47 protein-coding genes, 1 pseudogene and 1 riboswitch (2 of these 49 only partly in view) are annotated in these 57188 nt (G+C 72.0%); of the genes and pseudogenes, 26 read left to right on the plus strand and 22 right to left on the minus strand.

What is annotated here, in order from left to right:
• The 3 genes in view from ACGFU6_RS03825 to ACGFU6_RS03835 are tightly spaced (each overlapping or abutting the next) and all read right to left on the minus strand, a layout consistent with a single transcriptional unit that may run on beyond the window.
• Nucleotides 1–235: the 5' portion of a DUF742 domain-containing protein gene (locus tag ACGFU6_RS03825; protein ID WP_123530758.1), read on the minus strand. It extends 137 nt beyond the left edge of the window; the window shows 235 of its 372 coding nt (coding positions 1–235); its start codon is at nucleotides 233–235; its stop codon lies beyond the left edge, outside the window.
• A complete protein-coding gene (locus tag ACGFU6_RS03830) occupies nucleotides 232–639 on the minus strand; it encodes a roadblock/LC7 domain-containing protein (RefSeq protein WP_024494673.1) in 408 nt (135 codons plus the stop codon). Before ACGFU6_RS03830 ends, ACGFU6_RS03825 begins: the two co-directional genes overlap by 4 nt.
• A complete protein-coding gene (locus tag ACGFU6_RS03835) occupies nucleotides 636–2270 on the minus strand; it encodes an ATP-binding protein (protein WP_393607904.1) in 1635 nt (544 codons plus the stop codon). Before ACGFU6_RS03835 ends, ACGFU6_RS03830 begins: the two co-directional genes overlap by 4 nt.
• Nucleotides 2271–2772: 502 nt before the next feature.
• Here ACGFU6_RS03835 and ACGFU6_RS03840 point away from each other — a divergent pair.
• A complete protein-coding gene (locus ACGFU6_RS03840) occupies nucleotides 2773–3570 on the plus strand; it encodes an IclR family transcriptional regulator (protein WP_393607905.1) in 798 nt (265 codons plus the stop codon).
• On the opposite strand, the gene ACGFU6_RS03845 is transcribed toward ACGFU6_RS03840, so the two are convergent.
• Nucleotides 3518–4024, minus strand: coding sequence for a MarR family winged helix-turn-helix transcriptional regulator (locus ACGFU6_RS03845; RefSeq protein ID WP_123530764.1), 507 nt, complete (start codon nucleotides 4022–4024; stop codon nucleotides 3518–3520). The genes ACGFU6_RS03840 and ACGFU6_RS03845 overlap by 53 nt on opposite strands.
• The gene (locus ACGFU6_RS03850; RefSeq protein ID WP_393607906.1) at nucleotides 4021–5721 is read right to left on the minus strand and encodes an FUSC family protein; all 1701 of its coding nucleotides are present in this window, start codon (nucleotides 5719–5721) and stop codon (nucleotides 4021–4023) included. Before ACGFU6_RS03850 ends, ACGFU6_RS03845 begins: the two co-directional genes overlap by 4 nt.
• A 138-nt stretch (nucleotides 5722–5859) precedes the next feature.
• Here ACGFU6_RS03850 and ACGFU6_RS03855 point away from each other — a divergent pair, with 138 nt between their 5' ends.
• Nucleotides 5860–6618 (plus strand): VOC family protein, encoded by a 759-nt coding sequence (locus ACGFU6_RS03855; RefSeq protein ID WP_393607907.1) that lies wholly within the window; start codon nucleotides 5860–5862, stop codon nucleotides 6616–6618.
• A 32-nt stretch (nucleotides 6619–6650) separates the two neighbouring features.
• On the opposite strand, the gene ACGFU6_RS03860 is transcribed toward ACGFU6_RS03855, so the two are convergent.
• Nucleotides 6651–7229 (minus strand): helix-turn-helix domain-containing protein, encoded by a 579-nt coding sequence (locus ACGFU6_RS03860; RefSeq protein ID WP_393607908.1) that lies wholly within the window; start codon nucleotides 7227–7229, stop codon nucleotides 6651–6653.
• Nucleotides 7230–7346: 117 nt separating this feature from the next.
• On the opposite strand from ACGFU6_RS03860, the gene ACGFU6_RS03865 reads away from it, so the two are divergent.
• Both ACGFU6_RS03865 and ACGFU6_RS03870 read left to right on the plus strand, forming a co-directional pair.
• Entirely contained in the window at nucleotides 7347–8471 is a 1125-nt protein-coding gene (locus ACGFU6_RS03865; RefSeq protein WP_393607909.1) for an aryl-sulfate sulfotransferase, read from the plus strand.
• An 8-nt stretch (nucleotides 8472–8479) separates the two neighbouring features.
• Complete coding sequence (locus ACGFU6_RS03870) at nucleotides 8480–9826, plus strand: uracil-xanthine permease family protein (protein WP_393607910.1); 1347 nt, start codon at nucleotides 8480–8482, stop codon at nucleotides 9824–9826.
• 75 nt (nucleotides 9827–9901) lie between these two features.
• Here the strand turns inward: ACGFU6_RS03870 and ACGFU6_RS03875 are convergent, their stop codons facing one another.
• Nucleotides 9902–10849 (minus strand): phospholipid scramblase-related protein, encoded by a 948-nt coding sequence (locus ACGFU6_RS03875; RefSeq protein ID WP_393607911.1) that lies wholly within the window; start codon nucleotides 10847–10849, stop codon nucleotides 9902–9904.
• A 112-nt stretch (nucleotides 10850–10961) separates the two neighbouring features.
• Here ACGFU6_RS03875 and ACGFU6_RS03880 point away from each other — a divergent pair, with 112 nt between their 5' ends.
• The 4 genes from ACGFU6_RS03880 (at nucleotide 10962) to ACGFU6_RS03895 (ending at nucleotide 14304) form a co-directional block, all read left to right on the plus strand.
• Nucleotides 10962–11387: a hypothetical protein gene (locus ACGFU6_RS03880; RefSeq protein ID WP_393607912.1), complete on the plus strand. Its 426-nt coding sequence runs from the start codon at nucleotides 10962–10964 to the stop codon at nucleotides 11385–11387.
• 258 nt (nucleotides 11388–11645) lie between these two features.
• Nucleotides 11646–12293, plus strand: a complete 648-nt coding sequence (locus ACGFU6_RS03885; protein ID WP_393607913.1) for a DUF3105 domain-containing protein — start codon at nucleotides 11646–11648, stop codon at nucleotides 12291–12293.
• A 92-nt stretch (nucleotides 12294–12385) separates the two neighbouring features.
• Nucleotides 12386–12955: a DUF305 domain-containing protein gene (locus ACGFU6_RS03890; RefSeq protein WP_393608356.1), complete on the plus strand. Its 570-nt coding sequence runs from the start codon at nucleotides 12386–12388 to the stop codon at nucleotides 12953–12955.
• Between the two features lie 104 nt (nucleotides 12956–13059).
• Complete coding sequence (locus tag ACGFU6_RS03895; RefSeq protein WP_393607914.1) at nucleotides 13060–14304, plus strand: ROK family protein; 1245 nt, start codon at nucleotides 13060–13062, stop codon at nucleotides 14302–14304.
• Between the two features lie 58 nt (nucleotides 14305–14362).
• On the opposite strand, the gene xylA is transcribed toward ACGFU6_RS03895, so the two are convergent.
• Nucleotides 14363–15532, minus strand: coding sequence for a xylose isomerase (gene xylA / locus ACGFU6_RS03900; RefSeq protein ID WP_393607915.1), 1170 nt, complete (start codon nucleotides 15530–15532; stop codon nucleotides 14363–14365).
• A 312-nt stretch (nucleotides 15533–15844) separates the two neighbouring features.
• On the opposite strand from xylA, the gene xylB reads away from it, so the two are divergent.
• The 3 genes from xylB to ACGFU6_RS03915 all read left to right on the plus strand — a co-directional run bounded on the left by xylB (nucleotide 15845) and on the right by ACGFU6_RS03915 (nucleotide 19520).
• Nucleotides 15845–17338 (plus strand): xylulokinase, encoded by a 1494-nt coding sequence (gene xylB, locus ACGFU6_RS03905; protein ID WP_393607916.1) that lies wholly within the window; start codon nucleotides 15845–15847, stop codon nucleotides 17336–17338.
• Nucleotides 17339–17406: 68 nt separating this feature from the next.
• Nucleotides 17407–18681, plus strand: coding sequence for a VWA domain-containing protein (locus ACGFU6_RS03910; protein ID WP_393607917.1), 1275 nt, complete (start codon nucleotides 17407–17409; stop codon nucleotides 18679–18681).
• Nucleotides 18678–19520, plus strand: a complete 843-nt coding sequence (locus tag ACGFU6_RS03915; protein WP_393607918.1) for a hypothetical protein — start codon at nucleotides 18678–18680, stop codon at nucleotides 19518–19520. Before ACGFU6_RS03910 ends, ACGFU6_RS03915 begins: the two co-directional genes overlap by 4 nt.
• 53 nt (nucleotides 19521–19573) lie before the next feature.
• Here the strand turns inward: ACGFU6_RS03915 and ACGFU6_RS03920 are convergent, their stop codons facing one another.
• From ACGFU6_RS03920 to ACGFU6_RS03930, 3 genes are all read right to left on the minus strand, one after another.
• Nucleotides 19574–20260: a ThuA domain-containing protein gene (locus ACGFU6_RS03920; protein ID WP_393607919.1), complete on the minus strand. Its 687-nt coding sequence runs from the start codon at nucleotides 20258–20260 to the stop codon at nucleotides 19574–19576.
• Nucleotides 20261–20291: 31 nt separating this feature from the next.
• The gene (locus ACGFU6_RS03925; protein ID WP_393607920.1) at nucleotides 20292–21479 is read right to left on the minus strand and encodes a GDSL-type esterase/lipase family protein; all 1188 of its coding nucleotides are present in this window, start codon (nucleotides 21477–21479) and stop codon (nucleotides 20292–20294) included.
• Nucleotides 21480–21561: 82 nt separating this feature from the next.
• Nucleotides 21562–22131: a TetR/AcrR family transcriptional regulator gene (locus ACGFU6_RS03930; protein WP_393607921.1), complete on the minus strand. Its 570-nt coding sequence runs from the start codon at nucleotides 22129–22131 to the stop codon at nucleotides 21562–21564.
• Between the two features lie 256 nt (nucleotides 22132–22387).
• On the opposite strand from ACGFU6_RS03930, the gene ACGFU6_RS03935 reads away from it, so the two are divergent.
• Nucleotides 22388–22927: a DUF4232 domain-containing protein gene (locus tag ACGFU6_RS03935; RefSeq protein WP_393607922.1), complete on the plus strand. Its 540-nt coding sequence runs from the start codon at nucleotides 22388–22390 to the stop codon at nucleotides 22925–22927.
• Nucleotides 22928–22991: 64 nt separating this feature from the next.
• On the opposite strand, the gene yicI is transcribed toward ACGFU6_RS03935, so the two are convergent.
• Both yicI and ACGFU6_RS03945 read right to left on the minus strand, forming a co-directional pair.
• The gene (gene yicI, locus ACGFU6_RS03940; protein ID WP_393607923.1) at nucleotides 22992–25268 is read right to left on the minus strand and encodes an alpha-xylosidase; all 2277 of its coding nucleotides are present in this window, start codon (nucleotides 25266–25268) and stop codon (nucleotides 22992–22994) included.
• An 85-nt stretch (nucleotides 25269–25353) separates the two neighbouring features.
• Complete coding sequence (locus ACGFU6_RS03945) at nucleotides 25354–28227, minus strand: glycoside hydrolase family 3 C-terminal domain-containing protein (RefSeq protein WP_393607924.1); 2874 nt, start codon at nucleotides 28225–28227, stop codon at nucleotides 25354–25356.
• Nucleotides 28228–28756: 529 nt separating this feature from the next.
• On the opposite strand from ACGFU6_RS03945, the gene ACGFU6_RS03950 reads away from it, so the two are divergent.
• From ACGFU6_RS03950 to ACGFU6_RS03975, 6 genes are all read left to right on the plus strand, one after another.
• Entirely contained in the window at nucleotides 28757–30364 is a 1608-nt protein-coding gene (locus ACGFU6_RS03950) for an extracellular solute-binding protein (protein ID WP_393608358.1), read from the plus strand.
• A gap of 92 nt (nucleotides 30365–30456) precedes the next feature.
• A complete protein-coding gene (locus ACGFU6_RS03955) occupies nucleotides 30457–31593 on the plus strand; it encodes an ABC transporter permease subunit (RefSeq protein WP_393607925.1) in 1137 nt (378 codons plus the stop codon).
• Nucleotides 31590–32561: a carbohydrate ABC transporter permease gene (locus ACGFU6_RS03960; protein ID WP_393607926.1), complete on the plus strand. Its 972-nt coding sequence runs from the start codon at nucleotides 31590–31592 to the stop codon at nucleotides 32559–32561. Before ACGFU6_RS03955 ends, ACGFU6_RS03960 begins: the two co-directional genes overlap by 4 nt.
• Nucleotides 32562–32637: 76 nt before the next feature.
• The gene (locus tag ACGFU6_RS03965; protein WP_393607927.1) at nucleotides 32638–34614 is read left to right on the plus strand and encodes a beta-galactosidase; all 1977 of its coding nucleotides are present in this window, start codon (nucleotides 32638–32640) and stop codon (nucleotides 34612–34614) included.
• Nucleotides 34611–36875 (plus strand): glycoside hydrolase N-terminal domain-containing protein, encoded by a 2265-nt coding sequence (locus tag ACGFU6_RS03970; RefSeq protein ID WP_393607928.1) that lies wholly within the window; start codon nucleotides 34611–34613, stop codon nucleotides 36873–36875. Before ACGFU6_RS03965 ends, ACGFU6_RS03970 begins: the two co-directional genes overlap by 4 nt.
• A 39-nt stretch (nucleotides 36876–36914) precedes the next feature.
• Nucleotides 36915–37628 (plus strand): hypothetical protein, encoded by a 714-nt coding sequence (locus tag ACGFU6_RS03975; protein WP_393607929.1) that lies wholly within the window; start codon nucleotides 36915–36917, stop codon nucleotides 37626–37628.
• A 64-nt stretch (nucleotides 37629–37692) separates the two neighbouring features.
• On the opposite strand, the gene ACGFU6_RS03980 is transcribed toward ACGFU6_RS03975, so the two are convergent.
• The 6 genes from ACGFU6_RS03980 to ACGFU6_RS04005 all read right to left on the minus strand — a co-directional run bounded on the left by ACGFU6_RS03980 (nucleotide 37693) and on the right by ACGFU6_RS04005 (nucleotide 44679).
• Nucleotides 37693–38700, minus strand: a complete 1008-nt coding sequence (locus ACGFU6_RS03980; protein ID WP_393607930.1) for a LacI family DNA-binding transcriptional regulator — start codon at nucleotides 38698–38700, stop codon at nucleotides 37693–37695.
• Nucleotides 38701–38874: 174 nt separating this feature from the next.
• Entirely contained in the window at nucleotides 38875–39087 is a 213-nt protein-coding gene (locus tag ACGFU6_RS03985) for a hypothetical protein (protein WP_393607931.1), read from the minus strand.
• A gap of 65 nt (nucleotides 39088–39152) precedes the next feature.
• Nucleotides 39153–40412, minus strand: coding sequence for a cytochrome P450 (locus ACGFU6_RS03990; RefSeq protein WP_393607932.1), 1260 nt, complete (start codon nucleotides 40410–40412; stop codon nucleotides 39153–39155).
• Nucleotides 40409–41704, minus strand: coding sequence for a cytochrome P450 (locus ACGFU6_RS03995; protein WP_393607933.1), 1296 nt, complete (start codon nucleotides 41702–41704; stop codon nucleotides 40409–40411). The genes ACGFU6_RS03990 and ACGFU6_RS03995 overlap by 4 nt, the downstream gene beginning before the upstream one ends.
• Before the next feature lie 195 nt (nucleotides 41705–41899).
• Complete coding sequence (locus ACGFU6_RS04000; protein ID WP_393607934.1) at nucleotides 41900–42292, minus strand: hypothetical protein; 393 nt, start codon at nucleotides 42290–42292, stop codon at nucleotides 41900–41902.
• Nucleotides 42293–42341: 49 nt separating this feature from the next.
• Nucleotides 42342–42451, minus strand: a riboswitch (SAM riboswitch).
• A gap of 161 nt (nucleotides 42452–42612) precedes the next feature.
• Nucleotides 42613–44679, minus strand: coding sequence for a phosphocholine-specific phospholipase C (locus ACGFU6_RS04005; RefSeq protein WP_393607935.1), 2067 nt, complete (start codon nucleotides 44677–44679; stop codon nucleotides 42613–42615).
• Nucleotides 44680–44833: 154 nt separating this feature from the next.
• On the opposite strand from ACGFU6_RS04005, the pseudogene ACGFU6_RS04010 reads away from it, so the two are divergent.
• The 3 genes and pseudogenes from ACGFU6_RS04010 to ACGFU6_RS04020 form a co-directional block, all read left to right on the plus strand.
• Nucleotides 44834–45112, plus strand: a pseudogene (locus ACGFU6_RS04010) (SAM-dependent methyltransferase); the annotation flags it as partial.
• 217 nt (nucleotides 45113–45329) lie between these two features.
• Entirely contained in the window at nucleotides 45330–45809 is a 480-nt protein-coding gene (locus ACGFU6_RS04015) for a hypothetical protein (protein WP_393607936.1), read from the plus strand.
• 66 nt (nucleotides 45810–45875) lie between these two features.
• Nucleotides 45876–47702, plus strand: a complete 1827-nt coding sequence (locus tag ACGFU6_RS04020) for a hypothetical protein (protein ID WP_393607937.1) — start codon at nucleotides 45876–45878, stop codon at nucleotides 47700–47702.
• 6 nt (nucleotides 47703–47708) lie between these two features.
• On the opposite strand, the gene ACGFU6_RS04025 is transcribed toward ACGFU6_RS04020, so the two are convergent.
• The 3 genes from ACGFU6_RS04025 to ACGFU6_RS04035 form a co-directional block, all read right to left on the minus strand.
• Nucleotides 47709–49877 (minus strand): tetratricopeptide repeat protein, encoded by a 2169-nt coding sequence (locus ACGFU6_RS04025; protein WP_393607938.1) that lies wholly within the window; start codon nucleotides 49875–49877, stop codon nucleotides 47709–47711.
• A 208-nt stretch (nucleotides 49878–50085) separates the two neighbouring features.
• The gene (locus ACGFU6_RS04030) at nucleotides 50086–50781 is read right to left on the minus strand and encodes a flavin reductase family protein (RefSeq protein WP_393607939.1); all 696 of its coding nucleotides are present in this window, start codon (nucleotides 50779–50781) and stop codon (nucleotides 50086–50088) included.
• A gap of 149 nt (nucleotides 50782–50930) precedes the next feature.
• Nucleotides 50931–51743: a maleylpyruvate isomerase family mycothiol-dependent enzyme gene (locus tag ACGFU6_RS04035; protein ID WP_393607940.1), complete on the minus strand. Its 813-nt coding sequence runs from the start codon at nucleotides 51741–51743 to the stop codon at nucleotides 50931–50933.
• Nucleotides 51744–51921: 178 nt separating this feature from the next.
• Between ACGFU6_RS04035 and ACGFU6_RS04040 the strand changes: the two genes are divergently transcribed.
• The 5 genes from ACGFU6_RS04040 to sph form a co-directional block, all read left to right on the plus strand.
• Entirely contained in the window at nucleotides 51922–52647 is a 726-nt protein-coding gene (locus ACGFU6_RS04040; RefSeq protein WP_393607941.1) for a response regulator transcription factor, read from the plus strand.
• A gap of 88 nt (nucleotides 52648–52735) precedes the next feature.
• Nucleotides 52736–54811 (plus strand): sensor histidine kinase, encoded by a 2076-nt coding sequence (locus ACGFU6_RS04045; protein WP_393608360.1) that lies wholly within the window; start codon nucleotides 52736–52738, stop codon nucleotides 54809–54811.
• Between the two features lie 125 nt (nucleotides 54812–54936).
• Complete coding sequence (locus ACGFU6_RS04050) at nucleotides 54937–55356, plus strand: sortase-dependent protein (RefSeq protein WP_393607942.1); 420 nt, start codon at nucleotides 54937–54939, stop codon at nucleotides 55354–55356.
• Between the two features lie 91 nt (nucleotides 55357–55447).
• Nucleotides 55448–56122: a class F sortase gene (locus ACGFU6_RS04055; RefSeq protein ID WP_393607943.1), complete on the plus strand. Its 675-nt coding sequence runs from the start codon at nucleotides 55448–55450 to the stop codon at nucleotides 56120–56122.
• A 168-nt stretch (nucleotides 56123–56290) separates the two neighbouring features.
• A protein-coding gene (sph, locus tag ACGFU6_RS04060; RefSeq protein WP_393608361.1) for a sphingomyelin phosphodiesterase crosses the window boundary here: on the plus strand, nucleotides 56291–57188 show its 5' portion. 83 nt of this gene lie beyond the right edge of the window; 898 of the gene's 981 nt are visible here — the first part of the coding sequence; its start codon is at nucleotides 56291–56293; the stop codon falls past the right edge of the window.

Genomic DNA, 57188 nt, shown 5'->3' on the forward strand with positions numbered 1-57188 from the left:
GCAGGCTGAGGTAGGCGGAGATCTCCGCGACGGATAAGGGGGCCTGGCAGAGCCGCAGGATCACGGCCTGCTCGGGCTGGACCGTTGGTGTCGGCTGTGACTTCGAGACCACCATCGTGACCAGGTCGAGTGCGGCCCGCTCGCTGCCGTCGGGATCGCCGGTGATCACGTAGAGCCGTTCCGGATCGCTCAGCGCCGGATCGACCGTGCGGCGTTCTCGTCGGATAGAACTCATCCGGCCTGCCCGTCGTGCCGGGGCGGGCTCGTCAGATGGGCGCCGATCCGTACGACCATGTCGCGCATCCGCGATCCGACGAGCCCCGCGTCCACCGTCTCACCGGCGAGCACGGCGAGATACGCGCCGGCCCCCGCGGCCATCAGGTAGAAGAAGCCGCCGGTGACCTCGATGACGACGAGCCGCATCCGGCCGTCGCTGTACGGGATCTCCGAGGCGACGGCGGCGGCCAGGCTCTGCAGTCCGGCACAGGCCGCCGCGAGGCGGTCGGCGACATCGGGGTCGCCGCCGTGCCGGGCGATGCGCAGTCCGTCCGCGGAGAGCACCACGATCTGGTGGATGTCCGGAACGTCGTCGGCCAGCTCTTTGAGCATCCAGTCCATGTTGCCCCGTTGCTGGATCACTTCAGGTCTCCCTTGTCCCACGCGTCATCGGAGTCTTCGTCGGGCCCGGGGTCCCGGGGAACGCCGTTGGCGCCCTTGGTGAACGCCTCCAGCCAGATCCCGGGAGGCGGTTCCTTGCCGTTCTCGTGACCGTTTCCGTAGCCGTTGGTCCGGCCCGCGGTGGGGGCTGCGGGCTGCGCGGGGAGGTTGTGGGACCCGAGCGGCGCACGGCCGCGGCTGCGGCGCTGCGGGAGTCCGCCGGCGGTCCACTCCGTCACCACGGGGAGCTCGTCCTCCATGGCGATGGCCGGGCTGGCGGGGGCCGAGGGGCGGGTGGCCGGTGCCGAGGGGCGGGTGGCGGGTGCCACCGGACCGGTGACCGGGCGGGCGCCCAGCGGGCTGGGCTTGCGGTGGGTGCTGCGGGCCGGAACGACGTGCTTCATGTCCGCGAGGTCGATGTCGCTGGTCGGCCGCGACGTGGCGCCGATGCCGTGCGCGATACCGGGCGCGGGGCCGGTGGTGATCATCGAGCGGGGCACGATGAGCACCGCGCGGACACCGCCGTACGCGGACTGCCGCAGCGAGACCTGGAGGTCGTACATCCGCGACAGCCGGCCGACGACCGCCATGCCGAGCCGCGGGGACTCGCCGAGGTCGTTCATGCTGGAGCCGGCCTGGGCCCTGGCGAGCATGTTCTCGGCCCGTGCGCGGGCCTCCTCGCTGAGGCTGACGCCGCCGTCCTCGATCTCGATGGCGATGCCGGTCTGCACCTCGACCGCGGTGACGTGCACGCGCGTCTGCGGCGGCGAGTACCGGGTCGCGTTGTCGAGGAGTTCGGCGCAGGCGTGGATGAGCGGTTCGACCGCGGTGCCGATGATGGCGACCTTGGCGATCGAGTGCAGATCGACGCGCGGGTACTCCAGGATGCGCGACATGGCGCCGCGCAGCACGCTGAACAGCGGTACGGGCTTGGGCCACTGGCGGCTGGGACGGGCACCGCCGAGGACGGCGATGGAGTCCGCGAGCCGGCCGATCAGCGCGGTGCCGTGGTCGATGCGGAGCAGGTCGTCGAAGACGTCGGGGTTGCGCCCGTGGTGCTCCTCCATCTCCCGCAGCTCACTGGCCTGCCGGTGGACGATCGCCTGGACCCGGCGGGCGACGTTGACGAAGGCGCGCTGCGCGGAGTCACGCGTCGCCTCCTCGTTGTCGATGATGTCCAGCACCGTGTAGACGAGGGAGCGCTGGGCATCGGGCAGATGCCGGTAGACCGGGTCGGCGTCCACGACGTCGCGCAGCACCTCGTCCGGGGAGTTGCCCACCCGGAGCCGGTGGATCGCGGCGGGCAGCAGCTCCTTGCTGATCCGTACGGTCTCTTCGTCGTGGTTGGCCAGGCGGCGTTCCAGGCCCGCGCAGCGGTGCTCGAACTCGGCACGCTGCCGGCGGATCGTCCGGGCGCGGCGGGCCAGTTCGGCGGTGAGCACGGCGACCACGACGGTGGCGAGAGCGCCGCACGCGACGACTGGTATCCGCGCGGCCTCGGAAACCAGCGCGACGGCTGCGGCGGTCGCGCCCGCCATCGCGACAACGGACAGCAACACGGCGCGGACGACGGGTGTTTCTCGGTCGATCGGCGGTGATTCAACACGAACCATCTAAAACCTCTGGCGGTTGACTCGGGGGGAGTATTCAGGAAGTACAGCGCTTACAGGGCAGTTGGGAACAAGCGCTCGAATTCGCATCAACTCGACTTCACTGCGCGTGAGCTTAGTCAGATCGAAACAGTGCTTCGGCACATTCACCCAACCCCCTGCGCGAGCGCTCCAGCGGTAATACACTCGCGGGTTTTGCACGCACCGCCTCCGAGCGTGCGCGGGGAGTGACGGGGTGGCGGATTCCGGAGGAATCACCCCTCGACGTCCCGTAGTGAAGGACGGACATCTCCGCGCCGCAGCGCGGCCCGTACTCAACTTCCGTGTTGGATAAGGTGATCTGAGGAGGATGGCGGCCAGGCCGACTCCGCCGGCGATCCACTGTGTACCGGAGAGCGGTACAGGCGCACATGCGATCGAAGCGGATCGAAAGGAACAGATTTCTGACCGACACGCGAGTGAAGCGCGTGGTCGCCGCCCGAACGAACAGGGGAACGGACATCTCATGGGGCCGACGCGGGACTACACCATCGAGTCACTCGACACCGGGCTGCGGCTGCTGCGGCTGTTCCTCACGGATGACTCGCTCACCGTCTCCGGCGCGGCCGCCCGGCTCTCCGTCGGGCGCTCCACCGCACACCGGGTGCTCAGCACCCTGGAGGGACGCGGCTTCGTGATCCGGGACGCCTCGGGCCGCGGCTACTCGCCCGGCCCCGAACTCATGGCGCTGGGCCGGCCCGCCGGGTTCGGCGCCGAGGACCGGGCACAGGTCGGTGCGGTACTGGACGACGCGGTGCGGCGCACCGGCGAGACCGTGCAGAGCGTCACGCTCATCGGGGACCGGATCCTCGTCACCGACGGCCGCGAGTCCCGGCAGCCGGTGCGGGTCGTGCCGGAGACGGGCCGCACCTACCCCGCGTACGCCACCTCGGGCGGCAGGCTGCTGCTCTCCCGGATGACCCCGGAACAGGTCTGCGCCCTCTACCCGCTGGAGCGGCTGGACGGGGACGGCCGACCGGACGGCTCACGGTCGGCGCTGCTCGACGAGCTGGCGGAGATCCGCGCGAGCGGATACGCGGTCGGCCGGGGCCGGCCGGTGCCGGGCATGCACACGGTCGCCGTCCCGCTGGCCGGCGCCGGCCGGCGGGACCTGCTCGCGCTGACGGCCTGCGCACCCGCCGACCGGGGCGACGACGCCGCACTGGTGCGCCACGCCGGGGAGCTGCGGCGGTCCGCCGTGCTCCGGCAGGTCAGCGGCGGGCCCCGCCGATGCGCCCCTCCAGCTGTACCAGGAGCTCGCTGAGCTGCGCGCTGAGCCGGTCCCTGGACTCCGCGTCGAGTCCGGAGAGCACCGCGCGTTCGTAGGCCAGCTGCTGCGGCAGCAGTCCGTCGACGAGGGCGCGGCCCTCGTCGGTGAGCCGCACGTGTGCGACCCGGCGGTCGCGGGCGTCGCTGCGGCGGTCGATGAGGCCGCGCTCCTGGAGGACCCGGAGGCGTTTGGTCACGGCCGCGCCGGAGGAGAACGTCTCCCTGGCGAGTTCGCCGGGGGTGAGTTCGCGGTCGGTGCGGCGCACCGCGCCGAGCAGGTCGAACTCGGCGCGGCTCAGCCCCGCCGCCCGCAGCGGGGCGTCCTCGGCCTGCTGGAGCAGGGCGGCGCAGCGGTTGATCCGGCCGATGAGCTCCATGGGCCCGGTGTCGAGCTCCGGGTTGACTGCCCGCCACTGCCGTACCACCGAGGCGACGATGTCGTCGGTCACACCGCTCCGTTCTCCGGGGCCGGGGCGATCAGCCCCTGCCGCATTGCTGTCGCCGCGAGCGTACGGTGTCCGGCCTGCTCGGCGGCGAGTACCTCCTCCTGGGGCAGGTCGCGCTGCCACCATTCGCCGGCCGCCGTGTCGTCCGCGTCGCGCAGCTCGACCAGGGATCCGGTGAGCCTGCGGCGGGCGGCATCGAGCGCGGCGGGGCCCCGGCCGGGGGCGGCGAGGGTCTGTACGGCGTGGGCGCGGGCCAGTTCGGCGGCGGCGAGCGCCGCTTCGACCCGGCCCGCGGCGCGCCGGTTGGTGACGAGCATCGCGGCGAGGAATCCGGCCGAGGCGCCGATGACGGTGTCCAGGACCCGGTCACCGATGAGCTGACCGGCCGGGTGGCTTCCGGCGTACTCCAGGACCAGCAGGGCCATCGGGGTCACGGCGACGGAGCCGAGCCAGTAGTTACGCGTGATCAGTGCCTCGGCGGCGAAGCTGAAGAAGAGGCAGAAGCCGATCAGGGCCAGCGGGCCGGTCCGGGCGACCGGGAGCACCGCCGCGAAGACCAGGACGCCGATGAGGTTGCCGACGGTGCGCTGGAGGGTCCGGTTCCAGGAGAGCGTGACGTTGGCCTGGTAGAGGGAGGCGGCGGTGACGATCGCCCAGTAGGGGCGGCCGACGCCGACGGCCGACGAGACGTAGCCGGCCAGGGCGCAGCCGATGAGGGCACGGGCCGCGATGGGCAGCAGCGGAGATCCGGGGCCGAGACGGCGGAGCAGCGCGCGGCGCGCCTCGCCGGGGCCGGTGGGTCGCAGTACCGCGCGTTCGGCTTCGATGCCGAAGAGTTCGGCGGCTGTTCCGGGGGCGGCCGGCGGGGTGGGCAAAGGTCCGCGGGCCCGGGTCCGGGCGGCCCAGTCACGCAGCACGGCGGGGTCGGTAGTGGCGGGGGCTCCCCCGTCGGCGGCGAGCGCGGCCTCCGCGTGCACCACGAGGCGTTCCAGCGCACGGCGTACGGGGGTGGGGCGTCCGGCGGCGAGGAGGGTCTGCCAGGCCGCGTGCACCGAGGCGACCGCGGCGCGCCGGGTGCCGTGGCCGGGGTCGGCGGCGTGGGCCGCGGCCGCGTTCAGGGCGCGGGCGGTCGCGTGGCGCTCGGGCCCTTCGCGGCGCACGAGCGCGGGAGCGGCGACGGTGACCAGCCAGGAGACCGCGCCCGCGCCGAGGGTCAGGGCGAGGTGGCCGGGCACCTGTCCCAGGTGCTGCGGGGCGAACAGGGCGGCGGAGCTGACGAAGGTGAAGATCAGCGGTCCGGGGGGCCCGATCCGGGTCGCGTCGCAGAACAGCTTCTGCCCGGCCGCCAGGAGCGCGCCGACGGCGATCAGGACGGCGGTCGAACCGGTCAGGGACGCGGTGATCAGGGACACCGCCAGTCCGGCGAGCATCCCGAGGACGACCCCGGCGACGGACCTGGCGCGCCGCGCGTACGGCAGGCTGTGGCCGTACAGCGCGCAGAGCGAGCCGGCCATCGTGTACATCACCAGGTCGAGGCGGTCGACGGAGAACAGCACCAGGTTGGGTATCGCGGTCGCCACGACCACGCTGGACGCCGGTTTGAGCCACATGTCCGAGGGCCGGGCCAGCCGCAGGGGTGCCGCCAGCGGGAGCCGGTGGACGGAGGGCTGCCTGCGCGGTCGTGCAGTTGTATCGCTCACTCAAATACGTTAGCAGGTATTACACCTATAAAACACTTGGATCGGGATCTCGCCCCGATGGCCCGCCGCCGTGCACGGCCATAGCGTTCACACCGGCAGTGCAATCGCACGGAACGAGACAGGCGCGGAGGAATCCGAATGAAACTCACGGCACCGGTGCCCGGTGGTCCCTGCTGGATCGAACTGAGCACCTCGGACGTCCCGGCGGCCAAGTCGTTCTACGAGAGGCTCTTCGGCTGGCGGTGCGAGACCGATCCGCGCGAGGAGGCGGGCGGCTACACGATGGCTCACCTCGGGGAGTCCCGCGTCGCCGCGCTCAGCCCCGTCTACCAGCCGGGGCAGCCCCCGGCCTGGACGGTCTCCTTCGCCACCGGGGACGTGGACTCCTCGGCCGGGAAGGTGACAGCGGCGGGCGGTTCACTGCTGGTCGGCCCGATGGACATCTTCGACCAGGGCAGGTTCGCGGTGGCCGCGGACCCCTCGGGCGCGGTGTTCTCGCTGTGGCAGGGGCGCGCGTTCGCGGGCTCCGACCTGTTCAACGACCCGGGCGCGCTGGGCTGGGCCGAGCTCGTCACCCGCGATGCCGGACCGGCGCTCACCTTCTATCCGGCCGTGTTCGGCTGGACGGTCAGCGCCTCGGAGTCGTACCCGCAGTGGGGCGTCGACGGGGCGGACTTCGGCGGTGTGCTGACGATGGACGAGAAGTTCCCGCCCGAGGTGCCGCCGCACTGGCTGCCGTACTTCGTCGTGGCGGACGTGGACGCGAGCGCCGAAGCGGCGAAGGGGGCCGGCGGCGAACTGCTGATGCCGCCCACGACCATTCCGCAGGGCCCGCGGATCGCCGTGGTCAGGGACCCCCAGGGCGCCGTGTTCGGCGTGCACTGCCTGGAAGGGTAGCCCCGACAGGCAGACCGGCCGGCGCGGCCTCGTCAGCCGGTCTGCTCGTCCGTCGCCTGTACGTGGTCCGCGATGCCGACGACCAGGACCCGGGTGCCGGGTTCGATCGGGCGCCAGCGGTGGACGAGGCCGCCCGCACAGTAGAGCGTGTCACCCCGCTCCAGGCGGTAGAAGTTGCCGTCCGCCTCGACCTCGGCCCCGCCGTCCGCGACGTACAGGATCTCGTCGTTGCGGTGCCTGAACTCGCGGCCCCAGTCGTGGTCCCCGGTGAACTCCAGGGCGTGCAGGCGCTGGTGGCCGCGGACCAGTGGGCGCATCAGGCCGTCGCCACCCTCCGCACCGGTCTCCCGCACGGACGCGGAGGCGCCGCGCACCACATCGACGGGCCGGGGCGCCTCCGCCGTGGCCAGCAGCTGGACCGCGGTCGTGTCGAGCGCGTCCGCGATGCGCTGGAGCGAACCCATGCTCGGCCGGGAGCGGCCGTTCTCGATCTGGCTGAGGAAGGGCGTGGAGAGCCCGGCCCGCCGCGCGACCTCCGCGAGGGTCAGCTCAAGGGCGCGGCGCCGTCGGCGAATTCCCGGGCCGACCAGGGGCGTGTCCGCCTCGCTCATCTCACTCACTCCGTGTCCCGCGTGCCGCACACCACAGCCGGCGGGGCAGTCAGCAGCCTACCGGGCCGGTTAATCTTTTAAGTCCCACCTAATAAAGTTAACCGGGAGGACCGATCCATGCCCCTCGTGGACCAGAACCAGCGACGGCGCCGCGGCACCGGGCTCATAGCCCTGGACGAGGAGGCCTCCTACGGCGGATACACCCTCTTCGCCCCGCTGACCGGCAGCGGCGAGGTGTATCTCGTCGACATGCGCGGCGAGGTCGTCCACCGGTGGAACCTCCCGCACCGGCCGGGACGGCACGCCAGGATCCTGCCCAACGGCAACCTCGCGTACAGCGGCGTCCTCCCGGACGAGCCGGCGCTCTTCCCGATGTGGCACAAGTACCGCGGCGGGATCATGCAGGAGATCACCCCGGACGGCACCGTCGTGCGCGAGCACCGCGACCGCTACCAGCACCACGACGCGTACCACTACGGCGACGGCCGGCTGCTGTACGCGGCGCTGGAGCCGCTGACCGGCGAGGCCGCCGCCTCGGTCCGGGGCGGGGTCCCCGGCTCGGAGCCGGACGGCACGGTCTGGGCGGACACCATCGTCGAGGTGGACGCCGAGGGCCGCACGGTCTGGGAGTGGAAGGTCTCCGAGCACCTCGACCGCGAGGCGTTCCCCCTGCACCCCGACTACTCGCGCGAGCACTACCCGCTGATCAACAGCGTGCTGCCGACGAGCGACGGCAACATCCTGGCGAGCCTGCGCTCGGCCTCAGCCGTGATCGTCATCAGCCGGGAGACCGGCGAGATCATCTGGCGCAGCGAGCCCGGGGTCGTATCGCAGCAGCACTGCCCGACCGAGCTGGAGAACGGCAACTTCCTGGTCTTCGACAACGGCGTCTTCCGCCCGCGCTGGGACGTGCCGTTCAGCCGGGTCATCGAGATCGAGCGGTCGAGTGGCACCATTGTCTGGGAGTACCACGACCCGGCACGCGAGTCGTTCTTCGCCCCGTTCATGGGCAGCGCCCAGCGGCTGCCGAACGGGAACACGCTCGTGACGGACTCCCCGGCCGGACGGCTCTTCGAGGTGACCCAGGACGGCTATCTGTGCTGGGAGTACATCGTGCCGTTCTTCGGCGGCTACAGGGAAGAAGAAGTGCGCAAGCTGTTCCCGTCCGAGCCCAACGCCGTGTTCCGCTCCTACCGCTACTCGGCCGGGGAACTCCCCTGGCTCGACGGCCCGAAGGGCTGAGCCGGACCATGGCCTCCCCCGTCCCCGAAACGGCCGCCCCCGACACGACCGCCGCCGCCGCACCGGCCCCCTCCGTCGCGCCCGTCGACGAGCGGCTCCCGCTCCCCCGGCTGGTTCCGCTCGCGTTCCAGCACCTGCTGGCCGGGGTGGCCGCCCCCGTCTCCTCGGTGATCCTGATCGGCACGACGCTGTCCCTGACCGCGTCCCAGACCGCGTCGCTGCTCAGCGCCACGCTCGTGCTCTGCGGCATCGGCGCACTGCTCCAGTCGCTGGGCGTACGGGCGCTGCGCGTCGGCGCCCGGCTGCCGTTCCTGATGCTGCCCGGCGGTGCGGCGGTGGCGATCTTCCTCCAGGTCGCCAAGGAGCACGGGCCCGCCACCGCCTCGGGTTCGGTACTGATCGCGGCGGTCTTCCTGATCGCCGTGCTGCCGCTCTACGGACGGCTGGTGCGGTTCTTCCCGCCTCTGGTGATGGGCACCACGGTGGTCCTGATCGGGATCAACATGATCAAGATCACCGCGCCGATGATCGCCTCGGGACCGGGGCTCGGCTTCGCCACGCTCGGCATCATCGCCCTGTTCTTCCTGTTCATGCGCGGTGTCTGGCGGCAGATGTCGGTGCTCTTCGGTCTCGTGGGAGGAACGGTCGTCGCCGCGGTGAGCGGTACGGCGTTCCACATGGCGCACGGCAGTACGTTCGCGCTGCCCGACCCGTTCCCGTACGGCACCCCGCATTTCGACCTGCTGGCAGCGGTACCGCTGCTGGTGTTCGCGCTCGCCTCGCTGGCCGAGGCGACCGGGCAGACCGTCCTGAACAGCGAGGCGGTGGGACGGACCCCCGACCCGGCCCGGGACGTCCCGCGGATCTCCCGCGCGGACGCCGTGACCTCGCTGGGCGCCGGGGTCTTCGGTACCTCGTTGATGGTGACCAGCGCGGAGAACATCGGCATCGTCCAGCTCACCCGGGTGCGCAGCCGGTTCGTCACCGCGGGCGCGGGGGTGCTGCTGATCCTGTGCGGGCTCATCACACCGCTCACCCGGCTGCTCGCGGCGATCCCGGAGCCGGTGGTCGGCGCGGCGGGGCTGATCATCTACGCGGTGATCGCGACGATGGGGTTCGGCATGCTCAGCCGCGAGGACCTCACGCACGGCACCAACGGCATCGTGGTCGCGCTCGCGCTCTGCGTCGGGCTGCTGCCGGTCTTCGCTCCCGAGATGTACGCGGGGATGCCGGTGTGGGCCCGGACCGTCTTCGGCAGCGGCGTGGCCGCCGGGGCGCTGGCGGCGGTGATCCTGGCGGCGGTGTTCGCCAGGCTGGGGCCGCCGGACGCGAAGCCGGAGCACCCTGCGGACTGAACGCGGCAGAGCGCCCGCGCCCCCTCACCGTGTCGGGTGAGGGGGCGCGGGCGCTCTCGCGTGCGGGTTCGCGGCTCAGCCGAGGCCTCGGGAGTCCTGCTTGAGGGCGGTGTCCACGGTCAGCGCCGTGGCGACCACCAGGCTCAGCAGGGGCTCGGGCAGCTGGTAGTGGATCTGCAGCACGTAGTTGTCCGCCGTGGTGAACAGCGTCTTGGCGAGACCTTCCCAGGTCTTGGTGATCCGGGCTATCTCGGCGTCGTTGTGGTCGACGATCGCGAAGTTCCAGGCACGCCAGTTCTCCGCCTTGATCGCGCCGACCTGCTGCCCGTCGACCATGATCGCGAAGTTGATCTTGCCGATGGCGTTCTGCTGGACGATCTCGCCGACCGGCTGCCCGTCGGGGCGCTGGACGATGACCTTGGACTTGATGAACTTCGCCGGACGGGTGAGCAGCAGCTGCGGCTGACCGTAGGCGTCACGGATCTCAAGACGGTGAGTCATGTACTGGTCGATGCTGCTGAGGAACCGCACCACCTTGCGGAGCGCGCTCTGACCGACCTCGACGACCGAGCCGACAGTGTTGCCGTGCTGGTCGAAGACGCTGTACTCGTTGGTGACCTCGATCAGCTTGGCCTTCTGGTTCACCACCAGGACCTGCTGGTTGAAGAGCGAGCCCGCACCCGGACCGCCGCCCTGCTGAGGGTGAGCACCCTGCTGCGGCATCGCGGCCTGCTGGGCAGGGGCCTGCTGCTGGTGCTGCGGGGCCGCCTGCTGCTGGTACTGCTGCTGGGCGGGGGCCTGCTGCCGGCCGTACTGCTGCTGGGCCGCCTGCGGCTGGTTGTGCTGCGGGGCCTGCTGCGGCACCTGCGCCTGGGCGGGGGCCTGGCCCTGGGCCGGAGTCTGCTGCCCGCCCGCCGGGTTGGTGTGCTCGGTCCACTGGGAGCCGTCCCAGTAGCGCAGCAGCTGGGGCGCGCCGTGCGGATCCGGATACCATCCCGCAGATACGTTCGAGTGCGTTGTCACCGGGGCACACTATCCCGCCACGCCGTCGGCGGGACCCCCTCCCCGCACATCCACAGCTTCCGATCCCGCATCGCACTCATTTGAAAGTTCACACACCGCTAGGATGTCCGGGATGAACAGGCTGAGCGGACGGACCGTCCGGGTGCGCGGCGCCCGCGTCCCCATGCTGCTCGGCTGGCTGCTGGTGCTGCTCTCCGTGGCGTCGTGCTGCTCGCTCGCGTCCGCGCGGTCCGACGGTACGCAGCACGAGACCGCCCCCCTCATCGCCTTCCGGTCCTTCACCCCGGTCACCGCCGTCGCGGCGCGGGTCGTGGTGGCCGACGCCCCGCGGGACCGGGGCACCGGGAGTTCCTGCCACGTCGCACCCGACGACGCGACGCCGGTCCTGCTGCCGTCCCCGCCCGCCCCGGCCGCGCTCCCCTCCGCGACCGCCGTCCTTCCGGCGGGTTCCCCGGCCGGGGCCGCCGGTATCCGGGGCCCCACCAACGACGCCGCCGGCGACGTGGACCATCTGACCCTCCAGGTTCAACGGATCTAGGGCCTCTCGTTTGGATCATGCCGGGCTCGCGGTGTCCGGCACGCACATCTGCGGCGTTGTCGTCGGTCGCCAATGCTCCGCATTCACTCCCTCCTCCGCCTCGCAGCCGCACGCACCGGACACCGCTCCCTGATCCGGCCTGATCCAAACGAAAGCCCCCAGGCCTTCCGAAAGGCCACAAGGGCCGTCCCCCGGTCTCTCCGGGGACGCTTCCGCCTGCCCGCAATCCGTCCGGCTCACCGAACCAGAGGACCCACCATGGCCTCCGCCAAGAAGCACACGCCTGCCAACGCCCGCCGCGCCAAGCTGGAGGAGGCCCGCCGCAAGGAGCGGGCCCGCGAGCGCCGCAGCCGCATCGTCACGATCACCGCCGCCGTCGCAGTCCTGGCCGGCCTCGTCGCGGGCGGCGGCTATCTGATGAACCGCGCGGACAAGCAGGACAAGGCCGAGACGGCCGCCAAGTCCTCGCCCGTCAAGGGCGAGAAGAACTGGGACAAGCTCGCGCGCGAGCACGTCGACAAGAAGGTCGACTACCCGATGAACCCGCCGGTCGGCGGCGACCACAACCCGGTGTGGATGAACTGCGACGCCGACGTCTACACCGACGCGATACCGAAGGAGAACGCCGTCCACTCGCTGGAGCACGGCGCCGTCTGGGTCACGTACAACGGCAAGGCGAAGCCCGCCGACGTCAAGAAGCTCGGTGAGCGGGTCTCGGCCACCCCGTACTCCCTGATGAGTCCCGTCGAGGACCAGGCGGCCCCGCTGATGCTCAGCGCCTGGGGCAAGCAGGTGACCGTGACCAGCGCCTCCGACGCCCGGGTCGCGCAGTTCTTCACGAAGTACGTCCAGGGCCCGCAGACCCCCGAGCCCGGTGCCGCGTGCGGTGGCGGAGTCGCCAAGTGACCCCCTCGGCCCGGTCCGCGGCGCGGGCGTCCCGCCCGCTGGTGCTGGCCGGCGGCGCGCTGCTGCTGCTCGCACTGGCCCTGGTCGCGCTCATGCTGGCCCGCCCCTCCGCCTCGGCACCGGCACCGGCCGGGAAGGCGGCGGTGTCCGCTCCGGCCGAGACCTCGGCGGACGTGGGGTTCGCCCGTGACATGTCGGTCCACCACCAGCAGGCGGTCGAGATGTCGTTCATCGTCCGGGACCGCACCACCGACGTGGCGGTGCGCCGGCTCGCGTTCGACATCATCAACACCCAGGCCAACCAGCGCGGCATGATGCTGGGCTGGCTGGAGATGTGGGGCCGTGCGAAGAGTTCGCCCGGCCCGCCCATGGAGTGGATGGGCCACACCGTCACCCCGCGCGGCGACGGGGCGCTGATGCCCGGCATGGCGACCGACGCGGAACTCGACGCGCTGCGCGGGGCGAAGGGCAGGGACGCGGAGGTGCGGTTCCTGCGGCTGATGACGGCGCACCACCGGGCCGGCGCGGACATGGCACAGGCCGCCGCTGCCGCCGCGGGAACCGACGAGATCAGGAACCTCGCCTCGGGGATGGTGCTGGGCCAGCGCTCGGAGATCGCGGTCATGGCGGACATGCTCGAGGAGCGCGGGGCCGCCGGCTGAACCGCCGGCCCCGGACACGCCTCTTGAGCAGGGCGTGTCCGGGGCCGCGGTCCACCGCATCCGGACCGTACGGGCGTACGGGATCGCATAGGCTCGGCACCGATATGAAGAGCAACCTCACGCCGCTGGGGCCCAAGGCCGACAAGGACACCGTCCGGCGCAGCAACCTCAGCCTCGTGCTGCGAGCCGTCCGCGAAGAGGGCGAGGGCGAGGCGACCCGGGCCGGGGTCGCCGCGCGGGTAGGGCTGACCCGGGCCGCCGTGTCCTCGCTCGTCGAGCAGCTGCTCGACAGCGGGTTCCTCACGGAGTCGGGCAAGACGTTCAGCGGTCAGGCGGGCCGGCCCGGCACCGCGCTCAAGATGGCCCGGACCGGTCCGGCCGGGCTCGGCGTCGAGGTCAACATCGACTATGTGTCGGTGTGCGTCGTCGACCTGGCCGGCACCGGCCGGGTCCGGCTCACCGAGCACCTCGACAACCGGGGCGCGCCACCCGCCGAGGTGCTGGCGCGGGCGGCCAGGATCGCCGCGCGGACCCTGGAGTCGGCGGGCGAGCAGGAGCTGTTCCCGGTCGGGGTCGCACTGGCACTGCCCGGTCTGGTCTCGGGCGGCGCGGTGCGCCAGGCCCCGAACCTGGGCTGGAACCAGGTCCCGGCGCAGGAGCTGTTCGCGGCCGCGCTGGCCGCCGAGCGGCCGGGCCACGAGGCGCTGACCGTGAGTTCGGAGAACGAGGCCAATCTCGCGGCGCTGGCCGAGCTGTGGTTCGGCGGGCTGGAGCGGATCCGGAGCTTCCTGTACCTGACCGGCGAGATCGGCGTCGGCGGCGCCCTGGTCATCAACGGCGAGCTGCTGCGCGGTGCGCACGGCTTCGCCGGTGAGATCGGGCACGTGGTGGTTGACTCGCAGGGGCCGCAGTGCCGGTGCGGTTCACGCGGCTGCCTGGAGCAGTACGCGGGCCAGGCGGCGCTCCTGCGGGCGGCCGGGATCGAGGAGACCGGCAGCGGCATCGGGGTCGCCGAGCTGGAGCGGCGCACCCGGGCGGGCGAGGAGCGGGCGGTCGCCGCGGTCGCCGGGGCGGGCCGGATGCTGGGCCGGGTGCTGTCCGGCGCGGTGAACCTGCTGGACCCCGACGCCGTGGTGCTCGGCGGGATCTACCGGAACCTGATGCCGTGGCTGTCGCCGCCCGTCGACGAGGAGCTGACGGACCGGGTCGTGTCCGGGCTGTGGTCCCCGGGCAGCGGCCGGCTGCGCGCCTCCTCGGTCGCGGGTGACGCGGCCCGGGGTGCGGCGGCCCTGGTCATGACGGACGTGCTCGCGGACCCGGTGGCGTACGCGGGCCGGGGTACGGCCTGAGGGTCCGCACGACGCGGGGGCGGACGCGCCGGGTGTGCGCGTCCGCCCCCGCGGCGGGTCAGCGGACGCCGAGCAGGTGGTCCATCGCCAGCTGGTCCAGGGCCTCGAACGCCATGCCGCGCTCGGCCGCGGCCGTCACGTCGAACTCCTCGTAGGCGGTGCGGTCGGCCAGCAGCCCGGCCACACCGTCCGCGGCGGTGGGCTGCGCCAGCTCGTCCAGCCGGGAGGCGCGCAGCGCGTCCTGGACGGCCGGGTCGGCACGGAAGGCGGCGGCCCGGTCCTTGAGGATCAGGTAGTTGCGCATGCAGCCCGCGGCCGAGGCCCAGACGCCGTCGTAGTCCTCGGTCCGCGGCGGCTTGAAGTCGAAGTGGCGCGGGCCCTCGTAGCCGGCCGTCTCCAGCAGGTCGACGAGCCAGAAGGCCTGGCGCAGGTCGCCGGCGCCGAAGCGGAGGTCCTGGTCGTACTTGATACCGGACTGGCCGTTCAGGTCCAGGTGGAACAGCTTGCCCGCCCAGATGGCCTGCGCGATGCCGTGGGCGAAGTTGAGCCCGGCCATCTGCTCGTGGCCGACCTCGGGGTTCACGCCGTACAGCTCGGGGCGCTCCAGGCGCTCGATGAAGGCCAGCGCGTGCCCGACGGTCGGCAGCAGGATGTCGCCGCGCGGCTCGTTCGGCTTGGGCTCGATGGCAAAGCGGAGACCGTAGCCCTGCTCGGTGACGTACTCGCCGAGCAGGTCGAAGGCCTCCTTCATCCGGTCCAGCGCGAGCCGGATGTCCTTCGCACCACCGGACTCCGCACCCTCACGCCCACCCCAGGCCACATACGTCTCGGCGCCCAGCTCGACGGCCAGATCGATGTTGCGGATCACCTTGCGCAGCGCGAACCGGCGCACGTCACGGTCGTTGGACGTGAACCCGCCGTCCTTGAACACCGGATGCGTGAACAGGTTCGTCGTCGCCATCGGCACCTTGAGACCGGCCGCGTCCAGCGACTGGCGGAACCGCTTCACGATGCCCTCGCGCTCGGAGTCCGTCGAGCCGAACGGGATCAGGTCGTCGTCGTGGAACGTCACACCGTAAGCGCCGAGCTCCGCGAGCCGCTGCACGGAGTCGACCGGGTCGATCGCCTCCCGGGTCGCGTCACCGAACGGGTCGCGCCCCTGCCAGCCCACGGTCCACAGGCCGAAGGTGAACTTGTCCTGCGGGGTGGGGGTGAAACGTTCGGTCATGGTCCAACCGCCTTCGGTGCCATGGGTCCGCAGCCGGTCGGGCGGCCGAACCTCAATTTGTTCAGTGTCATGACTAATCATGCACGGAGCGCCCCGGCGACGTAACCCCCCGACTCGGCCTCATACCCAATCCCTCACGCGAACACCCGTGCGACCATCCGCTGGACCCTTCGACGGAAAGCCACCCCACCCCCTGTTCCCAGCCCGTTCGATCACCTAATTTGTTCTCCGTACGATCAAATACCCGCAGGGCGGTGCCCCGGCATCCCACGGCGCGGGACCGATCCCTGAGGCCAGAGAATGAGGTCAGCCATGCCGCCGCATACCGTCGTCATCGGTGTGGACAGCTCCACCCAGTCCACCAAAGCGGCCTTCGTCGACATCGCGACCGGACGGCTGCTCGCCGTCGGCCGCGCCCCTCATGTCGTCACCGGTGAGGCCGGGGCCCGCGAGACGGACCCCGAGGTGTGGTGGCAGGCGCTGCGGGACGCGGTCGCCGCCGGCCTCAAGGAGTCCGGCGTCCAGGCGGCCGCCGTCGCCGGGATCGCCGTGGCGGGCCAGCAGCACGGCCTCGTCGTCCTGGACGCGGACGGCCGTCCGCTGCGCCCGGCGCTCCTGTGGAACGACACCCGCTCCGCCCCCCAGGCCGCCGCCCTCACCGAAGCCCTGGGCGGGGCCGAGGCCTGGACCGCGCGCACCGGATCGGTACCGGTGGCCGCGATGACGGCGTCGAAGTGGCAGTGGCTGCGGGAGAACGAACCGGCCACCGCCGCGGCGACCTCGGCGATCCGGCTGCCCCACGACTTCCTGACCGAGCGGCTCGCCGGCCGCGCCGTCACCGATCCCGGTGACGCCTCCGGCACCTGCTGGTACTCCACGGCCACCGGCACCTACGACCCCGAGCTGCTCGAACTCCTCTCCATCGAGCCCGCGATGCTCCCCGAGGTTGCCCCGAGCGGCGCGGCCCGCGTCGGCTCACTGACCGCCGACGCGGCCGGGGCGCTCGGCCTGCCCGCCGGGATCGCCGTCGCCGCGGGCACCGGGGACAACATGAGCGCCGCCGTCGGCCTCGGGCTCGGCGGCGCCGGGCTCCTGGACCACCCGGTGCTCAGCCTCGGCACCTCGGGCACCGTCTTCGCCGCCTCCCGGACCAGGCCTGCCTCCCCCGCGCTCTCGGGTTTCGCCGCGGCCGACGGTACGTACCTCCCACTGGCCTGCACCCTGAACTGCACGCTCGCCGTCGACAAGGTCGCCGCCCTGCTCGGCCTGGACCGCTCCGACGCCGCACCCGGCGGCGAGGCCGTGCTCCTGCCCTACCTGGACGGCGAGCGCACCCCCGACCTGCCCACCTCCGCCGGCCTCCTCACCGGCCTGCGGCACGACACCACCCCCCAGCAACTGCTGGGCGCCGCCTACGAGGGCGCGGTCTTCACCGTGCTGCGCGCGCTCGACGAACTGCTGCGGGCCTGTGGGCTCGACCCGGCCGACCCCGAGGTGGCCGCCCGTCCGCTGCTGCTGATCGGCGGCGGCGCTCAGGGGGCGCAGTGGGTGGAGACCGTACGGCGGCTGTCCGGGCGCCCGGTGACCGTACCCGCGAGCGGCGAACTCGTCGCGCTGGGCGCGGCGGCCCTCGCCGCCTCGGCCGCGACGGGCACGGACCCGGTCGCCGTCGCCACCGACTGGCGGACCGGCGAGGACCGGCAACTGGCCGCGGTGGAACGGGACCTGACCACCTGGGACCGGATCGGCTCGGTACTGGACCGGGCGGCCGGACCGCTGCTGGGCGCGGACCGTCCACGGCACTGAGCGCGAGCGCCGACGGACCGTCAGCGACCCGTTTTGGATAGCGAACTGATGTTCACTACTATCCGGCGATGATCATAAGAAGAAGGCTGACGGTCGGGGTGGGTATTCTGCTCGCCACCCTGACCGCCGGGCTCGGCTCGGCCCTCCCCGCCGCAGCCGATGAAACCCCCACGAAAGCGTCCCCCAAGGTCGAGCTGGTGCTCGATGTCAGCGGTTCCATGCGGACCCGCGACATCGACGGCCAGTCCCGGATGACCGCGGCGAAGCAGGCGTTCAACGAGGTCCTGGACGCGGTGCCCGAGCAGGTGCAGCTCGGTATCCGCACCCTCGGCGCCGACTACCCGGGCGACGACCGGAAGGTCGGCTGCAAGGACACCAAGCAGCTCTACCCGGTCGGCCCGCTGGACCGCACCGAGGCCAAGACCGCGGTCGCCACCCTCGCCCCCACCGGCTGGACCCCGATCGGCCCGGCGCTGCTGGGCGCCGCCGACGATCTGGAGGGCGGCGACTCCACCCGCCGGATCGTGCTGATCAGCGACGGCGAGGACACCTGCGGACCGCTCGACCCGTGCGAGGTCGCCCGCGACATCGCGGCGCGCGGCATCCACCTGGTCATCGACACCCTCGGCCTGGTGCCGAACGAGAAGATCCGCAAGCAGCTGACCTGCATCGCGGAGGCCACCGGCGGCACCTACACCGCCGTCCAGCACACCGACGAACTCTCCGGCCGGGTCACGCAGTTGGTCGACCGGGCGGCGGAGCCCGTCGTCACCCCCGTGGCGACCGAGGGCACGGCCGGCTGCACCGACGCCCCCAAGCTGAAGCCGGGCCTGTACACCGACCGCGAGAAGATCGGCGAGCACCGCTGGTACCGGGTGGAAGTGCTGCCCGGCCAGGAACTGCGCGCCTCGGCCAGCGTCTTCGCGGACCGCGCGGTGAACAACGACTACGGCACGCTGCTGCGCGCGGTGACCGTGCACGGCCGGGAGATCGTCAGAGGCTCCGAGTCCGGCACCGGGCGCACCGACGCCATCTCGTCCGGACTGCGCTACCCGAGGCCCGAGCAGGACGATGACGACGAGGAGCCGGTCCCGGAGACCGTCTGCCTCCAGGTCAGCAACTCCTTCTCGGCGCCCGCCTCGGTGAAGACCTCGCCCGGCATGCCGGTCGAGCTGACCATCGACGTGGTGGACGGGCCCGACAACGCGGCCGACGTCGCCGCGTTCGGTCTCGGCCGCGGCTGGTGGCTGCTCGGCGTGCTCGTCCTCACCGGACTGGTCGCGGGCCTGCTGACCGGCTGGATCTCGCGCTGGCGCATCGCCGTCTGGAGGACCAACCGATGATCCGTACGACACGTGTGCTCGCGGGCGCGCTGCTGACCGGCCTCGCCCTGCTGACCGGGGCCGGAGCCGCCGTCGCGGACGACCCGTCACCGAGCCCCAGCGCCTCCGGCGACGGCTCAGGACCCACGGAGGCGGGCACCGCCTTCCGTACCGCCACCGCGATCCAGCAGAACCAGACCGCCACCGCGGGCGGCTCCACGGGCGACTACCTGTACTGGGTGTTCCCGGCCGACGCGGGCCAGCGGGCCACCGTCAAGGCGAAGGTCACCCTGCCCGAGGCAGCCACCCGGCACGGCGTCTCGACCTGGCAGGTCGACGTGTACGACGGGCTGCGCCGCCGCCAGGCCTGCATGTACGGCAAGCAGACCGGCAAGGCCGCCGCCGATGCCACCACGGTCGAGCTGACGTGTGTCCTGCGTACCGTCCGGGCCTGGTCCGAGCCGTGGGCCAACGACCCGCTGCCCGGCAGCTATTACGTCCGCCTCACCGTCGTCGATCTGCCCTCGTCGGATCTCGGTCTGCCGGTGCGGACCGAGGTCGAGGTCACGTCGGCCGGGAAGGGCGGTGCCGGGGACGTCGACGGCACGCTCTCCAAGCCGCTGGTGCCCGGTGTGTCCACGGCCGACCAGGCGTCGGACGACCAGGCCTCCACCGACGGCGCATCGGCCGCCCCGGTCCCGCTCGCCGGTGAGCCCGAGGACGGCTGGGCCTCCGGCTGGTGGACCGACCGCTGGCTGTGGACCGTCGGCGGCGGGGTGCTGGGCGCGTTCGCGGCCGTCTTCGGCTACTCGCTGACCCGCGGCGGCGGCCGCCCCTCCCGGGTGCCGCCGGGCATGTGACGCAGCGCCGTCGGCCGGTCCGGAACCACGGGCCGGCCGGCGGACCGGGACCCTCAGGCCGGGGTCAGGCGCATCACATGGCGCAGTCCGCCCAGGAGATGGGCGCGGAAGGCCGGGTCGGCGTAGGCCTCACCGGCGTGCCCGAGGGCGGTGTAGAACACCCGGGCCCCGCCGTGCTCGTGCGTCCAGACGAGCGGGTGCCCTTCCCCCTCGGCCCCCTCGTAGGACGACGAATCGGCCGAGGCCAGCACCCGTACCCGGCCGCGCGGGTTCTCCCGGAACTCGTACCACTCGTCGCTGAAGTCCCATGTGCCGGCCAGGTGCGCGGTGGCCGGGTGCTGATGGTCCTCGATCACCAGGGTGGCCGGCTGGAACTCTGGGTGCCGGTCGAACCGGGCGCCCAGCAGCTCTCCGTAGAACGGCCAGTCGTACTCGGTGCAGGCCGCCGCGTGCACCCCCATGAAGCCGCCGCCCGCCGCGCAGTAGGCGTGGAGTCCCGCACGTGCGGCGGGTGTGAGGACTTCCCCGCTGGTGGAGAGGAAGACCACCGCCGCGTACGGGTGCAGCCCGTCGGCGAACACCCCTGGCTGCTCGGTGGCGTCGACGCAGAAGCCGTGCTCCGCACCGAGGGCCCGGAACGCGGCGACCCCGTCGGGGATCGAGTCGTGGCGGTAGTCCGTCGTCCGCGTGAAGACGAGGACGCGCGGAGGCCGGGCTCGGGGAGGGCTGGGTGGCTGCATCGGCTGCTCCGGGTGCGCGGGCCGGGGGCTGTCAGGAGAGGCGTTCGGCTGCGAACGGGCCGTCGGGGGCGAAGGCGAGCGCCGCGAAGCGGTCGCCCATGCGCCGGTGGGTGGCGGCGTCCGGGTGGAGCTGGTCCGGCAGCGGCAGTTCGGCGAAGTCCTGCTCGCCGTACAGGCTGCGGCCGTCGAGGTAGTAGATGTTCGGGTCGTCGGCGGAGCGCTGCTCGACGAGGCCGCTCAGTGCCTCCCGGATGACGTTGAGCGTCAGCTTTCCGGCGGCCCGTTCCGCAGGGTCGCCCATGGCCTTGAACTGGAGCCTTCCCTCAGCGAGGTTGCTGAAGTCCGGCATGCTCGGGCCCGGGGTGTCCTCATGGATCGGGCACAGGAGGGGCGAGACGACCAGCAGCGGCGCGGTGGGGTGCCCCTCTCGGACGGTGTCGAGGAAGCCGTGCACGGCCGGGGTGAAGGCCCGCAGCCGCATCAGGTCGGCGTTGACGAGGTTGAGGCCGATCTTGACGCTGATCAGGTCCGCGGGGGTGTCGCGCATCGCCCGTGCCGTGAACGGGTCGAGCAGGGCACTGCCGCCCAGGCCCAGGTTGACCAGCTCCACCCCGCCGAGCGATGCGGCGAGTGCGGGCCAGGTGGTGGTGGGGCTCGCGGCGTCGGAGCCGTGGCTGATCGAACTGCCGTGGTGCAGCCACACCTTGCGGCCCCGGTCCGGTGCGGGCTCGACGGGGGCGTCGGTGCGCAGGGCGACGAGCTCGGTGGCCTCGTTGTACGGCAGCCAGATCTCGACGTCCTTGATGCCCTCGGGCAGGTCCGGGAAGCGTACGGTGCCGACCGGCCCCGGTCGTGTCCGTGCGGTCCCTGCGGTCATGTCGACCACGAGGACGTTGCCGCCGGTCACGCTCCCCTGCCCGGTGAGGCGGCCGTCGACGAGCAGGTCGTACACACCGTCGGGGCGGGGCGGAGCGCCCTCGTAGGCGGTCTTGGTGCGCAGCGCGTCCAGCTCGATCACGCAGGCTCCGGTACGGAACACCAGCCGCACCCCGGACGGCTGGGCCTCCGCCATCGCCAGCTGCCCGTCCGCGCACTGCGCGCGGGCGCGGGCGGGAAGCCGGTGCGGGCGCAGCCCGTGCTCGGTGCGCTCCAGGTCGAGCGCCCCGCGCAGGAGGCCGGCGGTGATGGGTGTGGTGATCCAGTCTGTTTCGGTCTGCATGTCTCTACCTGTGCTCGGAACGTCGAAGTGTTCGGTCTCACCGGCGGGCGGCCGGCCTCGGCCAGGGCTCACTGAACTCGGGTCAGGGCGCGGGCCAGTTGCGCAGCAGGGCGTCCAGGGCGTCCAGCGACCGTGACCAGCTCTCCTGCGAGTCGGGGGCGCTGTGGCTGAATCCGCCCTGCATCTCCAGGCTGACGTAGCCGTGGAAGACGCTGCCCAGTAGCCGGACGGCGTGGGTCTGGTCGGGCTCGGTCAGGTCGTAGCCGCGCAGGATGGCCCGGGTCATCTGCGAGTGTCTGCGGCCGGCACTGGCGGCGGCCGCCTCCGGGTCGAGCCTCAGCTGGGCGGCGGCGTAGCGGCCGGGGTGCTCGCGGGCGTAGTCGCGGTAGACGTCCGCGAAGGCCCGGAGCGCGTCCTTGCCCGCCCGCCCGGCGAGTGCGGCGGCACCTCGGTCGGCGAGCTCCTCCAGGGCGAGCAGAGCGATTCTGGTCTTGAGGTCGTGGGAGTTCTTCAGGTGGGAGTAGAGACTCGCGACCTTGACGTCGAACCGCCGGGCGAGCGCCGAGACGGTCACCTGGTCGAAGCCGACCTCATCGGCCAGCTCTGCCCCCGCCTGGGCCAGGCGGTCGGCGGTCAGCCCTGCGCGCACCATGCTGGTCCTTCCGTCGGCGATTACCACCACCCTACACCTATTCTTTATTTACCTAATAGGTGTAGGCAAATAGACAATCACCCACGGGCCGCCCGCGACAGAGGCCCACGAACCCTCCGCAGCAGATATTGAACCGATATGTCCTATCTATCGCCAGGAGCGTGGCATACCGTCCAGAATGTTCCTGCCGGGTGTACCGGCCGCCGGGGCCCTCCGGCCACGACCGCAGGCTGTCGATCCAACGGGAGAAACAATCATGCGTCTGTCCTCCACCCTCACCGCCGCGCTCACAGCGACGGCCGCCCTGGCCCTGACGGCCACCGGCGCGGCCGCTGCCCCCGGCGCCGCCCCGGCCGCCGCGACGGCGGCCCGCCCCGGCGTCTGCCAGGAGCAGGCGCTCAAGGTCTCGGCCTCCTCCGGCGGGCAGCGGAACGTGGCCCGGATCGCCGTCACCAACCGGGGCGGGACCACCTGCGTGGTGGACCGGATCCCGACGGTCACCTTCCGGGGGCTGGACGGCTCGGCCGAGGCCGTGCCGCCGGCGACCAGCGCCCCCTACACGCTCTCACCGGGCGAGCACGGGTACGCGGCAGTGCGCACGGCGGCCCCGGGTGCCTCGGAGGGCCATGTCGTGCGCACCCTGTCCGTTGCGGCGGACCCCTCGCACCACGGCGTCACGTTCGGCGCCTCGACGGTGGGAATGGGCCGCGGAATCCAGGTGTGGGAGCCGATCACGACGCTGTGGCACACCTCCCGCGCCTCCGCCGACCGGGCCCTGGAGGGCGCGACCCGCTGAGGCCGGGCCGGTGCCGAAGCGCTGCCCCCGCACCGCTTCGGACCGCCCGCACCACCGCAGCCCCTCAGGCGCGCCGCACCGTCACCGTGCCCGTGCCCTCCCCCGCGGCTCCCGTCTCCTCGTCGACCACGCGGAAGGACCGGTCGCCGCCCTCGGCCGTGACGCGCAGGGCCGTCCCGTCCTGGACCACCCGGAACGTCGCGGCGACCGCGCCCGTCAGGTCCGGCACCGTGACCAGGGTGTCGGCGCCGGCCGCCGGGCCGAAGGCGCGCAGGGTGAGCCCGTCCAGCCAGTCGGCGTCCGGGCGCTGGTCGTCGGCGCCCCAGGGGAGCACCGCGCCGGGCCGCACCAGGAGCGGCAGGCTGTCGAAGCCGTGGGTCTCGTGGCGCCAGACCGGTCCGGTGACGGTCTGCCCCGTCAGCAGCGAGGTCCAGGTGCCCTCGGGGACGTAGTACTCGACCTGCCCGTCCTCGGTGAAGACCGGTGCGACCAGCAGGTCCGGTCCGAGCATGTACTGGCGGTCCAGCATCCGGGTCGTCGGGTCGTCCGGGAACTCCAGCAGCATGGGACGCATCATCGGGACGCCCGTCCGGTGCGCGGTGGCGGCCGCCCCGTACAGGTACGGCATCAGCCGGTGCTTGAGGAGGGTGAACCTGCGGGTGACGTCCACCGCCTCCTCGCCGAACGCCCACGGCACCCGGTACGACACGTTGCCGTGCAGGCGGCTGTGCGAGGACATCAGGCCGAAGGCGAGCCAGCGCTTGAAGACCGCCGGGTCCGGGGTGCCCTCGAACCCGCCGATGTCGTGGCTCCAGAAGCCGAAGCCGGACAGGCTCAGCGAGAGGCCGCCGCGCAGCGACTCGGCCATCGCCGTGAACGAGGCGAAGCAGTCGCCGCCCCAGTGCACCGGGAACTGCTGGCCGCCGGCCGTCGCGGAGCGGGCGAAGAGCACCGCCTCGCCGTGTCCGCGCTCCTTCTCCAGGAGTTCGAAGACCGTGCGGTTGTAGATCTGTGCGTAGTAGTTGTGCATCCGCTCCGGGTCCGAGCCGTCGTGCCAGACCACGTCGGTGGGCACGCGCTCGCCGAAGTCCGTCTTGAAGCAGTCGACTCCCTGGTCGAGCAGGACGCGGAGTTTCCCGCTGTACCACTCGCGCGCCGCCGGGTCGGTGAAGTCGACCAGGGCCATGCCGGGCTGCCACAGGTCCCACTGCCAGATGTCGCCGCCCGGCCGGCGCACCAGGTATCCGCGCTCCGCCGCCTCCGCGAACAGCGACGACTTCTGGGCGATGTACGGGTTGATCCACATGCTGATGCGCAGGCCGCGCTCCTTGAGCCGGGCCAGCATGCCCTCGGGGTCGGGGAAGACGTCCGGGTCCCACAGGAAGTCCGACCACTGGTACTCCCGCATCCAGAAGCAGTCGAAGTGGAAGACGGACAGCGGGATCTCCCGCTTCGCCATGCCGTCGACGAACGACGTCACGGTCTCCTCGTCGTAGGAGGTGCAGAACGACGTGGTGAGCCAGAGACCGAACGACCAGGCGGGCGGCAGCGCGGGGCGGCCGGTGAGCGCGGTGTAGCGGGCCAGTACCTCCTTGGGGGTCGGACCGGCGATGACGTAGTACTCCAGTGACTGGTCCTGGACGCTGAACTGGACCTGCCCCACGGACTCCGAGCCGATCTCGAAGGAGACCCTTCCGGGGTGGTTGACGAAGACGCCGTAGCCTCGGGACGAGAGGTAGAACGGGATGTTCTTGTAGGCCAGTTCGCTGCTGGTGCCGCCGTCGGCCTGCCAGATGTCGACGCTCTGGCCGTTCTTCACGTACGGGGTGAAGCGCTCGCCTAGGCCGTAGACGTTCTCCCCGATGTCCAGGGCGAGCTGGGCAAGCATGTGGTGGGTGCCGTCCGGTGCGGTGGCGAAGGCGGTGCCCTTGGCGTCGACGCCGGTGAGCCTGCGGCCGTCGGCGTCGCGGAAGGTGAGGCCCCAGGGTCCGTCGCCGTCCATGCGCAGGGTGAGCGGTCCGCTGGTCAGTTCGGTGACCGCGCCGTCCCGCGTGGTCCGGGCGCCGGCGGCCGCCGGGTCGAGGCCGGGGAGCGCGAAGTCGGGTCCGCGGTGCACCGTCCCGGCGTGGTGGGTGGCGCGCACCCCGATGACGCCCTCGGCCGGGGAGAAGCATTCGACCGTGATCAGAGGCGTGTTGAGGGTGTCGCCGCGTTCGGCGACGTGCTTGACCGCCGCATGGGCGGTGAACCGGTCCTCGCCGACGTTCAGGTCACGGATCTCGGTCGCGTAGCAGGCTCGTACGCCCTCACGCATGAGCCAGAAGCCGTCGGTGAACTTCATGCGGACTCCTTGCCGGGGGCAACGGGGGTAACGGGAACGGGAGGGGCTTGACGGGGAGGAGCAGGGGTTCGTGGTGCGGGCCGGTTCACTCGCCCTCCCCGGTGAAGGCGATCCGGGCCAGCCGTACGGTGCCGTCCAGAGCGACGCGCAGGTCTCGGATGCCCGAGGCGGCGATGGCGGCCCGCTGGACGCGGTAGTCGTACGGTCCGCCGCCGGCCGTCACCGGGACGGTGACCGTGGCGCCGTCGACGCTGATCCGGACGGCGCCCCTGCCCGATGCCGACACCGTCAGGCCCCGTACTCCCGCTCCGAAGTCACAGTTGCGGTAGAGGAGTTCGTTGCGTTCGGCGATGGGGGTCACGGCGTCCTCGTCCGCCTTCGTCCGGTCGACGATCGCGGTGCCCAGCTGTTCGTCGTAGTCGGCCGCTTCCAGACCCCGCGTCAGGACAGCCCGGGGCGCGATGGGTTCGCCCTCGACGGTGACCACGGTGACGGCGCGGATGTCCGCGCTGGAGGCTCCGGCCTGGAACTCGTACGCCCCGCGCTCCACGGTCCAGCGGCCGTGCGCCACGTCCCAGTGCCCGAGTTCGGTGACGGGCACGTCGAACCCGACGCGTTCGGCGGCGCCGGGCGCCAGGTGCAGCCTGCGGTGGCCCGCCAGTTGCCGCAGCGGCCGCAGGACCGAGGGGGCGACCGCCCGGACGTAGAGCTGGGCGACCTCGTCGGCGGCGACGGATCCGGTGTTGGTGACGGTCAGCGACACCCGGACGAGGTCGCCCGCGCGCTCGGCGGCCAGGGCGCTGTAGCTGAACTCGCTGTACGAGAGACCGTGGCCGAAGGGGTAGAGGGGTGTGCCCCGGTAGTAGAGGTAGGTCTGGCGGGAGCCGATGATGTCGTAGTCGAGCAGGCCGGGCAGTTCCGTGTCGGAGGCGTACCAGGTCTGCGGGAGCCGGCCGGCCGGCGAGACGTCCCCGGCCAGGACCCGGGCGAGCGCCGTTCCGGCGGCCTGTCCGCCGTGCGCGGTCCACAGCAGCGCGGGCAGCGCGGCCGCCGCGTCGGTGAGGGCGTACGGGTAGGCGGAGGTGACGGCCAGGACCGTGCGCGGGTTGGCGGCGTGGGCGGCGCGCCAGAGCCGTTCCTGATGGGCCGGCAGGTCGAGGGTGGTGCGGTCCTCGGTCTCGCGCCCGTTGATGTGGGCATCGTTGCCGGCCACGACGATCACGGTGTCGGCCGAGGCCGCGGCGCGGGCCACGGCGCCCTCGCCGCGCTCGGTCACCTCGGTCTCGAAGACGGTGCCGGACGAGCCTGCGCGTCCGGGAACTTCCCCGCCCGGGGCGGCAACCTTTACGCCGCCGGCGGCGACAGAGACATACCCACCTGTTCCGACGTGCAGAAGCCGGTGACCGCCCGCATGTTCCTCCACCGCCTCCAGGCGGAACGTCTCCTGGACGATCCAGCCGCCGGGCTCGTCCGCGGACGCCCGCACATAGCCGTCATCGGCCACCGACAGATAGCGGCCCGCCGGTTCCCGCAGGGTGATCACACCGTTGCCCCAGTCCACGAGCGCCAGCTCGGTCGGGGTGTCGCCGCAGGTCAGCGGGGGCAGATCGGTGCGTCCTGCGACGAGCGCCGGGTCGAGGGCGCCCTGTGCTCCGCGCGGCGCGCCCTGTCCGGCGTCCGCCGCCGGCACCTGGAGCCAGCCGTCCGCGCACTTGAACCGGACCAGGTCGGCACCCTCCGCGAACACGACGTTCTCGGCACCGAAGCGTTCCCGGATCCCGTCGAGCGGTGTGGAGCGGTGGATCAGTGTGCCGCTGTACCAGTCGAGCTTGCAGGCGTCCGCGAGCAGGCCGACGACCGCGACGGTCGTCCCGGCGGCGGGCTCCAGCGGCAGCAGCCCGTCGTTCTTCAGCAGGACGACGGCCTGCTCGGCGGCCTCCTGGGCGAGCGCCCGGTGTCCGGCCGTGTCGAAGTCGGCGGCCTGCGCGTAGGGATCGAGGTCCGGGTCGAACTCGCCGAGCGAGAAGCGCAGTTCGAGCAGCCTGCGGACGGCCGTGTCGATGTCGTGCTCGTCGATCAGACCGCGCTCCAGGGCTCCCCGGACGCGGCCGGTCATGACGGAGGAGTCCTGGCCGTGGTCGGTGAAGCTGTCGACGCCCGCCCGCAGGGCGGCGGCCGTCGCCTCCTCGTGGGTGTCGAAGTAGTGCTCGGAGTCGACGAGGTTGGAGGGCGCCCCCGCGTCGGAGCAGACCACCAGGGAGCGGTCGCTCCAGGTGCGCAACTGCTGCGCGAGGAGCGGCGATACGTGGTTGGGCCGCCCGTTGACCAGGTTGTACGCGGGCATGACCCCGGCCACCGCCCCGGCCCGGACCGCGCTGCGGAAGGCCTTGAGGTCGTACTCGTGCAGGACCCTCGGGCGGACCGAGGAGGAAGAGGTGTCGCGGCCGGTCTCGTTGTTGTGGGCGAGCCAGTGCTTGAGGACGGGGGCGGTCCGCCAGTAGTGCGGGTGGTCGCCGCGCAGCCCCCGGGTGTACGCGACCGCGATGGCGGAGGTGAGGCAGGCGTCCTCGGAGTACCCCTCCTCGCCCCTGCCCCACAGCGGGTGGCGCAGCAGATTCACGGTCGGGGCCCAGACGTTGAGGCCGACGCGGTCGTCCTCGGCCCGCTTGGCGCGGACCTCGTTGCCGACCGCTTCGCCGACCCGGCGCACCAGTTCACCGTTCCAGGTGGCGCCGAGCCCGACGGCCTGCGGGAAGACCGTCGCCGGTCCCATCCAGGCGACGCCGTGCAGGGCCTCCTGGCCGGTCCTGAAGGCACCGAGCCCGAGCCGGTCGACCGCCGGTGCGAACTGGTGCAGCATCGCGATCCGTTCGTCCGGCGTGAGCCGCCCGATCAGGTCGTCGATGCGCTTGGCGAAGGGCAGCCGGGGGTCGCGGAAGGGCTGTGGTTGTTCCGTCACGTGCGGGTCCCCTTGGAGAGGTGGGAGGTTTTGGCGCCAGGACCTCGTGCGAGCCTCCGAGAAACCTCAGAAGATCCTTCGAAGCGCTTCGATGCTCGGCGGCCAACCCCGCCCATGTCAAGGCCCCGACCTCGACCTCCGTACTCAACTGCCTGCGATGGGTCTCGCTGAGCCAGGAAACGGTTGGGAAACAGGTCGGAGGAATCTGGAAACGGACTCTTGTGCGCCCGGGACCCTTCACTTAACCTCGCTGCAACATCGAAGCGCTTCGACAGGACTTCGACGGGGCGCCCGGCGCCCTGGATTTCCCGGGACGACGACAGCTCCTGCCGCCTCCCTGTTGAACCGCTTCACCTGCGGCCGGTCACGCCGGCCCAGTCAGCAACGCTCCACCTCAGACACAGGAACCGAACGGCGGTCGCCCGCCACGTGTCGTCCTGGTGCGCCTCGAAGGGTTGACGCAATGACGCCGAATTCCTCCCCCTCCCCCACGGCTCCGAGCCGCAGAGGCTTCCTCGCCACCGGCGCGGTGGCCGCTGTCGCCGTGGCCGGCGGGGTGCCGCTGCTCGCCGCGTGCGGCGGATCCGGTTCCGGTGCCGGCACCAAGGAGGGAACGACAACGGGCAAGGCGCTCAAGAAGGTTGTGCCGTCGTACGCCCCGCTGAACCTGGTCGAGCCGGATGTCGCGAGCGTCAACGGTTCGAGCCCCGGCTTCACCAGACTGCCGGACCCGCTGGTCACCTCGGTGAAGTCGGTCCCGGGCAAGGGTTCGCAATTCCGTGTCATGACCCCGTTGTGGGGCACCGTCCCGAAGAAGAACAACCCGTACTACACGGCGGTGAACAAGGCGGTCGGCGCCACACTGAACTTCGACCCGCAGGACGGCAACACCTACCAGGACAAGATCGGCGCGGTCCTCGCCGGGTCGGACATCCCCGATGTCATGACGATCCCCGGCTGGAACATGCAGGGACAGATCCGCAACGCGATCACCGCCAAGTTCGCCGACCTGAGCCCTTACCTGGCGGGCGACGCGGTCAAGAAGTACCCGAACCTGGCGAACATCCCGACGGGCGCCTGGCAGTACTCCGTCTTCGGCGGCAAGCTGCGCGGACTGCCCATGCCGACGCCGGTCATCGGCAACGCGATCTTCTACCGCAAGGACCTGACCGGCTCCGGCGCCGTACCGGCGAGCGCGGACGACCTGCTGGCGTTCGGCAAGGAGTACACCGCTCCGAAGAAGAAGGTGTGGGCCTTCGACGACCTCTGGACCTGCATCCAGAAGATCTACGGCCTGCTGCCCGACGCGCCGCACTACTGGCAGCTGGAGAACGGCAAACTGGTCCACAAGATCGAGACGAAGGAGTACCGCGAGGCGCTCGCCTTCGCCCGCAAGCTCCACGACGGCGGCTACGTCCACCCGGACGCCGAGGCCAACAAGGACGCCGACGCCAAGATCCGCTTCACCAGCGGACACGTGGTGATGTACAACGACGGCACCGGCGGCTGGAAGGGCATGGTCACCGAACAGGCCTCCGCGAACGCCAAGTTCGACATGCAGGCACTGGACTTCTTCAGCCATGACGGCGGCAGGCCGGTGCTGTGGCAGGACGATCCGGCGGGCATCTTCACCTTCCTCAGCAAGAAGCTCCCCAAGGCCCGGATCGAGGAGTTCCTCGCGATAGCCGACTACGCGGCCGCGCCGTACGGCACCAAGGAGTTCATGCTCACCAACTACGGCGTCGAGGGCACCCACTACACGCTCAAGGACGGGGCCCCGGCCTACACCCCGCAGGGAGTCGAGGAGGCCCAGCCCTCCACCTTCCTCTTCCTCGCCTCGCCCCCGACCTCCATCGCCTACCCGGACCAGCCGCAGCTCGCGAAGGACTACGCGGCCTGGATGGCGCGCCAGGCCCCGAACGTCAAGAAGCCGCTCTTCTTCGGTATGCAGATCGTCGAGCCGCAGCGCTACGCCTCCCTGTACACGCCCTTCGACGACCTGCAGAAGGACATCAGGCGCGGCCGCAAGAAGGTCAGCGACATCGACGACGCGGTGAACACCTGGAAGAAGAGCGGCGGCGAGAAGCTGCGCGCCTGGTACCAGGACATTCTCGACAAGAACGGCTCCGGCAACTGACACGTACGACCCGCGCCGGTGCGCGGTGAGAGGGCCGCCGGGCGCGGGAAGCCCGGCGGCCGGGGCCAGGAGCACGACATGGGGAGCACAGGGTGAAGCCACGGGCCACGGTTACGGCCGACCCGGGCCGCACCTCCGACGGGGCGAGCGCCCCGGCCGGCGGGAGCGGTGACGGTGACGGCAAGCACGCAAGCGTCGGGCGGACAGGCAGGTCCCGGGCGACCGTCGCCCGCCGGAAGCGCACGGCAAGGAACGGGCGGGCGAAGAACGGGACGGCGAGGAGCGGACCAGCCGGCCCCGGACCGCGGGCGGGCGGCATCACCTGGCGCCAGCGGTTGCGGCGCGACCGCGCCCTGGTGCTGATGACGCTGCCGGCCATCGCCCTGCTGCTGATCTTCAACTACATCCCGCTGCTCGGGAACATCGTGGCCTTCCAGGACTACGACGTCTACGACCTCGGAATCACCGGCAGCCCCTTCGTCGGCTTCGACAACTTCACCCGGATCTTCGAGGACTACCGCTTCTGGGAAGTCCTCATCAACACCCTGGTCATCTTCGTCACCCAGCTCGTCCTCTTCTTCCCCATCCCGATCGCGATCGCGCTGCTGCTCAACACGATCATGAGCGCCCGGGTGCGGGCCTGGGTCCAGGCGGTCGTCTACCTCCCGCACTTCTTCTCCTGGGTGCTGGTCGTCACCGTCTTCCAGCAGATGTTCGGCGGCGCCGGACTGGTCGCCCAGTGGCTGCGCGACCACGGTCACGAGGGCTTCGACCTGATGACCGACCCCGGCTTCTTCAAGTTCCTGGTCTCCGCCCAGGCGGTGTGGAAGGACGCCGGCTGGGGCGTGATCGTCTTCCTGGCCGCGCTCGCCGCCGTCAACACCGATCTGTACGAGGCCGCCGCCGTCGACGGGGCGGGCCGCTGGCGCCGCATGTGGCACGTGACGCTGCCGGCGCTGCGCCCGGTCATCGCGCTGCTGCTCGTCCTGCGGGTGGGCAGCGCGCTCAACCTCGACTTCGAGCAGATCCTGCTCCAGCGCGACCAGGTCGGCGCCGGGGCCTCGGAAATCCTCGACACCTACATCTGGTGGACGGGCATCAAGACCGGTGACTTCGGCTACGCGGCCGCCGCCGGAATCTTCAAGGGGCTGTTCAGCGTCGCCATGGTGCTGGGCGCCAACAAGGTCGCCCACATGCTGGGTGAGCAGGGGGTGTACTCCAAGAAATGACAACTCTCCTGGAACATGAGAAGGACCCGGCCCAGGCCGTGCCACCCACAAAGACCCCGCTCCAGCGCGCCCTGCGCATGGAACCACGTCCCGTGTGGGAGGAGGAGCCCACCCGGGCGGGGCTCGCCTTCAAGGGCCTCGGTCTCGTCGCGATCTGCGCGGTCGTGATCATCCCGATCTGGGTGGTGCTGGTCACCAGCCTCTCCGACACCAGGACGATCAACGAGGCGGGCGGCCTGGTCGTGTGGCCGAGGCACATCACTTTCATCGCCTACAAGGAGCTGCTCAGCGGGGGCGCGGTGACCCGCGCGGCCGCCGTGAGCGTGGGCCTCACCGTCGTCGGCACCGCGGTCAGCATGGTCGTCTCGGTCCTGTGCGCGTACGGGCTGAGCCGCCGCGACTCCTTCGCGCACCGACCGCTGCTGATGACCCTGATGGCCACGATGTTCTTCGGTGCCGGTCTCATCCCGACGTATCTGCTGGTCACGGGCATCGGGCTGAGCGACAGCTACTGGTCGATGATCCTGCCCAGCGCGATCAGCGTCTTCAACGTGCTGGTCCTGCGGGGCTTCTTCATGGACACGGCGCCCGAGCTCATCGACGCGGCCCGGATCGACGGCGCCGGCGAGTGGCGCATCCTGCTCCAGATCATCATGCCGCTGTCGCGCGCGGTGATCGCTGTGATCTCGCTGTTCTACGCGGTCGGCTACTGGAGCCAGTGGTTCAACGCGATGCTCTACATCCAGGACAGCGACAAGTACCCGCTGCAGATGATCCTGCGTCAGCTCGTCCTCCAGCACCAGGTGCCCCCGGGGGCCATGGGCGCGGCGGTCAGCAGCGGGGCGATCAACAGCCTCGCCGTGCAGATGGCGGTCATGATCCTCGCGCTGATCCCGGTCGCGGTGCTGTCGCCGTTCGTCCAGAAGCACTTCCAGAAGGGCATGCTCACGGGCGCCGTGAAGGGCTGACCCCCCGGCCGCGCCGTCCCCCGCACGCCCGGTTCGCAGCAGATGACCCGAATGAGCAGAAGGAACGAGAGACGCCATGCCGTCCCTGCGTGACGCGGCCCGCGGCCGCATCCTCTTCGGAGGCGACTACAACCCCGAGCAGTGGCCCGAGGAGGTGTGGGAGGACGACGCCCGGCTGATGAAGGAGGCCGGGGTCAACTCCGTCACCCTCGGCGTATTCTCCTGGGCGAAGATCGAACCACGCCCCGGTGCACGGGAGTTCGGCTGGCTGGACCGGCTGATGGACCTGCTGCACGCCCACGGCATCGGCGTCGTGCTCGCCACCCCGACCGCCTCCCCGCCGCCGTGGATGGGGGCGCGGCACCCCGAGACGCTGCCGCGCGCGGCGGACGGCTCGGTCATCTGGTACGGGTCGCGCCAGCAGTTCTGCGCGAGCTCCCCCGTCTACCGCCGCTACGCCGCAGCCCTCACCGAGGACCTCGCCGCGCGGTACGCGGACCACCCGGCGCTCACCGTCTGGCACATCAACAACGAGTACTGCACGCACTGCTGGTGCGACGGGACCGCGGCCCACTTCCGCCGCTGGCTGCGCGGCCGGTACGGCACGCTCGACACGCTCAACGAGGCCTGGGGCACCGCGTTCTGGAGCCAGCGCTACGACGCGTGGACGGAGATCCTGCCGCCGCGCACGGCGCAGTACATGAAGAACCCGGCCCAGGTGCTGGACTTCAAACGGTTCACCTCCGACGCGCTGATGGAGTGTTACACCGCCGAGCGCGACATCGTCGCCCGGCACACCCCGCAGATCCCGGTGACGACCAATTTCATGCCGCTGTGGTCGGGGCAGGACGCCTGGGCCTGGTCGGCCCAGGAGGACATCGTCTCCGTCGACATCTACCCGGACCCCCGGGACCCGCTGGGCGGCCAGTACAACGCGATGATCGCCGACATGACGCGCTCGCAGGCCGCCGGTCCGTGGATGCTCATGGAGCAGGCCGCAGGACCGGTCAACTGGCGCGGGGTCAACCACCCCAAGCCCGAGGGCCTGAACCGGCTCTGGTCGCTCCAGGCGGTGGCGCGCGGCGCGGACGCCGTCTGCTACTTCCAGTGGCGTCAGTCCCGGCAGGGCTCGGAGAAGTTCCACTCCGGGATGCTCACGCACGCCGGCGAACAGGGCCGCACCTTCCGGGAGATCAAGCGCCTGGGAGCGGAACTGGCCCTGCTCGGACCGGCCGTCGGCGGCAGCGGCGTCGCCGCCGAGGTGGCGATCCTGCACGACTGGGACTCCTGGTGGGCAGGTGCGCAGGAGGGCAGGCCGTCCTCGCTGCTGGACTACACCGAGGTCGTACGGAGCTGGCACCGGGCGCTGTGGGAGGACGGGTTCGCCACAGAGTTCGCCCGTCCCGATGCCGATCTGAGCCGGTTCAAGGCGGTGGCCGTGCCGCACCTGTACTTGCTCACGGACGCCGCGATCGACAACCTCGTGGCGTACGTGCGCGGCGGCGGGCGGCTGGTCTGCGGGTTCTTCAGCGGGGTCGCGGACGTGGACGACCGGATCAGGCCGGGCGGCATGGACGCACGGCTGCGTGAGCTGTTCGGCATCAGGACCCTGCACGAGTGGTGGCCGCTCGACGCGGGCTCGGCCGTGGAGTGCGACGGCTTCCGGGGCGGGCTCTGGTCCGAGGAGCTGGAGGCGGAGCCGGGCACCGAGGTGGTGGCCGCCTACCGCGACGGCGAGCTGGCCGGGCTGCCCGCGGTGCTGCGCCGGGGCCGGGCCTGGTACGTGTCGACGCTGCCCGAACCGCAGGCGCTGCGGGCACTGCTGGGCGGGGTGGCTCGGGAGGCCGGCGCGGAGCCGGTGCTGGCGGGACTGCCCGACGGGGTGGAGGCGGTCCGCCGCGGCGAGCTGATCTTCCTGCTGAACCACGGGCGGGGCACGGTCGCCGTGGACGTGCCCGGCGACCTGGCGGACCTGCTGACCGGCCGGGCGGTGCGGGGAACGGTGGAGCTGGGCCGCCACGGCGTGGCCGTGCTGAGGAGCACCGCGCTGTGACCGTCCGCGCACAGATCGACGGCACCTGGGAGCCTCGCCCCGCCGCCCGCTGGGAGGACGCCTTCCTCGGCGGCAACGGCCGGCACGGCGCCATGGTCCACGGGGACCCGGCCGACGACCGGGTCATCGTCAGCCACCACACGCTGGTGCGGCCCAACGGCAGCGAGCACACCCGCCCGCCCGAGCTCGCGGACCGGCTTGAGCGGCTGCGGGACGCCCTGCTGGCCGGGGACACCACGGCGGCCGAGGGGTTCGGGGCCGGGCGGCCGCTGGTCTGGGTCCAGCCCTTCCACCCGGCGTTCCAGACACGCGTCCGGCCCGTCCCGGCCTCCGCATCCGCGTCCGCCTCCGCCTCCGCTGACGAGACATCGCTGACCGGCTATCGCCGCTCGGTCGACTTCGCCACGGGTGAGATCACTGCCGTCTGCGAGGGCCGGCGCAGCGAGGTCTTCGTCTCCCGCGCGGACGACGTGATCGTGCAGCGCGTGACCGGCCCCGGGCGCGCGGTGGACCTGACCCTGGACCACACCCTGCCCGGCGCCCCGCCCCGGCTCGCGATCGGGCGCGGCACCGCGCTGTTCCCCGGCGGCGGCCGGCTGACGCTGCGGGTGGGCTACCCGGACAGCGATGCGGCGTACACCGGGGTGAGCGTCGTCCGGGCGGACGGCGGGAAGGTGTCGGTGTCCGGTGAGGGCATCCGCGTCGAGGGGGCCCGGTCCCTGCTCGTGCTCACCCGGGTGCGGCGCCATGCGGGCGACCCCGACCTCGCGGCGGAGTACGCGGCGCTGCCGGAGGGCGACTACCCGGCGCTGCTCGGCCGGCACCTCGCGCTGCACCGGCCGGCCTTCGAGCGGGCCGCCCTGACCCTGGACGCGGACCCGGCGCAGCGGGCGCTTCCCGGGAGCGAGCTGACCCGCCTGCCGGACAGCCCGGCGCTCCTGGAGCGGCTGTTCGCGGCCGGGCGCTACCACTTGTTCTCGTCCTCCGGTGTGCTGCCGCCCCGGCTGACGGGGCTGTGGACGGGCGACTGGGACACCGCCTGGTCGGGGGCGTTCACCACGAACGCCAACCTCAACCTCCAGATCGCCTCGGCGGCGGCCGCGGCGCTGCCGGAGGTGTCCCTGGCGCATGCCGCCCTGGTGTACGGGCAGCTCGGTGACTGGCGGGACAACGCACGGGCGGTGTTCGGGGCGCGCGGGATCGTCGCCCCGTCCCACACGGACGGCGAGTCCGGCCACACCCGCCACTTCCAGCGTGCGTACCCGCTTCATCTGTGGACGGCCGGTGCGGACTGGCTCCTGGCACCGCTGCTCGAACACGCCGAGACCAGCGGGGTGACGGACCCCCGGCTGGACGAGGCCCTGCACGAGGTGGCCCTGTTCTACGAGGACTTCCTGACCCGGACCGCCCCGGACGGGACCCTCGCCCTGGTGCCCTCGTACTCGCCGGAGAACCGGCCCGCCAACGCGAGCTGGGTGACGGTGAACGCGACGATGGACCTCGCGGCCGCCCGTCACGCGCTGACCGCGTCGGCCGACCGCTCCCCGGCCCACCCGGCGTCCGCCCGTCGGCGCCAACTGGCGGGGCGGCTGCCGGAATTCGCCGTCAACGCGGACGGCGCGCTCGCCGAATGGGCGTGGCCGGGCCTGGAGGAGAACTACGACCACCGCCACCTCAGCCACCTCTACCCGGTGTGGCCGCTGGACGCGGTCAACCCGTACGACACCCCGGAACTGGCGGCCGCCGCCCGTCGCGCGCTGGAGCTGCGCGGCTCGGAGAACGACTCCGCCCACGGGCATCTGCACCACGCGCTGGTCGCCGCGCGGCTGCGGGACGGGGCGCGGGCCTCGGCCGCGCTGAATGCCGTGCTCTCGGGCGACTTCTTCCACGACTCCCTGATGAGCGCGCACTATCCGGGGCGCGTCGTCTACAACGCGGACGCCGCCCATGCGCTGCCCGCCGCGGTGATCGAGTCGCTCATCCAGTCGACGCCCCACCGGCTGGTCCTGCTGCCCGCACCGCTCACCGGCTGCCCGAGCGGTGAACTGCGCGGCATACGTACCAGGTTCGGCGCGGCCCTGGACCTCTGCTGGTCCGCCGACGGGACCGCGACCGCGGTGCTGCACCCCACACGCGCCGCCCGTGTCGATGTCCGCACAGGAGACGGCAGCGCACTCACCGATTCCTCCGCCGGACTCACCGCGGCTCCCCTGGAGCTGACGGCCGGCGTGGACCGCGTGCTCCATCTGGGGCCGCGATAGCACTCCCCACCCCATCCCCCCACCATGGAAGGGACAACCATGGCAACACGCATCCGCACGCTCAGCAGGTTCGTCACGGTCCCGGCAACGGCGGTGGCGGCACTGCTCGCCTTCGCCGCCGCACCCGCCCAGGCCGCCGTCTGGTCCTCATCGGACCAGTGGGGCAACTACACGACCTCCGACGGATACACGCTGTACAACAACATCTGGGGTTCCGGCGCTGGTTCGCAGTCCATCTGGGCCGACTCGTCCTCAAAGTGGGGCGTCTCGGCCGATCACCCGAACACCGGCGGCATCAAGTCGTACCCGAACGCCAAGAAGGTCGTCGGCAAGTCGATCACCTCGCTGTCGTCGCTCACCAGCGACTACAACGTCACCGTCCCGTCGTCCGGTGCGTACAACACCTCGTACGACATCTGGGACACCGACTACGACTACGAGGTCATGCTCTGGGTCAACTACAACGGGGCCGTCGGACCGCTCGGCACCTCGCAGGGAACGGTGACGCTCGGCGGCCACTCCTGGACCGTCTACAAGGGCGACAACGGAGCGAACCAGGTCTTCTCGTTCCTGCGCACCTCGGACTCCACAGCGGGTTCGGTGAACATCCTGCCCATCCTGAAGTGGATCAAGGACACCAAGGGCTGGTGGGGCGACGAGACCATCGGTGACGTCCAGTTCGGCTACGAGATCACCTCGTCCGCCGGCGGCCTGGACTTCACGACGAACGGATTCGGCGTCTCCGCGAGCTGAGCCGCGCGCACGACCCGGTTCCCTCGCGGGTGCCGGCTCGTGCGCGCACAGGCGCCGTGCGGCATCACCTCGGGGCGGGCCCCGTGCTCTCCCGAACCGTCAACTCCGGTGCCAGCAGCTCCGTTTCGTCCGTGCCGCGACCGGAGAGCTTGGCAACGACCTGTTCGACCGAGCGGCGGCCCATCTCCTGCGCGGGAATGGCCACCGAGGTCAGCCGCACCGATGCCTGGGCGGCTACCTGCTCGGGGCAGATCGCGACCACGGACACGTCCTCGGGCACCGCCCGGCCCTGCTGCCGCAGGAGGTTGAGCAGCGGCTCGACCGCCGACTCGTTCTGCACGATGAAGCCCGTGGTGCCGGGGCGCTCGTCGAATATCCGCGAGAGGGTCTGGGCCATCGCCGGATAGCCGCCCTCGCAGGGCCGGTGCAGGACCCGCACCCCGGCCTCGCGCGCCTTGGCCCGCACCCCGTCGACGGTGCGTTCGGCGAATCCGGTGTGCCGCTCGTACACCGCCGCCGCCTCACCGATCACCGCGATCTCACGGTGCCCGAGGCCGGCCAGGTGCTCCACGCAGAGCGCCCCGGTCGCCTCGAAGTCGAGGTCCACGCAGGTGAGCCCCTCGGTGTCGGCGGGCAGCCCGATCAGCACGGCGGCGCGGTCCGTCTCGCGCAGCAGCGGCAGCCGTTCGTCGTGCAGTTCGACGTCCATCAGGATCATGGCGTCGGCGAGCGAGCTGCCGGCGATCCGCCGTACCGCGGCGGGGCCCTCCTCACCGGTCAGCAGCAGGACGTCGTAACCGTGGGTGCGGGCCGTCGTCGCGACGGCGATGGCGATCTCCATCATCACGGGGACATACATGTCGGTGCGCAGCGGCACCATGAGCGCGATGATGTTCGACCGGCTGCTGGCGAGCGCCCGCGCACCCGCGTTGGGGTGGTAGCCGAGCTCCTTGATGGACCGCTCGACCCGTTCGCGGGTGGGGGCCGAGATGGACCGCTTCCCGCTGAGGACGTAGCTCACCGTGCTGGCCGAGACTCCGGCGTGCTGCGCGACCTCGGCAAGGGTGACCATTCAGCTCTCCATCACAGAACGACGTCGGACACCGGCACGCATACCGGCCTGCACCGGCAGTCACGACCGAGGAGAAGCGCTTCGACTTCCTTCGGCTGCCTCTGACATGCACGGATAATGCGACCCTAGACCCGCACACACAGCGTGTCCAGAGTCCAGTCGAAGCGCTTCGACTCACTGTCGGGCCGCCATCCGCGCCGCCGCCCGACGTGGCGGCCGCCCGTACTCCTGTCGCGACTTGCCGATGAAGGGGTCCACGGCGTCCGAGTAGATGTGCTCGGACAGCCAGAGGGAGTCCACGCCGTCACTCTCGAGACGGTCGACGATCCGGCTGGAGTCCGACAGGGACGAACCGGCACCGAGCCCCACTCCGAAGCGGATCTTCATGGCCTCCACGGTACGCGCGCGGCGGCGGGCAGTCCGGACAACGACGGGTCCGTCCCGGCCCGGACTCAGGCGTTGAGCAGTACCGGGAAGGCCTCCATGTCGTTCTGGGTCATCACCGGGAGCTTGCGGATGTCCGCGTCCGGCACCGCGAGTCGCAGGGCGGGGAACCGGGCGAAGAGGGCGGGCAGGGCTATCCCCGCCTCGACGCGGGAGAGCGCCGCGCCGGGGCAGATGTGCGGACCGTGGCCGAACGTCATGTGCCGGATGGGGGTGGGGCGGGTGATGTCGAAGGCGTCCGCACCGGCGCCGTGCTGCTCGAAGTCCCGCCCGATCACCCGGTACGAGATGACCACTCCCTCGCCCTTGGCTATGACGTCGTCACCCACCTGGATGTCCTCCGTGGCGAACCGCATCAGCAGATGGGTGGTCGGGGTGTCCCACCGCAGCGTCTCCTCGATCACGGTCTCCCAGGAGACCTGCCCGTCGAGGACCATCCGCAGCTGTTCCGGGTGGGCCAGGAGGGCTCGCACCGCGTTGAGTATGAGGCCGATGGTGGTCTCGTGTCCGGCCGCGACCATCGCCTTGAGGTTGCCCACCACCTCTTCCTCGGTGAGCGGCTCGCCGCCCTCGTCGGCCAGGATCAGCGCGGAGGTCAGGTCGTCGGCGGGCCGTGCGGCCTTCCCACGGACGAGTCCGGCGTAGAAGACGTCCAGCTCGGCGAGCAGGGCGAGGCGTTCGTCCTGCGGGGTGAGCATCGAGAAGAAGGCCTTGTACTGCCTGGTCAGCATGGCGTTCTCGGCGGGGTCCACGCCCATCAGCATGCCGACGACCCGCATCGGCAGCGGCTGCGCGAACACCGATTTCAGGTCGACGACGGCCCCGTCCCTGCCGCCGTCCGCGAGCGCGTCCAGCAGTTCCTGGGTGAACTTCTCGATTTCGGGCCTGATGGCCTCCAGGCGGCGGGGGGTGAGCGCCTGGGAGGTCTTGGTCCGCAGCCGCCGGTGCTCGGCGCCGTCCACGGTGAACATGGACCGTCCGGCGTCGATCATCCCGATGAGCGGCCACGCGTGCGTCACCTCGCCGCTCTGCCACAGCCCCCAGGCGTCGAGGTCCTTCACCAGCCTCGGGTCGACCAGGAGCCGGCGGGCGTCGGCATAGCGGGTGATGGTCCAGGCCGGTACGCCGAGCAGCTCGATCCGGGCGAGCCGGCCTGCTTCGCGCAGCCTCGCCGTCTCGCCGTCCAGGTCCTGGACCATGGGGTCGATGACGACGGTCGCGACGCTCGGGGCGGCGGCGGCGTGCGCGGCGGCGTGAGGGCAGTTCACGTGAGGTCTCCTGTCGTACGAACGGGGGTGAACCGAACGGGGAGCGAGGTGGTCCCGCGCAGGAACGCGGAGGGCCGTCGCACGAGGTCCGGGACGGGAACCCGTAGCTCCAGATCGGGCAGCCGGTCGAGCAGCACCTCGATGCCGGTCCGCGCGATGATCTCCGCGATCTCCTGGGCGGGGAAGGGGCACCGGTACTCGCCGTGGCTGAAGGCGAGATGCGCGCCGTTGCCCCCTTGGGCGGAGGGGCCGCCGCCGGACAGGCTCTGCCGGATCAGCGGATCGGTGTTGGCGGCGCCGAGCCCGAGCAGGAGCATGTCCCCCGCCGTGATCGAGTGTCCGCCGAGCCGGGTGTCCCGGGCGGCCCAGCGTCCGGCGAGGATCTGCGTCGGCGCGTCCTCCCAGAGCACCTCGTTCATGGTCTCGGCGACACTGCGCCGGCCGCCCGCCATCGAGTGCGCGAACTCGTCCTCGGTGAGCATCAGCCGCAGCGAGTTGCTGATCCAGTCGGCGGTGGTGAGGTGCCCGGCGGCCGTGATGGCCATCAGGTCGAGCATGTACTCCTCGTCGGTGAAGGCCTCGGGGAATGCGAGCATCCGCGAGGTGACGTCGTCGCCGGGCTCGGCACGCTTCGCGGCGACCAGCCGTGTCATGTGCTCCCCGAAACGCAGGTGGGCGTCCTGCGCGCCCGGACCGCCGTCGGCCAGGTCCTTCAGCACCCGGGCGATGCCGGCCCCTTCGTCGTCGGGGAAGCCGACCAGGCGTGCGAGGACGAGCACGGGAAGGGGTTCGCAGAAGTCGGCGACGAGGTCGGCCGTGCCCCGGCTGCACACGGCGTCGATCAGCCGGTCGGCCAGCTGCTCGCTGTGGCGGCGGATCTCGAACGGGTCGGCCCCTTCGAGGGCGGGTCCGACCATCCGCGCGTGCCGCCGGTGCTCGTCCCCGGCGCTGAAGTAGATGGACGGCAGCGGTCGTCCGACCATGGGCAGCAGCGGCCAGTCGTCGGGGATGTGCTCCCACTGGTTCCACAGTCCGACATCGCGGGGGAAGAGCTCACCGTCGCTGGTGACCTGATGGAGCTCGCGGTACCCGATGACCAGCCAGGCGGGGAATCCGCCCGGCAGCTCGACGGGGACGACCGGCCCGTGATCCCGCCGCATGGCGCGATAGACGGCCTGCGGCTCGGTCTGGAACGAGGGCCCGCTGAGGGGCACGGCACCCGCCCCCGCGTGCGCGGGGCACTCCGGACGGGGCGAGGCGGACTCGGGCTCTGTGGAGGATGGGCGCGTCATCGTCCTGACTTCTGTGGCGAACACGTCACGCGTCACGATCAGGCGATCAACGCACGCCCACTATAAGGATTTTATGTGACGCCGCAGCGGTCAATAGCGATCAATTGTGCGCTCTGAATGAAGCAACAGGCCGACATGTCCCGACAATTGATCACCCCGCCGAAGCTCCGCCTCCGCCCCGGGACGGCCCTTGGGCTACGAGCGGCCGGGACCCCGGGCTCCGCACAACTCGCCTCTCTCGTAGGCGACGTTGACGAGCCCGGCGACCCGGCCTGCACCGTCGACGAGCTTCAGCGCGTGCCACCGGTCGAGCCAGTACACCCGCCCGCGGTGACCGGCGAGCGCCTCGCGCAGCCCGTCGGGAGCATGCGTCCACACCCTGGGAAGGCTGCCCGCGTAGTCGAAGGCGGCGCGCAGTTCGACCCACCCGTCGTCCTGGACATCACCGGCGGTCAGCAGTATCTCGACGGCCTGACCGGGCTCCTGCCGGCACTTCTTGGCGTGGATCCAGTGCACTTGATGGCCCGCGGCGTACCGGTCGCAGTCCTCGCTCCGCACGGAGCCGTGCTCGTGGAGATGACGCAGCATGGTGAGTCCCGCCTTCCGGGGATGATGGACCCCGAGCGCTCTGCACCGCGGTCCGCTGTTCCCCGCACCTCGCGCACGGGGCAGGTCGTCACCCGGAGCACCCGCAGCGGAGCGGGGTGCCGTCCAGCAAGCCGGGGCTGCGCACTGGAACTCATGACCCGGTAAAAACCCTAACGCACCGGGGCGGTGCGCCCCGACACGCAGGGCCCGCACAGCCGACGGCCCGTCAGGGACGCACAGGAACGGCTGCGCCGGTCCGTGCGCCCCCGACTCTCCCCGATGGCCGCCCGGCTGCCGGATGGGCGCGCCGGGGCGGCCGGTCAGCCGGTGACGAGGCCCGGATCGCTCGTGCCGGCCTCGCCCGTCTCGACGTGTCCGGCGAACCGGCGCAGGAACGTGGCGTCCGCGTCCGACACCACCGTGACGTCGTACCAGCGCTTGCTCCCCCGCAGGTCAACGGTGTGCTTCACGGTCGCGCCCGCCCGCACGGCGAAGGTCTGCGCGCCCCCGCCGTACGCGTCCGCGTTGCGCACGGTCAGCTGGACGGTCCCCGAACCGGCATGGGTGAGGGTCAGGTCGATGGCCCCACTGGCCGGGTTGTGACGTGCCGTCACCTCCGGTCCGGCCGGCTTGCCGGGCCCGCGGAAGCCGCGCAGGAACCCGTTCGGGCCGTGCACGGTGAGGTCCGTCACTCCGCTGGAGTAGGCCGTGTTCCAGCTGTCGGAGAGCGACTTGCCCGCCTCTGTGGTGTAGGTCCAGGGCCCGTCGCCGCGGTTCGCGGACGTCACCAGGAACTGCGCCCCGGCCGCGTCGCCCCCACTGAAGGTGAGCTGGTACTTCCCGGTCCCGGGATCGGCCGCCCCGTCCACGAGGGGCGCGTACCGCAGCGGCCGGGTGGGACGCGTGCCGGACTCCTGCTTCGGCACACTGCCGGAGACGGGCGGCACCGGTACGTAGTCGGGGTGCCGGTTCCCGTCCGGCGGCGCGTATCCGTCCGTGGAGGGCAGCCCGGCGGGCGCGGCGTCCGTGCGGCTGAAGTCGAACGCCGAGGTGAGGTCGCCGCAGACGGCGCGCCGCCACGGCGAGATGTTCGGCTCGTGCACGCCGAAGCGCTCCTCCATGAACCGGATGACGGAGGTGTGGTCGAAGACCTCCGAACACGCGAACCCGCCGGTGCTCCAGGGGGACACGACGGTCATGGGCACCCGCTGGCCGAGCCCGTACGGCCCGGCGGCGTTGGCGATGTCGCCGGGGAAGTGGTCGGCGGAGGTGTCCACGGTCGACAGCCCCTGCGCCGCGCCCGACGGCACGAACGGCGGCACGACATGGTCGAAGAAGCCGTCGTTCTCGTCGTAGGTGATGAAGAGGGCGGTCCGGCCCCAGACCTCGGGATTGGAGGTCAGCGCGTCCAGCACCTGCGAGATGTACCAGGCACCGTAGTTGGCAGGCCAGTTGGGGTGCTCGCTGTACGCCTCCGGAGACACCACCCACGAGATCTTGGGAAGCGTCCCGGCCCGGACATCCGCCTTCAGGTCGTCGAGGAGCCCGTCACCGTTCTTGACGTCGGTACCGGTGCGCGCCTTGTCGAAGAGCGGGTCTCCGGGCTTGGCGTTGCGATAACTGTTGAAGTAGAGAAGCGAGTTGTCGCCGTACGTCCCCCGGTACGCGTCGTCGATCCACCCCCAGGACCCTGCGGCGTCGAGCCCGTCACCGATGTCCTGGTAGACCTTCCACGACACCCCGGCCTTCTCCAGCCGCTCGGGGTAGGTGGTCCAGCCGTACCCTGCCTCCGCGTTCCCGAGCACAGGGCCGCCACCGGTGCCGTCGTTGCCGGTGTACCCGCTCCACAGGTAGTACCGGTTCGGGTCGGTCGAACCGAGGAACGAGCAGTGGTAGGCGTCGCAGACGGTGAACGCGTCGGCGAGTGCGTAGTGGAACGGGATGTCTGCGCGTGTGAGGTGGGCCATCGTGGTGGCCGTCTTGGCCGGCACCCACTGGTCGTACGCGCCCTTGTTCATCGCCCGGTGACCGCCGGCCCAGTCGTGGTTCAGGTCCTGGAGGAACTGCAGCCCGAGGTCGTCGGCGGGCGGCCGGAACGGCAGCACCTCCTTGCCGAGTCCGTCCTTCTGGTGCCAGACCGGCTTCCCGCTGGGCAGCGTGACCGGACGCGGATCACCGAAGCCGCGCACACCCTTCATGGTGCCGAAGTAGTGGTCGAAGGATCGATTCTCCTGCATCAGGACGACGATGTGCTCCACATCCTGGAGCGTGCCGGTGCTGCCCTTCGCGGGGAGCGACGCGGCACGGGCGATGCTGCTCGACAACCCGGAGAAGGCGACGGCGCCTCCGGCGAGTTGCAGGAGGCGGCGACGGTTGAGTTCTGCCATGAGTGGGGCCTCTGTGGGGTGAGGAAACATAAGGGCGAAAACGACAGGAGTGTTCCAGAACCGGCGGGCCGACGGAAGACCCGTGCGGTGTGCACGCGGTGGCATCCGGCCGAACAGTCGGCGACCGGACGGTGGGAACCCTGTCCACGGCCACGTCGGAGGTCTGGCCTCCCAGCCGCCGTCCGGCAGCTACCTCGCCGTCAACGACGGGTCACGCGGCATCGACGCCGACTACGAGCGGGCCCAGGACGCGTACAACGACAGCGGCGCCATTCCCTACTTCCTGCGCCCCGTCGACCGGATCGCGGCGTTCTTCGACGGCCTCGAACTCCTCGACCCGGGGGTCGTCTCCGTCCCCCTCTGGCGCCCGGACACCCTGTCCCCCGCCCCTCGGGAGATCGGCGAGCACGGCGGCCTCGCCCGCAAGCCCTGACGCACCCGCAGCGGCGCCGACGGTCCGCACCGCACACCGGAGCGCAGGCGCCGGGGACGTTCACCGGCGCCCTCTCGTCGCAGCTGCCCCCCGTAGTCCCCTGGGGGACAACCCCCAGGAAGCTCGGGGGAAAACCGGGTCGTGGGGAGGACGCCGGGTCCGTAGGTTCTGGGGTGAGATCTTCTTACCGCCCCACCACAGCCTCCGGAGGCAACCCGTGACCGCGCCAGACCGCCGGCCGACCCGCACGCCCCACGCCCTTGTCGCGGCCTTCGTGCGCTTCGTCGTCTGCGGCGGCGGGGTCGGGGTCGCCTCCAGCGGGGTGCTGATCCTGCTCCACGACCGGATGCCGCTGGCCCTGGCGAACGCGCTGGTGACCGTGGTGTCCACGGTGATAGCCACCGAGCTGCACAGCCGGGTCTCCTTCCGAAGCCGGCGCCGCGGGTGGGGTGTGCACCTCCAGTCAGGTCTGACCGTCGCCGTGAGCTACGCCTTCACGACCGGCGCGCTGCTCTGCCTGTACGCGTTCCGGTCCGAGCCGTCGGCCCTGGTCGAGCAGAGCGTGTACCTGTCGGCGTCGGCGCTCGCCGGGATAGGCCGGTTCGCGCTGCTGCGGGTGGTGGTCTTCGGGGAGCGCGAGGCCGAGGGAGCCCGCGCCCGGGTGCTCGGGAAGACTTCCGTGGCCATGGCCGCCTGACGGGGGCCGATATCGTGGCTTGTCGGCCGGGCAGTCGCGCGGCCCGTGGGCCGAGTGGGGGCGTGGGTGACACAGGGGCGGACCGAATGGCTGCGGGTGCCGGTCGGGGACGGCGCCGTGCGGTGGGCCACCCGCGGGAAGTGCCTGCGGGTGCTGGTCGTCGTGCACAACGTGACCTCCGCGACCCGGCTCCTGGATGTACTCCCGCTCTTCGACGGCGATCTGCGGATCCAGCTCCTCGCCACCTGCCCGGAGTCCTCCGCGTTCTCGGCCGGCACGGCCGAGCTGCTGGCCGGTACCGGCGTGCCGGTACTGCCGTGGGAACAGGCACTCGCGACGCCGGTGGACCTGGCCGTATCCGCCAGCTTCGGCGGAGAACTTGAGCTGCTTCGGGGCAAGTTGGCCATTCTGTCGCATGGCGTTGGATATACTAAGAGGCTGGCTACACCGGACACCGGACACCGGACACCGGACACCGGGGCCGGGGCCGGGGCCGGGACAGAGGCTGGTGCCAGGGACGGATCGGAGTCCGGTTCCGTGCCCGTGTTCGGACAGGCCCCGCAGTGGGTCCTGGCGGATGGCGTGCCCGTAGCGGACGCCCTCGTTCTCTCGCATCCCGAGCAGTGCGACCGGTTGCGCGCCGCGTGCCCCGAGGCCGCGCCGACCGCCGTACTCGCCGGTGACCCCTGCTTCGACCGCGTACTCGCCGCCCGCCCCTACCGCGAGCGCTTCCGCCGGGCCCTCGGGGTAAGAGCCGGGCAGCGGTTGATCGTCCTCAACTCCACATGGAATCCGGCATCCTTCTTCGGGGACGGCGGCACGGGCGGCGACGATCTGCTGCCCGCGCTGCTGCCCCGGCTCGCGCGTGAGTTCCCCGTGGACGAGTACCGGTTCGCCGCGGTCCTGCACCCCAATATCTGGCACGGCCACGGTCCCGGCCAGGTGCGGGCCTGGCTCGACCGGGCACGGCGTGGCGGACTGGTGCTGATCGATCCGCTGGAGGGCTGGCGGCAGGCGCTGGTGGCGGCCGACGCGGTGGTCGGGGACCACGGGTCGGTCACGTTCTACGCGGCGGCGCTCGGTACGCCGGTGCTGCTGGCGGCGGCCCCGCTGCACGAACTCGATCCCGGGGCGCCGATCTCCGACTTCATGCGGGTGGCGCCCCGGCTCGATCCCGGTGCGCCGCTGCGCGAGCAGGTCGACCGGCTCGTCGAGCACCACCGGCCGCTGCCGGGGCCCGCCGAGTTCACGACGTCCGTGCCGGGCCAGGCGGCGGCCCGCCTGCGGTCCCTCTTCTACTCGATGATGGGTGCGGCGGAGCCGGAGTGGGCCGCCTCGTTGGAGCCGTTGCCGCTACCCGGCCACGAGCCCGTGTCCGTCACGGTCCCCCTCCACGTGCTGACCCGGGTGTCGCAGCGGGGCGAGGTCGCGATGACCCGCTGGGCGGGCTCACCGCCGGCGGCCGGATGCGCGGACGGGGACGGGCACATCGCGGTGCACGAGGACACCCGTGACGTGGACGGGCTGGACCTGGCCGACGTCGTCTTCCGGGACGGCCGGCCCGACGACCCCCGCTTCGGTTCTCCGGCGGTCTGGACGGCCGAGGTGCTGGGCCGCCACCCCGGCTGCGCGCTGGCCGCGTTCGTGGCCGGGCCGTCCGAATGTGTCGTCAGACCGAGGGGCGGGCGGCTCCTCGGCCTGACGTCGGCGCCCGACGCCCCCGTGGACCCCGCTGCCGCCGCCTCCGCCCTCCACGCACTGCTGGGTGCCGGGGACGGCGGCGGGGACGCCGTGGCCGGGCGGCTCGTGACCCTGCTGGCCGACGGCGGCTTCACGGTCCGGGCCGGGGCCCGGAGTGCGCGGGTGCGGGTCGTCGGCCTGTCCCCCGGGTGACGCGCCTCAGCCGCTGTCCCGCTCCCCGGCCGTGCAGCGCTCGCGCATGGAGCGCAGATACGCCACGTGGTACTCGGCGCTCTGACCGCTCAGCGTCGTCATCGCCGCTTCGATCAGGGGGCGTGCGGCGGCCACGTCCGACTGGTCCAGCCAGGTCTCGGCCAGGTCCGTGAGGGTCCGGGCGGTGTTGTACGTGTCGCCGTCCGCACGGAAGTGACCCAGTGCCGTATCCAGCCGGTCCCGGGACTCCTCGAACCTGCCGAGCCCGCGCAGGGCACGGCCTCGGTGGCGTTCCAGCAGGGCGCGTGCGCGGGGGACGTCGGCGGCCCCGTCGTCATCGGCCCGCATGGTGATCAGCACGGCGTCCGCCGCCTCGAAGCACTCGTAGGCCTCCTGGAACCGCCATTGCCGCAGCCTCAGCAGCCCGAGGAACTCCGTCGCCGACGCCTGGCCCCGCTTGTGCCCCGCCGACTCCTCGGCCCGCGCCGCCGCGAGCGCCTCCGCCTCCGCCTCGTCCCATCGGCGCAGCTCTGTCAGTGTGTGCGCGAGCTGGGCGTGCAGGGCTCCCGCGTCCGCGCTTCCCGGCAGGTGGGCTTCGGCGAGCCGTGCGCCGACGCGCAGTGCGGGCAGCAGCGTCTCGTGGCGACCGGCCTTGAGCTGCAGCGGCCACAGGGAACGGCACAGGCGTACGGCCGAGGCCGGATCACCGGACTCCTCGGCGCAGTGGACTGCCTGGATCAGGTTCCCGGACTCCGCGACCAGTGCGTCGAGCGCCTCGCCCCGGCTCTCGAAGGCCGGTGCCCCTCGGGCGGCCGGGGGCGCGGGGACCCGCCAGCTCTCGGGCAGTGCCTGGTGCGCCAGGGATGTCGACAGGTCGACGTACCAGCGCAGGGCCCGCGCCAGCGCGGCCGAGCAGGCGGCGATGCCGTCCTCCTGTACGGCGGCGGCCTCGGCGTGCACGCGGACTGCCGGGCGGTAGTGGTAGCGGGCCCGGCCGTCGGCAGTGGTGTTGCGCTCCAGCAGGAGCCCGTTCGCCAGTTCGTCCAGTCGCCGCTCGGCGTCCTCGGTGGTCGACCCGGTCACCCGGGCGGCCACCGCCGCCTCCAGGGCGGGCCATTCGCGTACCGCCAGCAGGCGGTACAGCTTCGCCGTCCCCGGTTCCAGCGAGCCGTAGGTGTCCTGCGCCGCCGCCCGTACGGGGTCGCCGCCGGCCGGCGTGCCCGGGGCGGGGGTGGTGAGGCGGGGGGCCGCCGCGCGCAGGGCGTAGGGCGATCCGCCGCAGCGGGCGAGGACGGTGGGCAGGGTGGCACGGGCCGCGGCGATCGCCGGCTTGTCCACGAGCCGGGTCAGCAGCCGTACCGCGTCCTTGTCCGTCAGCGGGCCGACCGGAACGCGTACCGCGTCGAGACCGGGGAACGGGTTACGCGCCACCACGATCGTGAACACGGCCGGCGCGGAGGTGAGGAGCGGCCGGATCTGGGCTGCCGATTGCACGTGGTCGAGAACGACCAGCAGCCTCAGGTCCGCCACACAGAGACGGAAGAACTCGCTCAGCCGGTCGGCAGAGGTCGGCATCTCCTCGTCCGGTACGCCGAGTTGGCGCAGCAGAGCACGGATGACGGTTCCCGTCCCGCGCGCGGCGGCAGCGGTGCCGGCCAGGTCCGCGTAGAGCTGTCCGTCGGGAAACCGGCCCGCCTGGCGTACTCCCCAGTGCACCGCCAGCGCGCTGGTTCCCATGCCTTCGGCGCCGTGCACCAGAGCCAGCCTCGGGGTTCCGTCCGCGCGACGCGACGCCTCGCGGTCGAGGCTCTTGAGCGCCTCCTTGCGGTCGGTGAAGAACCTCGTCGAGGCGGGGAGACCCGGCTGCCCGGCTCGGGGCACGGCGCCGGCGGTGCCCCGGCCCGCGCCGCCCACCCGGCCCGCGCCGCCCACCCGGCTCGCGAACGCCGTCCAGGAGGAGGCGAGTCGAGGGTCCTGGCGGAGCCGGTCGGACACCATGCGGGCCACGGCGTCGAGTTCGCCGGGCGCGGTGGGCGCCGGGACCTCGCGGCCGGCGATGCGGCGGACGAAACCGCCCGTCGACTCCCACGCCCACTTCCCGGCCTCGTTGGCCATTCCCGAGCCGACCGCACCGAGCACCGCCGAAACGGCCGTCAGCGAAATGGGATCCAGCATGTGGCGCACTCCCCGTTCCCGGCGTTCCGCGCGATGCGCCCTCCCCGGCACCGCCGCTGCCACCGTGCGAATGCAATCTACCGAGTCGGGCGGTGCCAGGTGTGCGCACCGCGCTCCCGGCCGGGGAGTTGGCTGTTCCTGCGACCGTTCCAGGAACCGCACGATGCTCCCTGGTCTGCCAGAAGGGCTCGCACTCGCGACGTACTCGTCAGGCCGTCCGGGAGCGGAAGCTGTGGCCGAGTTCGGGGCCGAGTCCGTAGTAGTGGCGGAAGTTGTAGATCAACGGGCTCCAGGCGGCCGGGTCGATGTGCTGGGAGCCGGGGACGACGATCCGGGGATCGGCGTGCACCTTGAGGACGCGGGCCTCGACGATGAGGAAATCGCCGGAGGCATCGGCTCGGGCGTGGGCGACGCGGGCTTCCAGTTGCATCGGGCATTCGGCGACGCGGGGCGGCCGGACCAGTTCGGAGGGCTCGGGGCGCAGTCCGGCGGCGGCGAACTTGTCCGGCTCGAAACGGAAGGCGTCGCGCTTGTGTTCGGGGACCGGGGTCCGCCCGGTCAGCGGTGCAAGTCGCTCCACCGAGGCCCACTGCGCGGACGCGGGGAGGTTGATCACCAGGTCATGGCGGCTGCGGAGGTTGTGGGCGGTCTGTCCCGCCGCACCGAGACCGAGGACGATCACGTGGCCCAGCGCCCAGGCCGAGGACATCGGTGCCAGGTTGAAGGAGCCGTTCTCGTTCTCGGTGGAGAGCAGGACGACCGGCGTTCCGAAGTACAGGATGCTCGGCGTGACGGGCACGTGTCCGGACGGCGGGCCGGTGGGCACGCGGTCGGACGGCGTGTCGGCTGGCTCGTGTTCGGACGGCGGGCCGGTGGGCACGCGGTCTGGCGCTGCGGTGTTCATACGGCCGACCGTAGGGCGCGGACGCTTCGGTGCCGGCCGAAGGATCACGGCGTGACGATGGAGCGCGGCGAACGGCCGGGAGGCGGGGCGCTCATGCCGGGCGCCCCGTATCGGGGCGGCCGGGTGCGGGACCGGCCGCCGCACGGGACTCACGGCGCGGTGAAGTACTCCGGGAAGCGCGGCCCGATCCACGGTTTGCGCCCCCACGCCAGGACCCGCCCCCTGGCCATGGCGCCCGCCGGGGCGATGCGGCCGAGTGCCATCAGCAGGAACGTGACCGGCTCGATGGAGATCGTGCAGTCCGGGCGCTCCGGTGGCCGGTGGCCCACCGTCACCGCGCCGTCGGTGAACGTCACCCCGAAGCGGCCGCCGCCCCACAGCCGTACCGCGTAGCGGGCGGTGAGGCCCGCCGTGGCGGCGGGGTCGGTCACCCGGGGCATGGCCTCGACGAAGAAGGGCAGCGTCAGCCCGGCCCTGCGCCGGTCGGCCATGTGCGGGCGGCCCAGGGCCCGCGCCAGGTCGTAGCCGTGGCCCAGCATGTGCGTGAGGAGGTACGAGCCGAGGACCGCACGGTTCATCGGTCCCATCGGTGTCATCAGCGTCTCGTCCACGCGGTGCCCGGCCACCGCGTCGAGGAACGCGTCGGTCTGCGCCACGATCATCGCGGCCAGCGGCTCCCCCGCACGCTCGCCGAACGCGGCGAGGGCCCGTTCGTTGGCCGCGGCCAGGCCCTGCGGGGTGCCGTCCCCGTAGTCGCGCGGGCGGCCGGCGGCCACGTCCGCCATGAGCTGGTTGGCCTGCGCCAGGTGCGCCGCCGCCTCACCCACCGTCCACTGCGACCTGGGGACCGGCCGACCGGTGTCGGGGGCGGCGCGCAGCAGCGCCGCGATGTCCGCGGCCGTCGCCCGTACGGCGTCCGCCAGTCCTTCGGGCAGCCTGCCCCGTACCTCGTGCCCCGTCACCGGCTCCACCCTGTTACCGCCTTCGTGAACGCCGTGCCCGTCGCGTACGCCTCGTCCGGCGTGCGACGCGCACGGTCTGTCGCGCAAGCCGGTTACCTGCGGGTACACAAGAGCAGCTCGGGGGTGCCGCGGGCAAGGGATCGACGTCCACTGTTCGAACCCCTCTACGATCGAGCACGTGTGCGCAAACGTGATCGTCGCTGAAGACGACGAGAAGCAGGCCGAACTCCTTCGCCGGTACCTCGAACGCGAAGGCCACGCCGTCACCCTCGTCGGTGACGGCCTCGCGGCCCTTGACCTGGTCAGGCACCGGGAGCCGGACCTCCTGGTCCTCGACGTGATGATGCCTCGTGCCGACGGTCTGGACGTGGTGCGTGTCCTGCGTGCCGAGTGCCGGGAGTTGCCGGTGCTGATGCTGACGGCCCGTACGACCGAGGACGATCTGCTGCTCGGACTCGACCTGGGCGCGGACGACTACGTGACCAAGCCGTACAGCCCGCGCGAGCTGATGGCCCGGGTACGTACGCTGTTGCGCCGCAGCCGCCGCGCCACGGGTGCCGACCCGGCCGACGACTCGCTGCTGACCGTCGGTTCGCTCGTCGTCGATCCGGCCCGGCACCTGGTGTCGGTCGGCGGTGAGTCCGTCGACTGCACCCCCGGTGAGTTCAGGATCCTCGCCGCGCTCGCGGCCGAGCCCGACCGGGTCTTCTCCCGGCAGCAACTGCTCGCGGAGCTGCACGGCTTCGACCGGTACATCAGCGACCGCACGGTCGACGTGCACATCATGAACCTGCGCAAGAAGGTGGAACCCGCCCCGCGCAGACCGGTCCGGCTGCTGACCGTCTTCGGCGTCGGGTACAAGCTGACGGACCCGGCGAAGGCGGCGTCACGTGCGGCGTCGTAGCGGCGGGGGACGGGCGCCCGGCTCCGGACGACGGGCCCCGGACCCCGGGCAGCGGACGGCGGGCTCCGGACCACGGGCCCGACTGCCCCTGCGCAAGAGCCTTTTCGCCCGGCTGCTGGCCGTCTCGGCTCTGGTGGCGGCGTGTTCGGTGGCCGCGACCGCCTGGCTGGCCGTGCAGACGACGTCCGGTGCGATCAGGCAGGAGCAGGGACAGAACCTCACCGCCGACGCCCGGATCTACCACAGCCTGCTCGGTTACGCGGCGGCTCATCCCACCTGGGAAGGCGTCGGGAAGACGGTGCGTGACCTGGCCGAGCAGTCCGGCCGGCGGATCGCGCTGACGACGCAGCGGCGCGCTCCGCTCGCCGACTCGGCCGACCCGGAGTCATCCGCCGCGCTGCCGGCGCAGGCCTCGGCGATCGTCGACCCGCTGTCGGTGGACACCGCGCTGGCGGCCGAGACCGCGGGCGCGTCCGGGGCTCCGGCCGACCGGGTCGATCCGCGGGCGGTCGGGCCGTTCCGGCTGCCCGCCGAGGAGCGTACGGCGCTGCAGAAGATCGCGGACGGGAAGGTGGCCTGTCTCGGCGCGACCGGGATCGCCTCGGACGTGGTCCGCAGTGCGAGTGGGCGCCCGCGGATCCAGGTGGTGGGCAACGACCCCGACCGCCTCCAGGGCACGCGCTGCGCCACCGATGAACTGGACATCCCGACCGCGACCGAGAAGAAGGCGCTGAAGGCCCTCAACCAGCTGGCCGACGCCTGTCTGAAGCGCCAGGACCGGGCCGGCGTCCACCTGAAGCTCGACCTGTCCTGGGGGCAGCCCCCGGAACCCATGCCGGCGGTGGCGGCCCCCAGCAAGCTGCCGGGCGAGACGCCCACCCCCGTTCCGACCTACGCGCCCACCGAAGCGCCCGGCGACCGTGGCGCCCGTCCCTCGGCGGCTCCCGGGAACGGTGAGGACGACCGGGCCATCGCCTCCTGCGTCGGCACCGCCCGCCGTGAACAGCTCGGTTCGTACGTCGCCTCGCCCGCCCTGCTGTTCATCGGTGACACCGGCGGCACGACGGTGCCCGGTTTCGATCTCTCACCGGCCAACACCGCGAAGATCGCGGGCACGGCGGCTCTCGTCCTCGCGCTCACCGTCGGCGCCTCGGTGCTCGTGGGAGCGCGGCTCGTACGCCCGCTGCGCGCGCTGACGGGCGCGGCCCAGCGGATGCGGGACGGCGAGGACAGCGTGCCGGTGCTGGTCGCCGCGGACACCGAGATCGGGCGGCTCGCCGCCACGTTCAACGACATGTCCGCCCACCGCGCGCGGCTGGAGGCCCAGCGCAAGGCGATGGTCAGCGATGTCGCCCACGAACTGCGCACCCCGCTCAGCAACATCCGGGGCTGGCTGGAGGCGGCGCAGGACGGGGTGGCCGACCCGGACCCGGCGTTCATCGCCTCGCTGCACGAGGAGGCGGTGCAGTTGCAGCACATCATCGACGACCTCCAGGACCTGGCCCAGGCCGACGCGGGCGCGCTGCGGCTGCACGCCGGACCGGTACGGATCGAGGAGTTGCTCAACCAGGTGGCCGCGGCGCACCAGGCCCGCGCCGAGACGTCCGGGGTCGCGCTGACGGTGCTGCCCACTCCCCCGGACCGCCCGGTCCCGGGGCTGACGGCCGATCCGGTCCGGCTGCGCCAGGCCATCGGCAACCTGGTGTCCAACGCCGTACGCCACACCCCGTCCGGCGGCAGCGTCACGCTGCGCCCGTACGGCTCGGAATCCGGGGACGCGGTGCTGGTGGACGTCACCGACACGGGCAGCGGCATAGCGCCGGAGGACCTCGGCCACGTCTTCGACCGCTTCTGGCGCGGCGAGAAGTCCCGCAGCCGGCGTACGGGGGGCAGCGGGCTGGGCCTGGCGATCGTACGGAAGCTCACGGAGGCGCACGACGGCACGGTCACGGCGGTGAGCCAGCCGGGGCGGGGGTCGGTGTTCACCCTCCGCCTGCCGGCCGACCGCGAGGGCGCGCCCGGTGACGTCCCGCCGGAGGAGCCTGCGCCCGGTGACGTCCCGGCCCAGGGGCCGGACCACCGTTCCGAGGGCGGTTCCGGATCCGATACGGGGACCGGCTCCGAGACGGCGACCGGCTCCGAGCGTGGCTCCGGACAGACCTGATGCGATGAACACAGCGTCCTGACAGCTTCTTCATATCTCCAGGACAGCCTGTCGGCACGCCTCGCGCCGCGGTGCGATTCCGCATCGCGGCGCCGTCGAGGCCGTCCTGGAACGGAGCCATATCCATGTCCCTGCGCTCGTCCTTGCGTACCGCCGTCCTCGCCGCCGCGGTGGCCGGTGCGGTATGCGTCCCCGCCACCTCGGCCTTCGCCGACTCCTCCCCCGCCGCCTCGGCCGCGCCCACCAAGGCCGCCACTCCCTCGGAGGCGCCCTCGGACGCTCCCTCGGTCGCCCCCGCCCCCGCCTCCGCCGTGCCGACCAGGGCCCCGCGCGGCGGAGTCGCCGCGGGCGACAGCCCCGCACCGGCGCCCGCGGTCCGGGGCGGGAGCACGCCTCGCGGCGGAGTCGCGGCGGGCGAGCGCCCGGCCGGCACGTCCGGCGACAACACCACCGCCGTCACGGGGTCCGCCGTGGCGGCCCTCCTGGTCGCGGGCGCCGGAACGGTCGTCCTGCGACGCCGCTCCACCGGCCGCCGCAACGGCTGACCAACCCTCAGCCGAAAGAGCCGGCAGTGGCGCCGTCCCGCATCGGGGCGGCGCCACTGCCGTCGGCCGATCTCTCCAGGAGCCCGTCCTCATGTCCCGCACGCCCCAGTTTTTCCGGCGCACCGCACTCCCGGTGTACGCCTGCCTCGCGCTGACCGCACTGACCTCGCTGACCGGCTGCTCCGACGCCTCCCCGTCGAAGGCCCCGGCCGCGGCCCGGAGCGCCGACTCGTCCGCGACGACCGGAAGTCCCGCGCCCGACCCGGCAACCGCGTCCGCCCCCTCGTCCCCGTCCGGGTCCGGAGCCGGATCCGCGAAGTCCGCCTCGCCGCCCGTCCATGTCTCCATCCCCTCCCTCGGCATCGACAGCGCGGTCATGCGCCTCGGGCTCAACGCCGACGGCACGGTCGAGGTGCCACCCGCCGACAAGGGCATGACGGTCGGCTGGTACACCGGCGGCCCCGTACCCGGCCGGCCGGGCCCCGCCGTGCTCATCGGCCACAACGACACCCGCTTCGGCCGGGCCGTGTTCCATGACCTCAAGAAGATCGCCAAGGGCGCGGACATCGCCGTCCGCGACAAGCGGGGCACCGAGATCCACTTCGAGGTCACCGGCCGGGAGACGGCGAGCAAGAAGGCGTTCCCGACCGCGCGGGTCTACGGCAGGACCGAGGCGCGCGCGCTGCGGCTGATCACCTGCGACGGAGCGTTCGACGCCGCGGGTCACCCCGTGGACAACCTCATCGTGTACGCCGAGAAGAAGTGACGGGCCGCCGAAGGCGGCGGTGACAGCCGGCTCGGCGGGCGGGCACCTGATGGACGGCTGCGGGCAGGGATCCCGGCACCTGCCGTCTACCCACGGGTAACTGCCCCTGCTTTCATGGGTCCCAGCATTCATCCGCCCCCCATGCAGCAGCAGACTCAGGAGTACCCCGTGCCGCACTCCGCACTCCGCCGCGTCTCCGGCGTGACCCTGTCCGCCGTGCTCACCGCCGCCGCACTCGTGGCCGTCGCACCCCGGGCGTCGGCCGCGGACACCCCGCCACTGCGGGTGCTCACGTACAACACGTTCCTGATGAGCACGAACCTCTACCCGAACTGGGGGCAGGCGCACCGGGCCGCCGAGATACCGAAGGCCGGCTTCTTCCGGGGCAATGACGTCGTCGTGCTGGAGGAGGCGTTCGACAACAGCGCCTCGGACGCCCTGACCCGCAACGCCTCCGGCCAATACCCCTACCACACACCGGTGGTGGGCCGGAGCAGGAGCGGCTGGGACGCCACCGGCGGCGCCTACTCGGCCACCACACCGGAGGACGGCGGCGTCACCATCCTGAGCAAATGGCCGGTCGTCCGCCAGGAACAGCACATCTACCAGGACGCCTGCGGCAGCGACTGGTGGTCCAACAAGGGCTTCGCATACGGCGAGTTGAACGTCAACGGTGCGCGCGTGCACGTGGTGGGCACGCACACCCAGTCGACCGATCCGGGCTGCGCGTCGGGGGAGGCGGCCGAGATCCGGGCCCGGCAGTTCCGCCAAATCGACGCGTTCCTCGACGCGAAGAACATCCCCGCCTCGGAACAGGTCATCGTGGCGGGCGACCTCAACGTGGACTCCCGCTCGCCCGAGTACGCCACGATGCTCGCGAACGCCGGGCTGACCGCTGCGGACGCCCGCACCGGGCACCCCTACTCGTTCGACACCCAGGACAACTCGATCGCCGCCGAGCGATACCCCGACGACCCCCGCGAGGACCTCGACCACGTCCTGCACCGCACCGGGCACGCGAAGCCGTCGGGATGGACGAACGAGGTGATCAAGGAGGAGAGCGCGC

This window comes from Streptomyces sp. NPDC048462 (assembly GCF_043200175.1).
Taxonomy (GTDB): Bacteria; Actinomycetota; Actinomycetes; order Streptomycetales; family Streptomycetaceae; genus Streptomyces.

What these genes read in the sequence shown, in the direction of transcription:
- ACGFU6_RS03835 (WP_393607904.1), bottom strand. Translation starts at nt 2,270, where the DNA reads ATGGTTCGTGTTGAATCACCGCCGATCGACCGAGAAACACCCGTCGTC.
- ACGFU6_RS03840 (WP_393607905.1), top strand. Translation starts at nt 2,773, where the DNA reads ATGGGGCCGACGCGGGACTACACCATCGAGTCACTCGACACCGGGCTG.
- ACGFU6_RS03855 (WP_393607907.1), top strand. Translation starts at nt 5,860, where the DNA reads ATGAAACTCACGGCACCGGTGCCCGGTGGTCCCTGCTGGATCGAACTG.
- ACGFU6_RS03860 (WP_393607908.1), bottom strand. Translation starts at nt 7,229, where the DNA reads ATGAGCGAGGCGGACACGCCCCTGGTCGGCCCGGGAATTCGCCGACGG.
- ACGFU6_RS03865 (WP_393607909.1), top strand. Translation starts at nt 7,347, where the DNA reads ATGCCCCTCGTGGACCAGAACCAGCGACGGCGCCGCGGCACCGGGCTC.
- ACGFU6_RS03870 (WP_393607910.1), top strand. Translation starts at nt 8,480, where the DNA reads ATGGCCTCCCCCGTCCCCGAAACGGCCGCCCCCGACACGACCGCCGCC.
- ACGFU6_RS03880 (WP_393607912.1), top strand. Translation starts at nt 10,962, where the DNA reads ATGAACAGGCTGAGCGGACGGACCGTCCGGGTGCGCGGCGCCCGCGTC.
- ACGFU6_RS03885 (WP_393607913.1), top strand. Translation starts at nt 11,646, where the DNA reads ATGGCCTCCGCCAAGAAGCACACGCCTGCCAACGCCCGCCGCGCCAAG.
- ACGFU6_RS03890 (WP_393608356.1), top strand. Translation starts at nt 12,386, where the DNA reads ATGCTGGCCCGCCCCTCCGCCTCGGCACCGGCACCGGCCGGGAAGGCG.
- ACGFU6_RS03895 (WP_393607914.1), top strand. Translation starts at nt 13,060, where the DNA reads ATGAAGAGCAACCTCACGCCGCTGGGGCCCAAGGCCGACAAGGACACC.
- xylA (WP_393607915.1), bottom strand. Translation starts at nt 15,532, where the DNA reads ATGACCGAACGTTTCACCCCCACCCCGCAGGACAAGTTCACCTTCGGC.
- xylB (WP_393607916.1), top strand. Translation starts at nt 15,845, where the DNA reads ATGCCGCCGCATACCGTCGTCATCGGTGTGGACAGCTCCACCCAGTCC.
- ACGFU6_RS03910 (WP_393607917.1), top strand. Translation starts at nt 17,407, where the DNA reads ATGATCATAAGAAGAAGGCTGACGGTCGGGGTGGGTATTCTGCTCGCC.
- ACGFU6_RS03915 (WP_393607918.1), top strand. Translation starts at nt 18,678, where the DNA reads ATGATCCGTACGACACGTGTGCTCGCGGGCGCGCTGCTGACCGGCCTC.
- ACGFU6_RS03920 (WP_393607919.1), bottom strand. Translation starts at nt 20,260, where the DNA reads ATGCAGCCACCCAGCCCTCCCCGAGCCCGGCCTCCGCGCGTCCTCGTC.
- ACGFU6_RS03925 (WP_393607920.1), bottom strand. Translation starts at nt 21,479, where the DNA reads ATGCAGACCGAAACAGACTGGATCACCACACCCATCACCGCCGGCCTC.
- ACGFU6_RS03930 (WP_393607921.1), bottom strand. Translation starts at nt 22,131, where the DNA reads ATGGTGCGCGCAGGGCTGACCGCCGACCGCCTGGCCCAGGCGGGGGCA.
- ACGFU6_RS03935 (WP_393607922.1), top strand. Translation starts at nt 22,388, where the DNA reads ATGCGTCTGTCCTCCACCCTCACCGCCGCGCTCACAGCGACGGCCGCC.
- yicI (WP_393607923.1), bottom strand. Translation starts at nt 25,268, where the DNA reads ATGAAGTTCACCGACGGCTTCTGGCTCATGCGTGAGGGCGTACGAGCC.
- ACGFU6_RS03960 (WP_393607926.1), top strand. Translation starts at nt 31,590, where the DNA reads ATGACAACTCTCCTGGAACATGAGAAGGACCCGGCCCAGGCCGTGCCA.
- ACGFU6_RS03965 (WP_393607927.1), top strand. Translation starts at nt 32,638, where the DNA reads ATGCCGTCCCTGCGTGACGCGGCCCGCGGCCGCATCCTCTTCGGAGGC.
- ACGFU6_RS03975 (WP_393607929.1), top strand. Translation starts at nt 36,915, where the DNA reads ATGGCAACACGCATCCGCACGCTCAGCAGGTTCGTCACGGTCCCGGCA.
- ACGFU6_RS03980 (WP_393607930.1), bottom strand. Translation starts at nt 38,700, where the DNA reads ATGGTCACCCTTGCCGAGGTCGCGCAGCACGCCGGAGTCTCGGCCAGC.
- ACGFU6_RS03985 (WP_393607931.1), bottom strand. Translation starts at nt 39,087, where the DNA reads ATGAAGATCCGCTTCGGAGTGGGGCTCGGTGCCGGTTCGTCCCTGTCG.
- ACGFU6_RS03995 (WP_393607933.1), bottom strand. Translation starts at nt 41,704, where the DNA reads ATGACGCGCCCATCCTCCACAGAGCCCGAGTCCGCCTCGCCCCGTCCG.
- ACGFU6_RS04000 (WP_393607934.1), bottom strand. Translation starts at nt 42,292, where the DNA reads ATGCTGCGTCATCTCCACGAGCACGGCTCCGTGCGGAGCGAGGACTGC.
- ACGFU6_RS04005 (WP_393607935.1), bottom strand. Translation starts at nt 44,679, where the DNA reads ATGGCAGAACTCAACCGTCGCCGCCTCCTGCAACTCGCCGGAGGCGCC.
- ACGFU6_RS04025 (WP_393607938.1), bottom strand. Translation starts at nt 49,877, where the DNA reads ATGCTGGATCCCATTTCGCTGACGGCCGTTTCGGCGGTGCTCGGTGCG.
- ACGFU6_RS04030 (WP_393607939.1), bottom strand. Translation starts at nt 50,781, where the DNA reads ATGAACACCGCAGCGCCAGACCGCGTGCCCACCGGCCCGCCGTCCGAA.
- ACGFU6_RS04050 (WP_393607942.1), top strand. Translation starts at nt 54,937, where the DNA reads ATGTCCCTGCGCTCGTCCTTGCGTACCGCCGTCCTCGCCGCCGCGGTG.
- ACGFU6_RS04055 (WP_393607943.1), top strand. Translation starts at nt 55,448, where the DNA reads ATGTCCCGCACGCCCCAGTTTTTCCGGCGCACCGCACTCCCGGTGTAC.